The 50,900-nt window shown below is 36.5% G+C and carries 40 protein-coding genes (1 of these 40 only partly in view); 13 read left to right on the top strand and 27 right to left on the bottom strand.

Translation table 11 applies throughout. The features are described from left to right. Positions 1 to 772, top strand: a 772-nt coding sequence (locus NK987_RS19680; protein WP_259265250.1) for a LamG-like jellyroll fold domain-containing protein, incomplete at its 5' end; no start/stop codon positions are given. Positions 773 to 955: 183 nt separating this feature from the next. Here the strand turns inward: NK987_RS19680 and NK987_RS19675 are convergent. The 9 genes from NK987_RS19675 to NK987_RS19635 form a co-directional block, all read right to left on the bottom strand. After that, positions 956 to 1,963, bottom strand: a complete 1,008-nt coding sequence (locus NK987_RS19675; protein ID WP_259265249.1) for an ATP-grasp domain-containing protein — start codon at positions 1,961 to 1,963, stop codon at positions 956 to 958. Positions 1,964 to 2,124: 161 nt separating this feature from the next. Then, positions 2,125 to 2,694 (bottom strand): polysaccharide deacetylase family protein, encoded by a 570-nt coding sequence (locus NK987_RS19670; RefSeq protein WP_420841192.1) that lies wholly within the window; start codon positions 2,692 to 2,694, stop codon positions 2,125 to 2,127. A gap of 398 nt (positions 2,695 to 3,092) precedes the next feature. After that, entirely contained in the window at positions 3,093 to 4,370 is a 1,278-nt protein-coding gene (locus tag NK987_RS19665; RefSeq protein ID WP_259265248.1) for a GNAT family N-acetyltransferase, read from the bottom strand. 453 nt (positions 4,371 to 4,823) lie between these two features. Further along, positions 4,824 to 5,753, bottom strand: a complete 930-nt coding sequence (locus tag NK987_RS19660; protein WP_259265247.1) for a glycosyltransferase family 4 protein — start codon at positions 5,751 to 5,753, stop codon at positions 4,824 to 4,826. Between the two features lie 8 nt (positions 5,754 to 5,761). Beyond that, positions 5,762 to 6,874: a glycosyltransferase gene (locus tag NK987_RS19655; RefSeq protein ID WP_259265246.1), complete on the bottom strand. Its 1,113-nt coding sequence runs from the start codon at positions 6,872 to 6,874 to the stop codon at positions 5,762 to 5,764. Between the two features lie 320 nt (positions 6,875 to 7,194). After that, positions 7,195 to 8,133 (bottom strand): UDP-glucuronic acid decarboxylase family protein, encoded by a 939-nt coding sequence (locus tag NK987_RS19650; protein WP_259265245.1) that lies wholly within the window; start codon positions 8,131 to 8,133, stop codon positions 7,195 to 7,197. A 95-nt stretch (positions 8,134 to 8,228) separates the two neighbouring features. Further along, a complete protein-coding gene (locus tag NK987_RS19645; RefSeq protein ID WP_259265244.1) occupies positions 8,229 to 9,860 on the bottom strand; it encodes a GNAT family N-acetyltransferase in 1,632 nt (543 codons plus the stop codon). Positions 9,861 to 10,173: 313 nt separating this feature from the next. Next, on the bottom strand, positions 10,174 to 11,208 hold the full coding sequence (locus NK987_RS19640) for a DUF354 domain-containing protein (protein ID WP_259265243.1): 1,035 nt from the start codon (positions 11,206 to 11,208) through the stop codon (positions 10,174 to 10,176). 65 nt (positions 11,209 to 11,273) lie between these two features. Then, positions 11,274 to 13,103: an ABC transporter ATP-binding protein gene (locus tag NK987_RS19635; RefSeq protein ID WP_259265242.1), complete on the bottom strand. Its 1,830-nt coding sequence runs from the start codon at positions 13,101 to 13,103 to the stop codon at positions 11,274 to 11,276. Positions 13,104 to 13,543: 440 nt separating this feature from the next. Here NK987_RS19635 and NK987_RS19630 point away from each other — a divergent pair, with 440 nt between their 5' ends. The 8 genes from NK987_RS19630 to NK987_RS19595 all read left to right on the top strand — a co-directional run bounded on the left by NK987_RS19630 (position 13,544) and on the right by NK987_RS19595 (position 24,166). Beyond that, on the top strand, positions 13,544 to 14,623 hold the full coding sequence (locus NK987_RS19630; RefSeq protein WP_259265241.1) for a glycosyltransferase: 1,080 nt from the start codon (positions 13,544 to 13,546) through the stop codon (positions 14,621 to 14,623). 70 nt (positions 14,624 to 14,693) lie between these two features. Continuing rightward, entirely contained in the window at positions 14,694 to 15,803 is a 1,110-nt protein-coding gene (locus NK987_RS19625) for a glycosyltransferase family 4 protein (protein ID WP_259265240.1), read from the top strand. A 368-nt stretch (positions 15,804 to 16,171) separates the two neighbouring features. Then, complete coding sequence (locus NK987_RS19620; RefSeq protein WP_259265239.1) at positions 16,172 to 17,824, top strand: BspA family leucine-rich repeat surface protein; 1,653 nt, start codon at positions 16,172 to 16,174, stop codon at positions 17,822 to 17,824. A 34-nt stretch (positions 17,825 to 17,858) separates the two neighbouring features. Further along, positions 17,859 to 19,535: a BspA family leucine-rich repeat surface protein gene (locus NK987_RS19615; protein WP_259265238.1), complete on the top strand. Its 1,677-nt coding sequence runs from the start codon at positions 17,859 to 17,861 to the stop codon at positions 19,533 to 19,535. 35 nt (positions 19,536 to 19,570) lie between these two features. After that, complete coding sequence (locus NK987_RS19610) at positions 19,571 to 21,364, top strand: BspA family leucine-rich repeat surface protein (RefSeq protein WP_259265237.1); 1,794 nt, start codon at positions 19,571 to 19,573, stop codon at positions 21,362 to 21,364. A gap of 1,428 nt (positions 21,365 to 22,792) precedes the next feature. Then, positions 22,793 to 23,539 carry a hypothetical protein gene (locus NK987_RS19605; RefSeq protein ID WP_259265236.1) on the top strand — a complete coding sequence of 249 codons (747 nt, stop codon included), beginning with the start codon at positions 22,793 to 22,795 and terminating at the stop codon, positions 23,537 to 23,539. Next, positions 23,505 to 23,984, top strand: coding sequence for a DUF5675 family protein (locus NK987_RS21495; protein WP_420841191.1), 480 nt, complete (start codon positions 23,505 to 23,507; stop codon positions 23,982 to 23,984). The genes NK987_RS19605 and NK987_RS21495 overlap by 35 nt, the downstream gene beginning before the upstream one ends. Continuing rightward, positions 23,939 to 24,166 (top strand): hypothetical protein, encoded by a 228-nt coding sequence (locus NK987_RS19595; RefSeq protein ID WP_259265234.1) that lies wholly within the window; start codon positions 23,939 to 23,941, stop codon positions 24,164 to 24,166. Before NK987_RS21495 ends, NK987_RS19595 begins: the two co-directional genes overlap by 46 nt. Before the next feature lie 359 nt (positions 24,167 to 24,525). Here the strand turns inward: NK987_RS19595 and NK987_RS19590 are convergent, their stop codons facing one another. The 16 genes from NK987_RS19590 to rimO all read right to left on the bottom strand — a co-directional run bounded on the left by NK987_RS19590 (position 24,526) and on the right by rimO (position 45,402). Next, positions 24,526 to 25,791 carry an O-antigen ligase family protein gene (locus NK987_RS19590; protein WP_259265233.1) on the bottom strand — a complete coding sequence of 422 codons (1,266 nt, stop codon included), beginning with the start codon at positions 25,789 to 25,791 and terminating at the stop codon, positions 24,526 to 24,528. Positions 25,792 to 26,044: 253 nt separating this feature from the next. Next, positions 26,045 to 28,450 (bottom strand): GumC family protein, encoded by a 2,406-nt coding sequence (locus NK987_RS19585; RefSeq protein ID WP_259265232.1) that lies wholly within the window; start codon positions 28,448 to 28,450, stop codon positions 26,045 to 26,047. A gap of 28 nt (positions 28,451 to 28,478) precedes the next feature. After that, positions 28,479 to 29,222 (bottom strand): polysaccharide biosynthesis/export family protein, encoded by a 744-nt coding sequence (locus NK987_RS19580; protein ID WP_259265231.1) that lies wholly within the window; start codon positions 29,220 to 29,222, stop codon positions 28,479 to 28,481. Between the two features lie 365 nt (positions 29,223 to 29,587). Continuing rightward, positions 29,588 to 30,616, bottom strand: coding sequence for a polysaccharide deacetylase family protein (locus tag NK987_RS19575; RefSeq protein ID WP_259265230.1), 1,029 nt, complete (start codon positions 30,614 to 30,616; stop codon positions 29,588 to 29,590). A gap of 3 nt (positions 30,617 to 30,619) precedes the next feature. Then, on the bottom strand, positions 30,620 to 32,236 hold the full coding sequence (locus NK987_RS19570; protein ID WP_259265229.1) for a glycosyltransferase: 1,617 nt from the start codon (positions 32,234 to 32,236) through the stop codon (positions 30,620 to 30,622). Positions 32,237 to 32,314: 78 nt separating this feature from the next. Continuing rightward, the gene (locus NK987_RS19565) at positions 32,315 to 33,250 is read right to left on the bottom strand and encodes a glycosyltransferase family 2 protein (RefSeq protein ID WP_259265228.1); all 936 of its coding nucleotides are present in this window, start codon (positions 33,248 to 33,250) and stop codon (positions 32,315 to 32,317) included. 5 nt (positions 33,251 to 33,255) lie between these two features. Beyond that, positions 33,256 to 34,584, bottom strand: a complete 1,329-nt coding sequence (locus NK987_RS19560; RefSeq protein WP_259265227.1) for an ABC transporter ATP-binding protein — start codon at positions 34,582 to 34,584, stop codon at positions 33,256 to 33,258. Positions 34,585 to 34,595: 11 nt separating this feature from the next. Then, positions 34,596 to 35,465 carry an ABC transporter permease gene (locus NK987_RS19555; protein ID WP_259265226.1) on the bottom strand — a complete coding sequence of 290 codons (870 nt, stop codon included), beginning with the start codon at positions 35,463 to 35,465 and terminating at the stop codon, positions 34,596 to 34,598. 45 nt (positions 35,466 to 35,510) lie between these two features. After that, positions 35,511 to 36,578 (bottom strand): glycosyltransferase family 2 protein, encoded by a 1,068-nt coding sequence (locus NK987_RS19550; RefSeq protein WP_259265225.1) that lies wholly within the window; start codon positions 36,576 to 36,578, stop codon positions 35,511 to 35,513. Between the two features lie 373 nt (positions 36,579 to 36,951). Next, positions 36,952 to 37,674: a glycosyltransferase family 2 protein gene (locus NK987_RS19545; protein ID WP_259265224.1), complete on the bottom strand. Its 723-nt coding sequence runs from the start codon at positions 37,672 to 37,674 to the stop codon at positions 36,952 to 36,954. Positions 37,675 to 37,729: 55 nt separating this feature from the next. Then, on the bottom strand, positions 37,730 to 39,196 hold the full coding sequence (locus NK987_RS19540) for a cellulose synthase family protein (RefSeq protein WP_259265223.1): 1,467 nt from the start codon (positions 39,194 to 39,196) through the stop codon (positions 37,730 to 37,732). Then, positions 39,196 to 40,740, bottom strand: a complete 1,545-nt coding sequence (locus NK987_RS19535) for a 4Fe-4S binding protein (protein ID WP_259265222.1) — start codon at positions 40,738 to 40,740, stop codon at positions 39,196 to 39,198. The genes NK987_RS19540 and NK987_RS19535 overlap by 1 nt, the downstream gene beginning before the upstream one ends. Continuing rightward, positions 40,737 to 42,122: an NAD(P)/FAD-dependent oxidoreductase gene (locus NK987_RS19530; protein ID WP_259265221.1), complete on the bottom strand. Its 1,386-nt coding sequence runs from the start codon at positions 42,120 to 42,122 to the stop codon at positions 40,737 to 40,739. Before NK987_RS19530 ends, NK987_RS19535 begins: the two co-directional genes overlap by 4 nt. Next, positions 42,115 to 42,870 carry a DUF547 domain-containing protein gene (locus NK987_RS19525; protein WP_259265220.1) on the bottom strand — a complete coding sequence of 252 codons (756 nt, stop codon included), beginning with the start codon at positions 42,868 to 42,870 and terminating at the stop codon, positions 42,115 to 42,117. The genes NK987_RS19530 and NK987_RS19525 overlap by 8 nt, the downstream gene beginning before the upstream one ends. A gap of 183 nt (positions 42,871 to 43,053) precedes the next feature. Beyond that, positions 43,054 to 43,926 (bottom strand): glycerophosphodiester phosphodiesterase, encoded by an 873-nt coding sequence (locus NK987_RS19520; RefSeq protein WP_259265219.1) that lies wholly within the window; start codon positions 43,924 to 43,926, stop codon positions 43,054 to 43,056. 165 nt (positions 43,927 to 44,091) lie between these two features. After that, complete coding sequence (gene rimO / locus NK987_RS19515) at positions 44,092 to 45,402, bottom strand: 30S ribosomal protein S12 methylthiotransferase RimO (protein WP_259265218.1); 1,311 nt, start codon at positions 45,400 to 45,402, stop codon at positions 44,092 to 44,094. 331 nt (positions 45,403 to 45,733) lie between these two features. On the opposite strand from rimO, the gene NK987_RS19510 reads away from it, so the two are divergent. Further along, positions 45,734 to 46,018 (top strand): hypothetical protein, encoded by a 285-nt coding sequence (locus NK987_RS19510; RefSeq protein ID WP_258424351.1) that lies wholly within the window; start codon positions 45,734 to 45,736, stop codon positions 46,016 to 46,018. A gap of 384 nt (positions 46,019 to 46,402) precedes the next feature. Here the strand turns inward: NK987_RS19510 and NK987_RS19505 are convergent, their stop codons facing one another. Beyond that, positions 46,403 to 46,948, bottom strand: coding sequence for a helix-turn-helix domain-containing protein (locus NK987_RS19505; protein ID WP_259265217.1), 546 nt, complete (start codon positions 46,946 to 46,948; stop codon positions 46,403 to 46,405). 137 nt (positions 46,949 to 47,085) lie between these two features. Between NK987_RS19505 and NK987_RS19500 the strand changes: the two genes are divergently transcribed. From NK987_RS19500 to NK987_RS19490, 3 genes are all read left to right on the top strand, one after another. Next, on the top strand, positions 47,086 to 49,092 hold the full coding sequence (locus tag NK987_RS19500; RefSeq protein ID WP_259265216.1) for an alpha-ketoacid dehydrogenase subunit alpha/beta: 2,007 nt from the start codon (positions 47,086 to 47,088) through the stop codon (positions 49,090 to 49,092). Between the two features lie 220 nt (positions 49,093 to 49,312). After that, positions 49,313 to 49,927 carry a Uma2 family endonuclease gene (locus NK987_RS19495; RefSeq protein WP_259265215.1) on the top strand — a complete coding sequence of 205 codons (615 nt, stop codon included), beginning with the start codon at positions 49,313 to 49,315 and terminating at the stop codon, positions 49,925 to 49,927. 56 nt (positions 49,928 to 49,983) lie between these two features. After that, entirely contained in the window at positions 49,984 to 50,676 is a 693-nt protein-coding gene (locus NK987_RS19490) for a hypothetical protein (protein WP_259265214.1), read from the top strand. A gap of 93 nt (positions 50,677 to 50,769) precedes the next feature. On the opposite strand, the gene NK987_RS19485 is transcribed toward NK987_RS19490, so the two are convergent. Next, positions 50,770 to 50,900: the 3' end of a hypothetical protein gene (locus NK987_RS19485; RefSeq protein ID WP_259265213.1), read on the bottom strand. The gene runs 1,063 nt beyond the window's last position; the window shows 131 of its 1,194 coding nt (coding positions 1,064-1,194); its start codon lies beyond the right edge, outside the window — the gene reads right to left on this strand; it ends in the stop codon at positions 50,770 to 50,772.

The following is a 50,900-nucleotide window of genomic DNA, read 5'->3' as shown; positions in this document are numbered from 1 at the left end:
AATCACAATTGCCGCTTGGATCAGGCCAAATGCCGTCGAAAACAAAGGTATCCTCTCCAAATTGAGCGGTAACGGTTTTGAATTCAGGATTTTATCCGATGGCAAACTCGAATTCAGAATCAACAGAGCAGCCTCAGGATCCGCATATAAACTGAATTCAAACCAAAGTTATGTCGCAAACGGATCAACTTGGACACATGTCGCCGTAACATTTGACGGAACAAAATCAACAATCTACATCAACGGCGTCGAAGACAATTCGGCAACTTATGCCCCGGTTCAGATCATTTCAAACACCGCAGACCTGAGAATTGGTGCCATTTCAACAGTAAACAGATGGAACGGTGACCTGGATGATGTCATGCTTTACAGCAGGGCACTGACCCCATCGGAAATAGCTAGCATGGTGACTTTGGTAGGATCATTTAGAATAATTGACAGCCAAAAAGATCAAAATCCATCCGGCGGCTCAGAAGAAAATTCTTCAGTAACGGAAAAAGATGCCCAAGAAAGGGAAAGGCCGGGAGTAACAAGGATGTTCCCGAATCCTGTATCGTATCTGATCAACCTTGAACTTTCTAATCTGCAGGAAGACCGGGTACAGGTAAGTATATTCGACATGAAAGGAATCCTCTTGATGGATCAGGAATTTGAATCCGAAAACGGAACATTGGTCTTGGATATTTCCAAATTGAGGCTAAAACCCGGTACACATGTCCTACTCGTCAATACCAATGGTAGCCAACAGGTATTCAAGTTCCTGAAGAAATAATTTAAACACATTAATGCTAATGAAGCCTTCAAAGTCCATGTTTGATTTTGAAGGCTTTATTTGATTCAAATATTAATTTCAAAACAATCTTTTTGATCACATTTAAAAAACAAAGACCATAAGAGATAAAAAAAAAAGACCTGTTAAAAAACAAGTCTTTTCCATAGGAAATATTAAAAAAATTCATTCTAACAACAAATCAACCATCCATCCATATGGGTTAAATTTTCCGGTATGCCAAACCAAATTGCTATCCCAATATCCTTCACATTTATCATATACTGAGGAAACAAAATCATAGCTGACCTCTACAACAAATGGATTACCATTATCATAAATAAAGTCGAAAGCGGCACACTTGCTTTTCATTTTTTTAGAAATATCAAAGGCCATCCTAATTGTATTATCATCAAAATTTTCTTTCCCATAAAAAATCAATCCACTTCCTGAAGCCCTAAAATCATTTTCTCTAACCATCCTTTTTATACCAAATGCCTTATCACCTATGACGATGATCCTAATATCAAAATCATTACTCGGGATAAACTCTTGGAAATAGATATAATTAACCTCCCTGTTCAGTTTTCTTTCATGCTTAGGGACGTACACCAATCTTTTAAGGGCTCCTCTTACATGAACCAATTTTCTATTACCTAATTTATACTTTCTCCAGGTTTCCTTCAAATAATCTAAAGGTCTATGCTGATGGCTAAATCCTTGACCAAAAGCAGTATTTACCAATTTTAATGCCTCTAGCTTATTTCTAACTAACCTAACATTCCATGAACCAGCACCATTTCTCAGTTTGAATACTTTAGGGAAACTTGTTTCGTTCAACCATTGAATCGCATCAACTTTAGTAAAAAACACAAAAGAAGGAACAAGTGGAGCACCAATTGACTCAAACAAGTATTTTTGACCAACTTTATCATCATAATGCCAACTTGTAAAGAAATCAGGAAAAACTTTTTTCCCGCTCACCTCCAAGGAAAATAAAAGCTGTTTTGCGAAAATTTTATCAGGTTCAGAGGCCTGATAATGGTTCCACATAAGGCCATCACAATCTTTTAGTTGGTGAATAATATCATTAGAATAACAATTTACAATTTTGTATTCAATTTGCATTTTTTCACAATAGGCCATCCACCTTTCTGAAAAGTTTCCAATTTCCTTATGAATCGCTATTTTCATATTTGATAATCATTAAAATTTAATTTAACAGAATTTGAAAAATTAATGGGTTTTTAAAGTAAACAAGTTAAATAAAGTCAAAAACAAAGAAAATAAAATAATTAAAATTTAGAAAAAAGTTATATATCAGTAATAAGATCTCATTTCATTTATCAAAACAATTACCTATAATCTACCTCTTGCTTTCCCTTTAAGAATTTTCTCAATAATGACCAATAATCACCAATCACTAATTTTGTAAAAATAAATGAAGGACTCCCTTTCGAAATACCGTTTCTTGGAATAATTAATGGATTATCGTTGATGTTAAATCGTCTTTTTTCTGTGGAAAAGGCAAGTCTTATATCACATTTTTTTAAAATCCCGATTTCCCGTTCGGTAAAGTCCAATCCGGGAATACCGTTGGGATAAGCAAAACTCCTTACTTTCTTCCCTAACATTTCACTTAATTCTTCAATAGAGTCTTTTATTTCTAAAATAACTTTTTCATCAGATTCATTTTTCAAAATTGGATGAGTCTGCGAATGTGCTCCAATTTCAACCAATCCTGAATTTTGAAGTTCAAGTAATTGCTCAAGATTCATTCCAATCCTATCCTTAGTTGGGACACCGAATCTTTTTCTATAAAAGTCAATTAGCCCATAGATTTCATCACTTTTCTGCGATTTGAGTAAGGCATGCACCTGGAATTCATTTCTATATTTTATTTTGCTATGGTTGATTTCATTCATGCATTCCAACAACTTCCTATAATCATAACCTTTAATCTCCTGAAACCAAAAATTGCTTCCGGTTTTGACAGATTTTGGGGAAACATAAATAGAAATTGGAATATTGTGTTTTTTGATCAACGGAAACAAATGGTTGTAAACACTTTTATCACCATCATCAACAGTGATATGGCAAGCATTTTTAAGCTTTAAATCTCCGTAATAAAAACTTTCTAATTCATCAAGGTTCACAAAATTATAATGTCTTTTTAGGACGAGTAATATACTTTCCATCCATTGGATATCCTTAATAACATGGAAATTGATGATGGTGTTCGGTAACTTGAAGCTCATTTACAACTAAAAAATTTTAGGAGTGAACATATTGACCTTGTAAATTAACAAAATGGGTGATTTTTTTAATCTTTTTTTAGATCTAAACTTAAAGATACGTATACTTTAAGAATTTCAAAATCTGAGTCAATTTTATTTTCTCCAGAATTCGAAGAGGAATTATCATTGTACCAAATACAGGCAAGTAAATTATTATCTCTAACTAAGCTTATAAACTTTTGATTTTCCTCCAACCTTTTTAAAGAATCTTCCAAAAATTCCCATCTTGAAACATTCAAATCAAAATCTCCTACTCTTAACAAATCATCTAAATAGTCTTTTTTAAATTCTGAATTCGGAAGATATTTCTCATTTACTATTTTTCTCGCCCAACTAAGACTCTTATTATCCGAACTCGAATTGTTTAATCTCAATGTTTTAAAAAAGTAATTAAGCCTGTTTTTAACCTTAGCAATCTTTTTATTCAGAACTACCCCCACTTCCATGGGGCGAACCCCTAGTCGTAAATAATTTTGTCTGATTTTTTTTCTGATTTTTCTCCTAAAAACATCAGTTAGATTAGGGCTGATTAGCAATTCATATAAGTCTTCATGGGTGTTGCAAAACCGCTCTTTGTAAGAATCATATCCGGGAGAAAGTTTTAAATTTTTGAATCCTTCTTCATAAAGAAGTTGTCCTAGGTAATATAAATGTACCAAACCGGGAGAAAATTTCCCATGCCTTGGAGAATATGTAATCAAACCGGCCAAATGTGCAGTTTTATTATCCTCAATAATGATTACTGCCCCAATCAGCTCATTATCAAACCACAGAATGGAGACATGTAAAATCCCTTGATCAAACCAACTCACAAACAAATCATGGGGTGTATGGTCATCCCCAAAAGGAATTTTATTAAATGCGGCACCTTGCCTCAAATCATAAAAAACAGCAATATCTTTCAGGGCACTGATTAATTCTCCTTTGGATTTTACCTTTTCAAACCGGACTTGTCCAGCACGGTTAATTCTATTTGATTTAGACCTAAAATGCCTTTTGTTTAGAACTTCTTTAAAATCCCCTTGTTCATAATCCAAGATTGGATTTTGATATTCTTCAAAAACAGTCATTTTTTTGAAAGAAGGGAATTCAACAAAAGGAGTAAAACCCTTTGGATCGGGTAAGCTTTTCAAATTAATGAATGTATTTGGAAAAAATTTAAAAAGTCTTTTGATCCCATAGTCCCAAAAATCCTTTTCAAAACCAGGCAACACAATCCAGGTTTGATATAGCGCATAGAATGTCCCTGCACCCTCTAATCTGGAATCTCCTTTTCCGGTATTTTTATCAATTTTTTGCGCCAATGTTAGTAATCCAACCAATTGGTCCTCAAAATAAACGCACAGAAGAATCGGTATATAATCATCCTTGTTGATTAAATACCATGGCAAAACAAATGACTCTTCTTGAAAAATGCTTTTTACTTCACAATTATTCCAAAGTTTACTCCATTGAGCTTTGAATTCCTTTTCTTCTAAAACCGAAAACGCCTCGATTCCGCGAAAAATCTTGGTTTCAATTTCAGAAGATTTGGCAAATTTTGGGTGATTTTCCATGTAGCAACAAACGCTAAGAATCATTAATAATTTTCAATTAAGCATGAAGAAAAATAAATCCTTCTTCTACTTGATTTTAAAACAGTAAATCGAAGTAAAAACCTAAGTTATCAAACACAATTTGTTAGAAATATTAAATTTTTTTTTAGATTTTTAGGCAGTATCGGTAAAGCTCCATGAAATAGTCCCTTTGAAATAAAATCACTTGATTTTATGGTATAATTGATCGATTTTATTTGAAATAATTTTATTATCAAACTCTTCGATTTTATCTTTTTCAGATATTCTCATTGGCTTTTTAATCAATTCTTTAATCCTCCATACAAAATCATCTACATTCTTTGGCTCAATAAAACAACCGCGAATATTTTTGCAAATACTTCTTACTTCGCCAACATCATTGGAAAGTATAGGAAGACCGTTTAAGATCGCTTCTTTTACTACTTGAGGGCTACCCTCGCTGATACTACACATTAACAAAAGGTTTGCACCTTGCATATAGGTATTAACTTGACTTCTATTCAATCCATGTAATTCTAAAAATTGGATGGAAGTATTGGTTTCCTTTCTAAGTTGGGCAATCACTTTGAAAGCAAATTCAGGATCCTTCACTTTTCTGTCAAAAGAAGAGGAAAACAAAATAACAAAATCATCCAAGGGCCATCCTAAACTGTCCCTTACAACACTTAATTCTTTAATGTCAACATCCATATCTATTCCGCATGGGATAGTTTCAGAATTCTTAGGTATAACCTTTTTCATAAAAGAAGAAACTAGGATATTGTAATCAGCCATCTTTGATGCAATGACAGATAATTTTCTCTCATTGACATCATTGATATCAGTCCCATGGAATGTAATTATCAACTTAATTTTAAAAAATGAAAAAATCTTTGATAAGGATGCCGAAAGACCTGCAAGACCATTGTGGGCATGTATAATATCAAACCCCTCTTTTTTGTATATTTTTAATATTTCCAAACTAGAGCTTAAATATCCTGAAAACCCTCCCTTTTCAATTAAATAATGTTTTATATCATGATTATGGTATTTTTTTAAAGCCTCTCCTTGTTCGTGAACGAAGGGATTGGCTTTCCCATTTTTTATTCTACTAACAAACAATATTTTCATATAAAATTCTATAAAACAGATCGATAAACAGATTCAAACTCCTCTCCCATTCTAGCCAATGTAAATTCATCCAAAATCCTTTTTTTTGAATTTTCTCCCATTTTTTGCATTTTTTCCGGATTGTTGAAAAGCGAATCTATCAATATTGCTATTTGCTCAGGCGATTCATTGGTAATCAGAAAGCCGTTATCATTATTTACAACTTCCCTTGTACCACCAGCATCATTGGCAATGACGGGCTTTCCAAGAGCCATATATTCGATTACAGAATTAGATATACCTTCCCCATGAATTTCAGAATTAGAAAATAAAACCCCTAAATCACAAGCATTAACCAAAGATTCAACATTTGTCGTTCCAGGTATTGCCCTTAGATTTGTGTAGCCATCTATTAAGACTTTGGATTCTTCAAAATATTTTGAATCCTCCTTTTGAAAAAAACCTACACCAATAAAGATGGTGTCCTGCCTTAACTTAGTCAAAGCGATACCCACCTCAAAAAACCTTTTATAATCTTTATTTTTGGAAAAAGAAGCAACCATCACAACCACAAAATTTCTATCTATATCAAAATCTTTCCTGACTTTCTTGATTTCGATAAGATTCTGAAATCTTTTTAAATTTAAGCCATTGTAAATAACCCTAGATTTAAATTTTGGTGGTTCATAAACTTCTATACCTGCATAAGAGTTTGACAGTATTACTTTTGAAAAATAGAAGTTCATTTTGTTCATCATTTTTCGACCAATACTAATTTTTGGAGGGGCTGCAGTAATTTGACTGTTGACAAGCTTTATATGTCTATGGGAAAAAATGAATGGCAACACTGTAAAAGTTTGAACTGCCCCCCAGGTATGAATGATATCAGGATTTATTTTTCTGGCAACTTGATAAAATTCTGTAAAATTACTGATCTTACTATTTATTGAATCAAGAGATATCCAATTGACATCTAGTTCAAGGATTTTTTTGAAACCGATGTTCTTGTTTTTGGTCACCAAAATAAGTGAATACCGTTTCGTATTTTCCAAATATGTCAATAATTCAACTAACCTTCTTTCCTTCCCTCCTGAATTTAAGGACCCTATAAAAAAAAGAATTTTAATTTTTTTACTGTTCATCGTTTTTAAATTAAATCAACCAATCTTTCAAAAAAAATTCACAAATGCTTTTCATTCAATTAAAGTTTCTAGAATTCAAAAAATAGGGTGAGAATCCGAAATACAATATTCACTTTATTAAACTTTATTCCAAATTTCATTTAGCTAGATTCATGCCACTTTTTCTTTAATTATTCAAAATCACTAACAAATGGTTTTTCATTTTTTCCTAAGTAAAGATTGTTAAAAAATGAAATAAAGTTAATGCCGAAATTTACACATGTAATCATTTTTTGTCCGACTATTTTTACGAATCATACCTTTAAAAATTCATAAATTTTTCACAAAGATAATTCTCTTTTAAAATAATCTATTGAACTGATCAATCCTTCATCTAAAGACACCTTAGGTTCCCAATCTAGCTCTTTTTTTGCCAATTCTATGACCGGTTTCCTTTGCATTGGATCATCTTGTGGTAAAGGAAGAAATTGAAGCTTACTTTTGCTTCCTGTCAATGCAATGATTTTTTGTGCCAATTCAATCATTGTAAATTCACCGGGATTCCCAATATTAACAGGACCGGTAAAACCATCTCTTGAATTCATCAATTTATACATTCCCTCAATAAGGTCATCTACATAACAAAAACTTCTGGTCTGCATCCCATCACCAAAAATTGTAATATCCTCTCCCTTAAGAGCCTGCACTATAAAATTGCTCACCACTCTGCCATCGTTAGGGTGCATTCTTGGACCATAGGTATTGAATATCCGCATCACTTTGATATTCACTTTATGTTGTCTATGATAATCAAAAAACAAGGTTTCTGCACATCTTTTTCCTTCGTCATAACAAGCCCTAATTCCGATTGTGCTGACAGACCCCTTATAGGATTCCGGTTGGGGGTGAATTTCTGGATCACCATACACTTCTGAGGTACTTGCCTGAAGAATTTTAATTTTCAACCTTTTAGCCAAACCCAACATATTGATTGCACCAATCACGCTGGTCTTTGTTGTTTGAACTGGATCAAATTGATAATGTACAGGGCTAGCAGGGCAGGCAAGGTTATAAATTTCATCTACCTCTACAAAAAGCGGGAAGGTCACATCATGCCTTAGGAATTCAAACTTCTTATTTTCCAAAAGGTGATAAATGTTCTTTTTCCTACCCGTAAAGAGGTTATCAACACAAAGTACCTCATTGCCTTCTTTTAATAATCTATCACATAAATGGGAGCCCAAAAAACCTGCTCCTCCTGTTACCAATATCCTTTTCATATAAAATATCTAAGCGTGTATACCATTATCGAAATCCTGATTGAATTTAACTCTTTTCAAATATTTTAGTATTCCAAAATAAATCGTTTTTGCCCTCAACGTGATTTAGTATTTAAAAATAATGAATCCCCGATCAAATCCATTTCCTCTTTACTTAACTCAATTGGAATTCCTTCAACATTTTCAATTTCAGGGAACAAATATTGAATATTTTGTTTAATTGAAAAGAGAATTTCATTTAAACAACTTTTCTCGTAAAAAGAAAAGAACAGACCAAGAGCATCAAAAGTACTTCTACTTTCAGAATTTTCTAAATGGTTTTTTCCTTGCAATTTCATTAACCAAAGTACTGCTTTCAATTTTTCATCCTGGACCACTGTAATCAAGTCATACCCCATCTCAATTTTTTTCAATGAATCCGAGAATAAATTCCGTTTATCCAATTTTCTTTCCTCAACACCAAATAAAAATAAATCGGAAATTTGATTTCTTTTAATGGATAGAGAATCAATCCCCGCTTCTGTTGCTAAAGAAATGGATATCAAATTAAAATTTATTTTGTCCCTTTTTGAATTTTTATCATCAAGTTTCCTTGGACTGTTCAAATTCAAACCATTTAAATTATTTGAAGTCCTTCTGCCTTTAATTTTATCACGATAAGTTGACACCGCTGCAGAAAAGAAACCTGACTTTTCAGAAATTGCCAAAACCCAATTCTTAACTTTTTCTCGAAAAATCATGGAAAAAATGAATTTTCTATTGGAAATCCATAATTCATGTACTTCCTCTTTAAAATTGGATAGCATGCTTTTATAACCATCAATTCCCCCAGGCGTAAGGTCAAAATATTTTTTCCCTTTTTCTGAAAGCTGAACACCTAGCATTAAAAAAAGCAAAATACCAGGAGAATATTTAGAGAAAAATGGAGAATGACTGTTGATCCCCTGTAGATGAATCACATCTTCCCCGATAAAACCTGCATTGGAAGCAATTACCTTTTCATCCAATTTCAAAAGGCTAACATGTAAATGCCCCAATTCAAACATTTTTAAAAGAAATTCCCTTCTTTGAAATTCTTCCTGAAATACCATTTTGCCATATAGAGCCCCCTTTCTAAAGTCATTCTGTAAAATCATTTCATCAATGACCATCTCAAATTCTGAGACTTTGGAAAGTTCAACAAATTGAAGGTCTCCAATCCTTTTTAACCTGTTAATCTTTTCTTTCCTGTTTTTCTTTTTCAATTCAGCTTCCAATTGTTCTTTATTCAGGAACATCAAGGGTTGTTCATATTCTTTCCGGAAATACCTTCCCTTTAAGATTTGAAAGTCCTTTAACCAAGCGAGGGGTGTATGAGAAGGCAAATATTTAAAATGAAGAGTAACCTTTGGAAACTCATTCCGTAAAGCCAAAATGGAAGTTTGAATAAAATCATTGCCGGAAGCAGGATAAGAAATCCAAGTTTGATATTCCGCTTGGTCAAACCCTGCAGCTGTGATTTCTTTCTTATCCTTAAATGTTACAACTAAAACCCCACTTAATTTTTGTCCATCCCAATCTGTAACTACAATAGGGGAATAGGAAGGATATAATTTAAACCAGTTGATAACAAAATCCTGGTGCTGAAATACTGTCGCCCATGGACAGTTATGCCATAAATCATCCCATGCACTTAAAAATAACGGACTATTAAATAATGCAACAGCACCACTTTCTTTAAAAATCATAGTTTTAAATTAATTCGTATACCTGCTTTTATTTCTGTCAAAATTAAACACGGGTGAAGTCCGGCTTTATTTTTTTGTACTTTGGCTGGTCACAAAATGTGAATTTATCTTTGAGAGAGAAGAATCTATTTTAGCATTTAACCGGAATCCAATGCTATCAATTTGTCTAATTTGGTAAATCCAAATGAAATACAAAAATCAAGCTTATCTGCGAATCAAACCATGGAAATGGATTAAATTTATATTTATTAAGGGGAGGTTTATATAGAAGAACCTTTACCAATGGAATAAATATTTCGAATTGCCAGGTAGGTTATGAATATTTTAAAACTTCCGCTACCATAAATTGAGTTGTATCAATGTTATCTTTTAGCAACTGTTTTCTAATGCTTTCATATTTATTTCGATTCTTGGAATCAGACAATAATTCCAAAGCTTTTCCAATAGCCCGCTGTTGATCCTCTTCACTTTCAGTAAAATTAAATACCAAATTGTACTTTTTTTCTTGCTCATCGGTATATCCCCTTCCGTCATTATCCATAAATATTGACGGAGTTCCCAGAACTGCTGCCTCAGAGGCCATTGTTGCACTTTCTCCAAAAAGCAATGAACTGAAGAAGATAGCGTCATGGATTTTATCAAATGGGATCTTGATTCGGTAGGGTTCTAAATCTTCAGGAAGTTCTCTTTCCGAGGAAATGAATACCCTGGAGAGCTTGGACATTTCTTGGATTGCTTTTCTTTTGTTCTCCAAAGACATCCCGGTATGTCCAAAATCATGTGCAGCTGCCCACGATACAAACCTTACAATTACATATTTCTCACCTTCTCCAACTTCCAAAATTTTTAGAATTTCTTTGTTGGGAGTAAAGTAATTTGGATGGAGATAGGATAGCTCCATGTACCCTTGAAACCTGACATGTTTGGAACCTAAATCTATCCTATAACAGGAGGGGGTAAATACCTTAGTGGCAAAAGGAACTGTAAGTCTATGGTGAAGTGAAGCGTGTTCGGTATCACTGAACACAAGTGATGGTTTTCCCAAAAACTTCGCAACTTGGGATGGATAGGGATGTAAAAAATTCAAAAATAAATCCGGCTTAAACTTTTTTGCCAACCGGTATAACTTATAGTTTGCATAGACCAAATAAATGAATTTCCCGATTTTCCCATCCTTTCCCTTGCCCCTATCCTGGAATGGAATCTTATATAAATTTAATAAACGGTGCTCAATTTCTTTGTTCCGGGACACAAACAATACCTTATGGCCCATTTCTACCATAATCGAATAAAAATTTCTAAAATAATGAACATGGGCAGGATGATTGATGTCAATTAAAATTCTCATTGGTATTGTTTTTCTTTATCTTTAAAAAAATTAATTTCTAATTTAAAGTGATTTTGTAATTTTTATTAAACTACCTTTTCTTCCCTTTTTATGGAACCAAAATCCTGTAATTCAACCATTCTTTTAAATTCTGCAGACTTTTCTTGCAAACTGAAAAAATCTCCCTGCTCTTCAATTTCTCCATTATTTAATAAATAAATAATATCAGCACTCTTAATGGTAGACAACCGGTGTGCAATCACTATGATTGTCAGACTACCATTTAAACCTTCAAAATATCCCTGTATTTCCTGTTCGGTTGAAGAATCTAAGGCAGAAGTGGCCTCATCCAAAACCAATAAATTTACATTTTTATACAACTCCCTCGCAATCGCTATCCTCTGCTTTTGACCTCCCGAAACCATTACTCCATTGTTACCCAAAGGAGTATCTTCCCCTCTTTCAAGGTTCGTTAAAAATTCAGACAAAGAGGCTTTTTCTATACTTTCTTGAAACCTCAACAGGTTTTCTTTCGACTTTTCAGCCCAAAAAGTCACATTATTAAATAAAGTATCATTAAAAATCACAGGTTCTTGGGTGATATACCCAATTTTGGATTGGTATTGCTGAATATTGGATAATTTCAAATCATGTCCATTTACCAATAGTTTACCACTTTCTACAGGTAGCAAACCTGTAATAATATTGGTCAAGGTAGTTTTCCCACTGCCGCTTGGACCCACAAAGGCAATGGTCTTATTTTTCTCAATTTTCAGGTTGATCCCACGCAGCAATATTTTCTCATCATAAGAAAAATTAACCTCTTGTAATTCCACTCTTTCTATGCTATCAACCGATTTTCCACTGTTATAATTTAACCTATTCGCATTCAACTCCGAAATAAATTCCTTATAACTCACCAAAGAACCGGAATAATTGAGAAAGGAATTCCAATAATTTTGAAAAACAATAATTTGATTCAACGAGCGGTAAAAAAACAACAAGCTCAAAATAATTGGCCCCAGTGCTGTATTAAAATAGGTGGTTTGGATAATAATAACTGCCACAACCACAGAAATGGAAAGTGGTTCCTTGGTTGCCAAAAGAATTGAATTATAAAACCCAATTTTTTTGTTCCTACTCACCAATTCCACAATAGTCTCCTTGATTTTTTTATTATATTCATTTATCTGCCCTGTAGCCCTGAGGTATTTAAAATAATGGATCTGCTGCATCATCAATCCATGAAAAGTATGGTTACCTAAGGTAATCCTCCTAGAAGTTTCTTTTGTTTTTTGGTAAAGTCGGTTATAAACCAAATTCGAAAGTGCTCCTCCAATAACCACCAACAAGGCAAATTGAGGATTTGTCAAAAATGCCAAGGAAATATAAACAACCACAGTCATTATGGATTGGACTGCAGAAGCATAATTCTTGTATGCTTGTTGCACGCGATCCACCTCAGTACTAAAAGAGTTTTGAATCTTACCCGAATCAATTTTAATAAAATACCTGTAATTAAGGTTGCTGATACTTTCTACGGCTTCAAACCGGACTTTTTTAACAAACCTTGTACCTAAAATAACACTATAGTAGGATTCCAAAAATTTAAAGATTCCTTTCAAGGAAAAAAACACCAAAATCAAAAGCAACACCGTTACAAGATTGAGAGAAAGCCCAACATAATTTAGACCCTGTATAAAATAATCCATATTTCCAGACCCTCCGGATGACGCATCATAAACCCCTCCTGATTCAACCAGCTGAAGGAGTGGGATAAACATGGCCAAACCCAAACCATCCATCAATCCAACAGAAAAGCTAAGGGTTAAGGAAATAAAAATTCTACTTCCCAAATAGGAATAAAAAAACCTAAAATCAGAAAACCAGTTTTTTATATTTAATTTATTTACCATTTTAAAGAGATAAAAATGAACTCAATCACAAATATTGTACAATAATCGAAGAGGAATCAATCAAATCTGAATATCCTTATATTATTTTTTAGAGAACTTGGGCGATTCTATCGCATAGATAATATTTTTTTTTAAAAAATAATATTGATATTGAATAATTAAAAGGAATATTTGCGAATTCAAATGTGAGTTAATTACTTTTTACTAGATTTGATAATACTATTCCATTAGGGATTGGAAAATTTTTATTAAAAAGTTAAATTAAATTTTCACCCAATTCTTGACTGCTAAAATATCCTAAATAAGGTAAGTAAACAGCGGATGAGGAATTCCCTATTTTTTGCCAATTCACAAAAAAAACATTTATTTGAACCTGTGCAGTCATTAATTTCTATAACAAATACAAAATGCCAAAAATATTCTTTTTTCAACATCAAAATATGGAATTAATAGTAGAAAATGGAAAACCCAGGGGAGGGGCCGCGGTACAAACCTTAGTTTGGATGCAGGCTTTTCATGAGTTGGGATTTGAAGTTTTCTTGGCAAAATTTGAAAATGACAACAGAAAATTACTTGCTGAATTTGATTGGGTCAAACCGATATCTATTTACCATCCTGAAAAATATAAAAAAAGACTGACATGGTTTACTTATAGGTTTCCATCAATATACAGCGCTTTAAAAAAAAGTGGAAGCGATTACCTTTACATATCCATTCCCAGATGGACGACTTTTTATTTGGGAATAATTTGCAAAATATTAGGAATAAAGAAAATAATAAGAATTGCGAATGACAATGTCCTTGACAATAGAATATTTGTTGACCACAAAAGAGTAGAAGCCTTTTTTATAAAATTGGCACTAAAATATAGTGATTTAACTTTAACCCAAAACGAATTTCAATTCAAAACCTTAAAAAAAAGATCCCCAAAAAATCTTGTATTCAAATTCTTTAATCCTGTAATCATTGATTACAGGTTTTTGAAACCAAAAAATCTTTCAAGCCAAGGATATATTGCTTGGATAGCGAATTTCAGATACCAAAAAAACCTCTCACTCCTTTATCAAATAGCAAAGAACATCACTGAAATCAATTTTAAAATTGCAGGCGAACCTTTATTCCCTATGGATGATGAAACAAAAGACAACATTGATTTTCTCAAAAGATTACCAAATGTTGAATTTGTAGGAATTTTAAAAAGAAGCGAAGTATTACCTTTTCTATCAAATGCAAACTTCCTATTGAATACCTCAAGGTATGAGGGGTTTAGCAATACATTTTTGGAGGCTATGCTTACGGGGACACCAATTTTAACGACATCTAATGTTAACCCAGATGGGATAATTGATGACAATAATCTTGGTTACGTATATGAAGATAGTGATGACTTGAAAGGTATTTTGAAAAGTATATCAGAATCTGAATATAAATCAAAATCAAATGCAATGATAAATTTTGTGAAAGAAAATCATGACCATATAATTTTAGGAAATAAGGTATTGGAAATTTTACCCAAGTAACCGATTACAGAATTTGATTTTTTACAAATTCTTGGTGAAAATTATAATTAAACTTTGAAAACTTGAAATCATGACTAAAATTTTATTCACCCAATCAGACATAATTGAAATGATGGTTGAAAAAGGAAATCCTTTTGGAGGTGCAGTAGTTGAATCATTCGTATGGATAACTGCATTAAGTGAGCTTGGCGTAAAAATAAATGTGTTTAAAACAAGTGATGACAAAAGAAGCACCAAGGATGAATTTAAGTTAATTGAAACAATTGAAACTTATGACCCCATTAAGGGAATGAGGTGGGCAAGGTGGTTAACCTACAGGTATCCAAACCTCATTTCAGCAATAAAAAGGAGTGATCCGAACTATGTTTATGAACCAATTCCAACTTGGAATTCTTTTTTTCTTGGACTCGTTTATAAGTTTTTGGGGATAAAGCAAATATTAAGAATTGCAAATGACAACATGCTTGATGAAAGAATTAAAATCACCCATTCAAAATTCGATCAAATATTCATACAACTTGGCTTTAAGATATGTGACTTTATATCAGTTCAAAATGAATTTCAATTCAACACCCTCAAAAAAAAATATCCTAATAAAAATATAATTAAATTATTTAATCCAATAGTGATAAGTTCTGATTTTATTGTTAAGGATTATAATAAATCAGGATACATATCTTGGGTAGCCAATTTTAGGTATCAAAAGAATCTTCAACTTTTGTACAATATTGTTTTGTCCTTACCAAATGAAGAATTTAAAATTGCGGGTAAGCCCATATCCCCTTTAGATGAGGAAACTGAAATCTTTATCGAAAAATTAAAAGATTTACCTAATGTAGAATTTGTGGGTTCAGTTTCGAGAAATGAAATTTTACCTTTCTTCTCCAAATCCAAATTCCTTTTGAATACCTCTAGGTACGAAGGATTTAGCAATACATTTTTGGAGGCAATGATGACAGGAACTCCAATATTAACGACTGAAAATGTAAATCCCGATGGCATCATTGACACATTTGGATTGGGTTACATCTATAAGGATGAAAATGACCTAAAACAAATTCTAAATAGTATTTCTGAAACACATTATTTGCAAAAATCAAAAAACTGCATTGAATATGTCCAAAAAAATCATGATCATTTGGTTCTAGCCCAAAAATTATTGGACTTTTTAAAAATATAGATTTACACTATTGGGGATACGCTTATGCTAAATTAAGGTTTTTATTTGGATTTTCCTGATTTTAATTTGATCCGATATAATTTTTGGTAAATAAATATAATAAGGAAAATAAAGAAAAAAGGAGACTTATCTGACAATTTAAGCGTATTCCTTGTGACCAATTTTTTTGGGGAGGGAATCCATAAAAAGAATTTACCTCCAATCTGAAATATAAAACAACCATCGTTTCGCAAAATTAAGATTTTTTAATGAAATACAAAATTCAAACTATACAATACAATTTATTGAGTTTACTTTGTTATATTTAAGAATCAGGTCTTAAAATTTTTAATACTTAAGACTTTCACTTTTAATCTTTTCAATTAGCCATGGAAAATTCCATCAAAAAATTCTACGTATTTCTTTGTATTTTATTGGTGACTGTTTCCTCCTGTCAGCAGGGAGACAGTGATTTGTCAATTAAGGAAGGAAGCGTAAAACTTGGAGGCATCAGCCTTGAGTTTGCCCCTATGGATACGGAAGGTAGTCGCCTTAATGCTACCTCGCCTTGGATTCATATTTTCCCTAATCGGGTGGAAATAGTTTTTACCAATAAAGCTACAAATCAGAAGTTCGTACTTGAATACAACCCCATTGATTTCTCTGCACCATATTCAATCTTGCTTCCATTTGGAGCATATGAATACTCTTCAAAATTGGAATCAGGAATATTTTCTGACTTTTTACCCTTTGAGGCCAAAGGTGAGTTTATTCTCAATAGTGAAATAATGACAATCAATCTTAAGGGTAAAACAGATTATGGATTGGTGACTGTTAAGGATGAATTGTTATCCGAGGCAACTATTTCTTATGGTGATAATAAAGAAGCTCTGGCCCTTGCAGATGAAAGGAAATACCAACATAAATATGTAAAGGGAGGAATAGTTGCTTTTTTAAAAATTACTGAATCTATTCTTGGATCATCTATTACCAAGGAAATCAATGTAAAAGCAAATACACATTACAATTTCGTACTGAAACTGACTGAAGGCCGGCCAACCATTACTGAACTTGCTATTGACCCATTTGAACTGGTTGACGAAGATATCCCATTTGGTTTATCGGAATTTTTTGAAGAAAACGGAACAATCAAATGTCCACAATCTTACCCTGGTGCAAAAGGGGTTGTCAATGGAAAAACCTACGAAGCTGTCGACAGGGCTTTATTGATCGAAAGAAGGGATGAAGGAGCGGACTTGTCTTGTGTCTGTACATCTTTAGTGACGGATATGAATGGGATGTTTCAAGGAACTGTAAATCAACATTATTTTTTTAATCAGACTATAGGGTCTTGGGATGTAAGCCAAGTAACTGATATGAATAACATGTTTCAGTTCTCAAGTTTTAATCAAAACATAGGTATGTGGAATGTAAGTAATGTTAAAAGCATGGAGTCAATGTTTTTTGCTGCCTATGAGTTTAATCAACCATTAGGTGAATGGGATGTCAGTAATGTAGAAAACATGTCAGGTATGTTTTATGCCACAGAAATGAATTATTCATTGGAAAATTGGGATGTAGGAAAGGTAACAGATATGAGCAGAATGTTTGCAGAGGCATTTTCATTTAATCAGCCAATTGGTAATTGGAATGTTAGTAATGTCACCAATATGGAGATAATGTTAATGCACACCACTAAATTTAATCAACCATTGGATAATTGGGATGTTTCAAATGTAACAAACATGAGATATTTATTTAGTAATTCTGCGTTCAATAATCCAATTAATAATTGGGACGTGAGCAATGTTGAAAATATGACTGGAATGTTTTCAGATGCCATGTTTTTCAATCAACCTTTAAATAATTGGGATGTCGGGAAGGTTTTATTAATGGACCAAATGTTTTATTACGCAGCAATGTTTAACCAAAATATAAGCAATTGGTGTGTTGATAATATTAAGACTAACCTAGAAGGATTTTCGATTGGAAGTCCTCTTAATGAGGAATACGAACCAGTTTGGGGTACCTGCCCTGATTAATTTTATCAACACTAATCTTTTTAAAAATATATCAATGAAAAAGACTATTAAACTTTTCTCGTTATTGTTACCCTTCACTATGGTTTGTATGCTATCCTGCCAGCAGGAAGACAGTGATTTGTCAATTTGGGAAGGTAACGTCCGATTTGGAGGTATCAGCCTTGAATTTGCACCGATAGGAACTTCAGGAAATCGTATGGAGGGGATTTCTCCTTGGATCCATATATTCCCTAATTCAGCCAATATTTTTTTTACCAATAAGGTTACCAATGAGGAATACATTCTGGAATATAACCCCAATGATTTCTCTACACCTTATACAATATCACTTCCTTTTGGGGCTTACGAGTTCTATACTAAAGTAGAAGCAGGTATTTTTTCTGACTTTTTGCCTTTTGAGGCAAAAGGTGAATTTATTCTCAATAGTCAAAGCCTAGAAATAAGTCTTGTAGGAAAAACAGATTATGGGTTAATATCAGTGAAAAACGAATTTTTGGAAGAATCAACGGTCTCTAATGGCAATGTCGAAGCAGACCTTACTATCTGTGAAAATGAGACTCATTTTTACAAATATGTCAAGGGTGGGACCAGTACGACACTAAAAATCATTGAATCAACGTTTGGGGGCACAATAATTAAAAAAATCAATGTTGGTGCTAATGTGCACTACAACTTTGTGCTTAAACGAGGGGAAGGAACAGCTAATATTATTGATCTTTCAATTGATCCCTTTGAACTGGTTGATGAAGAAATCATCATTGGATCTCCAGTATTTTTTGAAGAAAACGGTACTATAAAATGCCCACAAGCATCACCTGGGGATAAAGGAGAAGTAAATGGAAAAGTTTATGAAGCAGTTGATAGGTCATTATTAATTATTAGAGGGAATGAAGGAGCTGACCTATCTTGTGTTTGTACCTCTTTGGTGACGGATATGAGCGAGTTAGTTTTAAAAATAACAGATGGTGAGGAGATTCTAGATTTCAACCAGAATTTTTCGAGTTGGGATGTTAGCAGAGTTGTCACAATGGAAAAAATGTTTTATGGTGCAGAATATTTCAATCAACCTATTGGAAATTGGGATGTTTCAAAAGTGACAAATATGGAACGAATGTTTGGTCATGCTTACAGTTTCAATCAACCTATTGGCAATTGGGATGTAAGTAATGTTATCAATATGAGAACTATGTTCAGTGAAACTTTAAGCTTTAATCAAGATATAGGAAATTGGGATGTAAGTAATGTTCAAAATATGTCCGCCATGTTCGGTTTATCAAACTTCAACCGACCAATCGGTGATTGGGATGTAAGCAATGTTACGGATATGAGCGCAATGTTTGCTGAGTCACTTTTTAATCAACCTATTGGAAACTGGGATGTAAGCAGTGTGACAAACATGGAAGCGATGTTTTATGATAATAAAAATTTCAATCAACCAATTGGCAATTGGAATGTAAGCAAAGTAACTTCTATGGCTTCTATGTTTATGAGTATAGGTGCTCCCGCCAGTCCAAACATATTCAATCAACCGATAGGGAATTGGGATGTTAGTAATGTGTCAAATTTGGCAAGGATGTTCTTTGGATCAAATTTCAACCAAGATTTAACCAAATGGTGTGTGCAGAAAATTGCAACAGAACCAGATAACTTTTCGATAACCGGTTCCCTTTCGGAATCCAACAAACCATTATGGGGAACCTGCCCTGATTAATTTTATCTACACTAATCTTTTTAAAAAATTATTCTATGAAAAAGACCGTTAATCTTTTCTCGTTATTGTTATCCTTCACTATGGTTTGTTTGCTATCCTGTCAGCAGGAAGACAGTGATTTGCCAATTTTGGAAGGTAACGTCCGATTTGGAGGTATCAGCCTTGAATTTGCCCCGATGGGTACAGAAGGTAGCCGCCTAGCAGCTGCTTCCCCTTGGCTTCATATTTTCCCGAATTCGGCGAAAATTGTTTTTATCAATAAGGTTACCGATGAGGAATATATTCTGGAATATAACCCCAATGATTTCTCTAAACCTTATACAATATCACTTCCTTTTGGGGCTTACGAGTTCTATACTAAAGTAGGAGCAGGTATTTTTTCTGACTTTTTGCCTTTTGAGGCAAAAGGTGGATTTATTCTCAATAGTCAAAGCCAAGAAATCAGTCTTGTAGGAAAAACAGATTATGGGTTGATATCAGTGAAAAACGAATTTTTGGAAGAAGCAACGGTCTCTGAAGGCAATATCGAAGCAAACCTTACTATCTGTGATAATGGGACTCATTATTACAAATATGTCAAGGGAGGGACCAGTACTACCCTAAAAATAATTGAATCCACATTTGGAGGCACAATTACAAAAAAAATCAGTGTTGGCGCTAATGTGCACTACAACTTTGTGCTTAAGCGAGGGGAGGGAACAGCAAATATTATTGATCTTTCAATTGATCCCTTTGAACTGGTTGATGAAGAAATCATCATTGGATCATCGGTATTCTTTGAAGAAAATGGTACGATAAAATGTCCTCAGGCATCACCCGGTGACAAAGGCGAGGTAAACGGAAAAACCTATGAAGCTGTTGACAGGGCCTTATTGATCCAAAGAAGGGACGGAGGGGCTGACCTTACTTGCCTCTGTACTTCTTTGGTGATTGATATGAGTAACATGCTTCAAGGAAGTGAATTTGGAATCAAGGGAATAGTATCTTTTTGGGATGTTACCAATGTTACGAATATGGAAGGAATGTTTATGTGGAACGACTCCTTCAATCAACCATTAGAGAAATGGGATGTGAGTAATGTTACCAATATGGCAGGTATGTTTAGAGGTACTGAAAGTTTCAACCAAAATATTGGGATTTGGGATGTAAGTAATGTTACCACCATGAGAGGAATGTTCGCATTATATAGTAATCCTGGTCCCATCGGTGATTGGGATGTAAGTAATGTAACAGATATGAGGGGTATGTTTAGTGAAACAACATTCAACCACCCAATAGGAAACTGGGATGTCAGTAATGTCACAACAATGGCAGGTATGTTTCGAAGAAATAATAGTTTCAACCAACCCATAGGTAACTGGAATGTGAGTAAAGTGACGGATATGTCTCAAATGTTTGAATTGAGTGGTCGGTTTAACCAACCTATTGGGGTTTGGGATGTTGGTGGGGTTAATAATATGAATAGTATGTTCTCTATGGCGGATTCATTTAATCAACCTTTAGAAAACTGGAATGTGGAAAATGTTACAACTATGGTCGCAATGTTTTCTAATACAAATTTTAATCAACCTATTGGGGATTGGGATATTAGAAACGTAACCCAGATTTCGGGAATGTTTACCTCTGCCAAAAAATTTAACCAGCCAATTGGTAATTGGGATGTAAGTAAAGTGCAAAGTATGGTTGATTTATTTGGTGATGCTAAATCTTTTAATCAGAATTTAAGCGAGTGGTGTGTGGAAAATATTCTAATTGAACCTTCAGGTTTTTCTATAGAAAGTCCGCTTATAGAAGAATATAAACCCATTTGGGGAACCTGTCCTGATTGATAATCTATATGTTATTGATTAAAAAATAGGTTAGGGTATAATTTTAAACCAATCTATGATTTTGTTTGAAAGACGTTTAAATTTCTAACCATCTTAAAAACCCATTTTCCAACTATTGGGGACAGGATCAAGATTGAAGACGATCATCACAACTTTATAAACCCAACATCAATAAGAACAGAAATTACAACCCTTTCAACCTTAAAAGCTCCAGCGAGTATAGTGACTATGATTAATACCACACTCCAACTTCCCGAACCAGACAACACAAAGAAGAAAACTAGACAACCAATTCCCCTTATGTTCTCTATGACCCTATATGGTAAAAAATCTGTGGAAATCATTTAAATCTGTGGTTATAAATTCTCATCCCGGTTATGGTGCAGCAAGACAAAAGAACCAAGGTGCATGATTCAAGACTGGGTTCAAACAGTCTCGTTTCTCGACAATTCTGAGAACATGATAACGCACAGCTGATAACCTAACAACCCGACAACAATTAGAACTATTACAACCACTACAACAATTACAACTTTTTCCTCCTTTCTTCCCGACTTCCTTACCTCAAAATTCTATAAAAAATTCAATACCGACTACCTTCTAAAAAATCAATTATTTTATAAATAATCATATTTATTTTCCTAAAATCGGCATTTTTACCCCACTTTCCCCTATACTTCCCCTATCCTTCTCCTAGGGACCCGTTATACCCTCCCCCACCATTCGTTAACTTTTGACCAATTTCCAAGAAACCATATAATTATTCCAATATTTTTTACACTTGTACTTTTCCAAGATAAATAGTTCAGCCTGTGTTACTTTGATATTTTAGATTTTTCACTCCATACTGAGACTGAAAACTACCTGCTGCGACTGCCTACTGCCCACTGAGACTGCCTACTGTTTCAAGCACTCGTCAAAATACCCAGAATTCGCCATGGACTGTTGACTGTTGTCGGTCGACTTTCCGCATTTCCAACTGATTACTTCCTTCTCTACACTACAAACCTATTACTTACCTTGAATCCGCCGTCGACTATGGACTGTGGTCCGTTGACTAAGCACTGCCCACTGCTTACTGAGACTAAACACTACCCCCTGCGACTGCCCACTGTCACTGCCTACTGCTTAAGCCTAATTCAATACCTATATAGTTGCCGCTGTGGACTATCGACTGTGGTCTGTGGACTAGGCACTGCCTACTGCGACTGCTTACTGCTAAAGACTAATCCAATACCTACACGGATACCGCTATGGACTATTTGATACAAAAACCGCAGAATCCGCAGAATCAGTACTTTTCCGCAGAATCCGCAGAAACGGTACTTTTCCGCAAAATCCGCAAAATCCGCAGGATCCGCAGATTGTTTTTTATTCCTTCACTGGCCTTCCCAAATTTGACCATGTTTCACATAAACCACATCAAAAATGGCAAAGCAAACAAGTATCATCACACTCAACGGTAACGTAGGCGGATTGTCTTTCTACAAAACCAAGGACGGCCACATGGCCAGGGAAAAAGGAGGCGTCTCCAAAGACAGGATCATGAACGATCCCAAGTATGCAAGGACCAGGGAAAACCTGAAGGAATTCACCGAGAATATCAGGACTGTCAAATTGGTCCAGGATACCATCCGACCAGCCATCATCAGAATAGCTGATCCCAAGCTTTACCAAAGAATGGTAAGGCAGATGATGAAAGTTCTCAGAACAGATCCTGTTAACGGTCGGGGTCAGAGGGTTGTCGCAGAAGGTGATTGGAACCTGCTCCAAGGTTTTGAACTGAATGCCAATGCAATTTTGTCTGGCACGATCAGGACGGAAATTACGGTGACCAATACACCTACGGACTGGACCTGCGCCCTTCCTGCTTTCTTACCGGCTGACTACCTTGTCATCCCACAGGGAGCAACACATTTCAGGTTAATGGCAGCCGGTGCATCATTTGACCTGACCACAGGGACGAAAAACTTTCTCTTGGAAACCGGTTCGGAAAATCCGATTGAGCAGCTGACTGCCCCCATTACCCTGAATATCCCTAAAGCAGGCCTGCCCGAGCCAAACAAGCTGTTCATCTTTGGGATTGAGTTCCTGCAGATAGTTAACGGGCAGCAATATGTAATGAACAACGGGGCGCACAATGCCGCTGCTTTCATCACAGTTGAAAAAGCCTAAGGCCATGAAGCTGCTCTTGAAAAGGGAGTATAAAAAGCACTTAACCTTGGGATCTATTTCCCTCACTAATAAGCTGCTTTGTAAAACCCTTGAACCTTCGATTCATTCAGAAAGCATCCCCTGTCCGGAAGGAATTTACAGATTGGATTGCGACTACGACGAAGACAGCGGTTGGTACCTCTACTTTGAAGTCGATTGCAGGCGTATCGAAATCAGGGCTACTTCGGCAACAGACGCCAATGACTGCATTGTCCCGGTCACCTGTTTCAAAGAAAGCATACCAAAATTCAGGAAGCTTGCATGCATGAGGCTGACAGATCGCCTGTCACAATGTATGGGTGTAGGGGAGGAGGTATGGCTGGAGATTTACAGTGATGTTAAACCTTCAAAACAGAACCTATGGAAATTGAATCGGCAGAATACCTTGCTGGGGCAGGAGGCGTAATTTCATTGATGCTATCCGTTATTGCCTATCTGCTGAAGTTCCTCCTGCAGGACTTCAGGGCACTGCAACAAAACCTCCATGAGGTGCAGACAAGGTACCAATTGATGGAAGCCGCCATGCAGACTATGTCCAAGGACCTGAATGCACTCAGGCTTCATTTGCAAAAGAAGGCTCCTGTTTAGGAGGTAAACTTTTGCTGATAATTTTACCAATCATCCCTGTCTGCTTCAGATAGGGATGATTTTATGATTAAGGCACATTCCAAAAAATTATAATCAAAATCTGAAGGAAGTTTAAATTTATTAATTCATTAAAGCACTTTTTCGGGTTGTTGAATTTTCAACGTTGTAAATACTTTATGAAATAGAAATTATAAAACATCAAGATATTTCTTTCAAGGATCTAAAAATTTCAAAAAAATCTGTCTTCATAGTCATACCCATTGAGACAAAAATTTCATTTTGCTAAAGGGAAATATTGAATCTTTAGCAAAAGAAAAAATCTGTCATTTTGAAACAATGGAATTAATACAAATAAATTTTTATTTAAAAACTAATACTCCCTTTGAAACCTTGGTATTCCCAATGCTTCTAGAATTTATTCTAGCCATTGGTAGATTCAAAATGGAGAAAAACATGACAGCAGGAATCAAATTTCTAGACCATCCGAGCAGGAAATGAGCTGAAAAATAAAAGAGCAAGAAAAAGAATTGAAATTTATCTTCTCGGGTTAATTTTTTTCTCCAAATGGAAAGAAAGGCTAAGCTGACCATAAGGATATATAGCGTCAATCCTAAAAATCCGCTTGCATGTACATAATGAGCAAACTCGGTATGCAATACACGTTCCCCAAATATTCCTTTCCCATAATTTCCCCCACTCTCGAAAGGACCATATCCAAACCAAGGGCTATATTCATAGTAGACAAAAAGATCTTTATAAATTAATCCATATTCAAGGTATCTAGCTTCTCCTTCGAGATCCCTATCTTCCAAATTTCGTTCTTTAGCCCTTTTAGTGATTTCATCCACAAAACCGGTATTCAAAACAACAACAGTGCCAACAACAGAAATAATAAAACCATACAAAATAAACTCTTTCAATTGTTTGAAATTCAACAATTCAAACATTAAAAATAAAGTGGCAACGACGGACATAACCATAATTGTCCTTCTCAAAGTAAGAAAAACTAAAAAAATACTGACCAGATAAAGAGCTAAATACCAAATATTCTTGTCTCTGAATCCTTTTCGAAGGATAATATAAATTGCCAAAGGCAATACATTATAAATATTTAAGGCAAGATTTCCAAATGAAATTCCTGAAGTAAAACCATAGCCCCTACCCTCAGGATAATAACCTAAAGCTGTTGATATCAAAGCATTAAAAACATACAAAGCCATAATCAAAAATGCAGATTGGCTGAGTTCTTCAAAAAGTTCTTCCCTTGAATAGTTTTTTAAAACCTCAGGAATCAAAGGGATACAAAGGAATATCCAGGCAGTATTGATTATATCATTTTTAATCTCTTTAAAATCAGGAGTATCCGCCAATAGAACAAAATAGTAAAAAAACAGAATAATTGAAAAAATATTTCTTTTTACAAATGGCAAATTGAAAATTACATAGTAAAATAAAAGGCCAACAAACAAAACATTATATAAGGCTACAAAATTACTTTTTTCCATGGAAACCATGGCAAAATATAAAAAAGGCACATAAACTATGGACAAGCTACCCTTCCTAAATACCAAATAAATGGCAAATAAAGGGATAAGGAAGTCAATTAATTGAAAATAAAGTTTCATTCAATTTACTTATTTTGGTTTTATAAAATACCCAAAATCGACTTTTAATTAAAGATTTTTATAACTTTAAGATAAAAACTTTCTAACTGACATCAATTCTAAATAAAATCTGACATTCCAAATTTTATATGCAAGAATGAATATCAAATTCAGAAAATAAGGTTTTATGGGTAATAAAATTTAATTTAGTCAATAGCCACCTTTAAGATTCACTCAACTACACATGTAACATTTTAATTTCTTAAATTCTATTTTATATTGCAGCATTCTTCTTAGAAAATAATTTTTTTCCTAATGATTTTTTTGGCTTACTTTCTTCATAATACCCATAATTATACCCTTTATAAGTCAATTCCTTGGAAGGGACATCATTTAATATGGCATAAATATGGTGTATCCCTTTTTTTATCTTAATATCATTGACTTCATCAATAAAGGATTTTTCGCTGAAATTATAACGCATCACATAAGTTATAAGGTCAACATACTTGATGATTTCAAAGGACTGACTGATCAAACCCACAGGAGGAGTATCCAACACAATCACATCATATACTTTCTTGAGCTCCTTAACTAAATTACCAAACCTTTCAGAGGCCAAAAGATCTGATGGATTTGGTGGAATAGCACCTGCAGTTATGATATCAAAAAGAGGATACTTAGTATTTTGAATGATTTCAAAAACAGAGTTTACTTGCTGACTCAGATAATTCGATAATCCTATTTTACTGGTCAAACCAAATTCCTTAAATGAACTTGGTTTAAACATGTCACAACTGATTAGAATCGTTTTCTTGTTATTCATTGAATAAATTGAAGCTAAATTGATAGCAGTAAAGGTTTTTCCTTCTCCTGACAAGGTAGAGGAAACTGCTATCGTCAATTGTTTATCCAAAGGAACAACAAAACTGATATTGGTTTTCAACGCCCTGAATGATTCCGCAATGGCTGACCTGGGTTCTTCCACAACCGACAGCACGGACTGAAGCTTATTTTGCGGAATTTTCCCAAGTAATGGCATCATCAATTTACTCTCTAACTCTTTTGAGTCCTTTATCCTATTATCCAAAATCACTACCAATCCGATTATAACCACCGGAATAATAAAACCCAATCCAAAAAATACAATATATATGAATTTTTCACGGACCTTAATAGGCGTATAACTTGCTTGGGCATATTCCACAATTTTATTGCTTGTAGAATTGGATGCCATCGAAATGGCAGCTTCTGCCCTCCTTTGTTGTAGAAAAGTGAAAATGGTTTCATTTAATTCCCTGCCTCTTTCCAGCTTAATCAAATTCTGTTCAGTAGAAGGCAACCTTCTAAATTGATTTTCCATCTTACCCATCCTAGATTCCAGATCATTTATCTTGAATTGGGTATTGTTCGATAAACTCCTCAAGACCTCTGACAATGAACTGCTTGTATCTTGAATTTTCCTGTTCAGTTCCCTCACTCTTGGAGAGGCCTCGGTTTGGGTAAAAAGCAAAGTAGCACGCTCTTGTTGCAAAGCAATCAAACTGTTGATCAAGGAATTCAAATTAGAATCTCCTATACCAAGTGCGGATGGAGCAATTATCTGTTCATAACTTTCTCTTGCCAAATAATTCTTCAAATTCTCAAAATACTCTTTATTGAATTTTTCTTGGGAAAGCTCACCTTCAAGCCTAGTTAGCTCTTGATAAACCGTATTGCTTTCCATATCAATATTATATGTCTTATTTCCACTTCTGAAGGATTGTAAGTTGGTTTCGAAAAAGCTCAAAGAATCAGATACCCCTGAAATTTGGCTGTCAATAAATTCAACTGTATTCCTAGCCATCCTATTTTTCTCCTCCAATTCCATCTCCAAATATACCTCCATCAAAGCATCCAAATAATCTGCCCCTTTTTGGGGATGATAGCTACTAATTGAAAGACCCAATACGGATGCCACATTGTCAAAAGGAAATACTTGAAGATCCTCACCGGTGTATTTTGAAATCAAAGATCCTTTAGTATTTAAACCGATCAAAATCTCACCTTCCATTATGTTTTGGACCAATGAGACTTTCAATTTCAAATAAGGTAATTCAAGATTTTCCCCAAATTTAAATGTACCCACAGACCCTTCTTCTAACAATAACTCCTCACTTGCTGATCCGGGAATGAATTTATTATAAAGTCCATCAGGGAAGCTAACAGAAAAATTCTTTGTATCAGTCCATGAAATTTTGATTTTACCGCCTGTCACTTGGGAATGACTCCAATCAACCTGTACATATATCGGAGAACTTTTATACAACTCAGTATCAGTAAAAATACCTGGTTCAAAATAATCCACATTAAAATCGAGTCTTTCCAAGGTTTTTTCTGCCACAGATCGGGATTTAAGAAACACGGATTGGTTTGCCATTTCCTGTTCAATTCCCCCTGATACAACTACCTTTGAAAGACCAGTAAGGTTTAGTACTCCATTGTTCCCTACTTCTTGATTAATATAAAACTTACTACTAGCAACATAAATTGGCGGAGTAGATTTATTAATAAAAAAAGCGATAACCAAAGCAATAATGATGGAAAGTATAATATATGGAGTAAACTTTACGTATTTCAGTAAAAACTTAATGGGATCAAATACCTCTGATTGTTCTTCAGTCTTAAAACTGTTTTCCATGTTAATATGATTGATTTTTATGACTAATTTAATTTTGGTTGGTAGTAGTGTATACCAATAAGGCCAGTGTGGCTAAGCTTGCAAGGACCTGAATGGTCTGTAAAAGTGTGGTACCAGTACCCAACTCCCGAACTTTCATGGGTTCTGCATAGATCATGTCATTGGGTCTGACAAAATAAAATTCGGAATTCATGATTTCTTTGTTGTTCAAATTTAGCCTGTGCGCCTTAGAACCCTCAGGGTATTGCCGGATAAGCATGATATTATCTCTTTTGGCTACTACAGTTAAGTCACCGGCGGTTGCAATCGCTTCAAAAATGGTGACCCTATTTTGTAAAACTGTATATTTACCGGGGCGGGAAAATTCTCCCAATGCGCTGAATCTGATTCCGCCTAATCTCACCCTTACGAAGTAATCGTCATCCCGCACATATTTTTTGAGTTCATTCTCTACAGCAATTTTCGCTGTTTCCAAATTCATGCCAACTAATTTCAGCTTGCCCAATACCGGCATGTCGACAAATCCATTGTCATCCAAGGTATAACCACTCAAATAGAAAATATCTCCTCCTGACATAATACCTCCGCCCATCATCATCCTGTTGCTATTGGCAGCAAGCACATTGATGTCTAACATAGAATTAAGAAGGGGGTCTGATGTTTTGATATTGACTTCGATCACATCATTGTATTGTAAGAGGTATTCTTCAAACTTGGCAGGAACCATCTCGCCCAATTTAACCAAAGATTCACCTTTGGGTAAATTCTGCATGTACACCACCCTCTTATTTGAGATACAACTTACAGATAAGACTAAAAATAAAAGAATTACTGAATGGCTGATTTTAAGCTTCATAATGATTTGAAAATTGATTGCGAATAGATATAAACTTAGAGCGATTTATCGGAAGCAAAAGTAAATATTTTTTGAAATATAAAAAATGTATTTCAAATAAAATATTATGTATTTCATAATTTAACCTTCTTACTATTCAAATTTAAATGAATTTGATGAAAAATATCAAAGAACCAAAGTCAATTTTACCTTTTCTAAACATTAAACATATTCATTTCCTTAGATTACAGTATTTTAGAAAGCCCTGAAAGTATGGTTTCTCGGAGTTTTCATTTTGCAAATCAAATCAACATGTATCCTAATCTTTTCCCAAATTCCTTTTCATTCCAATCCATTACCTGAACCCTACCAATTTGGAAAGGATCATTTTCAGGTTCTACTCTTCTTCTAACCGTATTAAAAGCCATTTCAAAACCTAATCCTTTTAATGCCTTAACGGTATCTTCATTACTTTTTCCTGAGGGATAAGCAAAGGTATTGATGTTGTAATTGATATATTTTTGAAGATAAGATTTGTTCAAACGAATTTCATTTTCCTGATATGCTAAAGAATGTGCAGGTAATAGCGGGTGGCTGTTTGTATGTCCACCAATTGTAAAAAGGCTATTTTCGGCTAAAGACGCAAGTTGACTTTCAGACATGCAATAATTGGTCATTTTTTTATGTGCCAATACACCAATACAATTTCGGAATTTTTCCAGTACAGTCTGTTGATCCTCGTAGGTCATTGGACTCATCATTTTCCAAAGTTGCAAGTACAATTCAGCCCTTAAAGTCGGTGCCTTGTTTAATCCATCCCAACCTTTATTGAGTTGTAATAAATCCTTATGAAGAATTGCCTCATCCTTTAACTCAAATTGAAAAAATTTATCCATGCATTGAAATTCTATTCTTTCGGGTAAAATAAGTTCTTCTAATGTCAGATGTGCCAATTCATCCCACCAAAATTCTTTTTGTTCCCCTATGTGCTTATTGGTTATAAAAAATGTGGCGGGTAAACCATATTTTTCCAATAGTGGTTTGGCATTTAGATAATTATCCTCATAACCATCGTCAAAGGTGATAACGATTGCAGGCTTTAATTCTTTTTTTGAATAAAATTGGCTAACCAATTCCTTCATGGGTTTAACCAACCCTGTACTTTTCATATACTTAAGTTGGCCCTCAAAATTTTCGGGAGTCACAGACAATTTCCAAGGGTCGATACTTGTCTCTTCCACCCTATGATACATCAAAACGAGCGTCCTTTTCCAAACCTTGAAAAATACTTTGGCCTCTTTTTGTAACCTATTTAATTTGCGTTTTATCATAAGTTATTTTTTTGCTTTAGCTGAAACAATTACCTGCACATGAGGATCATTGTAATCCAACATGTCTTTTTTCACCTCAGGAAGGCCCACTCCAAACAAAAAAGAAGCTGCTGAAAAAACGTTCCCATATGAAGAAACTTCTATTTTATTTTTATCAAATATTTCACTCAATATTTTTTCAATTACCCTCTTGGTAAATGACCAATGCCAATAATGCTCCCAATCATCGTAATCAATAGGTGAAATCCCGGGAACAGTCAACAATAATATTCCACCGGGCTTTAAAATCCTGTAACAGGTATTGATTACATCCTGGTATTCATACACAAAATGAAGCATTTGTGTGAGGATGATACAATCATAGGTATCGTTTGGAATATGTGGTGCATTTCTTAAATCCGCAACCAATGTAGCTTTTGGGTTATTAGATTCGATGTCCAATATTTCACTGAAAGTTACCTTTTCTCTTCCAAAACCTAACGTATAGGCATTGTCCGCAACCTCAAGGACTTTCCCATATATACTTTGGGAATTTTTAGCCAAAAACTTTTCTACATAATACCGGTCTATCGCCCCTCCCCTATCATCCCCGAATTCTTTACTAAAAGGCTTTACGCGATAAAGGTCACCAAAATCCACCTTGGTTACAGGAGGAAAATAATTTTTATAAAAGCCTAATCTAAAAAACCTTTTTTTAAGCGAATCCGGAACATTATCTTCCACCCAAGGGATTGTGATGATTCTGTTTATTATTTTCCTTATAAAAATTTTTACAGAAAACTTTTTGTTGTATTTCCATAACATACGAAGAGATGGTTTATCAACAGAATTACCCGAAGTTTTAACTTTCTTTATCAGTTTGTTGACATAATATTTTTCAAAAAATTCAATCCCTCTTTTTAAGGATTCAGCTTCTTCCTTGGATTTTAAAACTTTTTTCTGTCTCCTCAAAACTTCCAATACAGAATCCAACATCAGTTTTGGATTACCGGACATGTTGTTGCCATGCATCCTGTAAACAGTCAAAATTTTAGAATGATGCGCAACTGGATGGTTCCTAGCAATCTTGAGATAAAGATCATAATCTTCACAAGCTTTTAGACTGGTGTCAAATAAAAATTCTTCAAAAACCCACCTCCTGTACATGACTGTGCCATGCATTTCAATGTAGTTCCTTTCTAATAATAGGAGATAGGCATTATTTGTATCAATGATCCTTTGTTTTGGAATGATTTCATAATCAGCTGTTTCCAAATTATAGCCACCTGATACAAAAGCCAAGCTAATGTCATCAAGCAATAAACGTTGGTTGAAATCAATGGCATCTTTCAACAAAAGGTCATCCGCGTCCAAAAAAACCAAAAATTCCCCCTCACTATTTTTTATTCCGGCATTTCTTGCGGCTGATAATCCCTGATTTTCTTGATAGACATATTTAACCATTGGGAATGCACCTGCAACTTCCTTGGTATTGTCTGTAGACCCATCGTTGACCACAATGATTTCGATAGGACTATATGTTTGATCCAAAACACTATTGATGGACTCCGCAAGGAATTTTCCATGATTAAAACATGGAATGACCACAGAAACTAAAAGTGAATCAGGGGAAGATATCATATTTTGAGGATCCTCTTAATTTTTAAAAATTAATCAAGTGATTTATTAACCATCAATAAAACAACGTAAATCAATTTATCATCTGAAAAGCTTTTTCAATTTTCTTTGGACTTTTCCGGGAAAAACTTCTTTTAAATAATAAACCTTGGGGTATCGAAATGGAAAAAGTGCATGGTTTAACATCTTTTTGAGTTTCTTATCTGTATTCTTGATGCTTTGTACATATTCCTCAAACCAGTCCAAGAAGAATTTTCTATCCTTAAGGTAGGTACCTCGGGACCTTGCTGTATACACCAACGAATCATGTCTTTGCCTATAGATGTTGTTACAAACAGTAGATATGTAAATGTTTTCATTTAAATACAACTTGGTCAAAAGAACCTGATCTTCATACATGCCTTTAAAGGCAGCATTGAATCCTCCATGTTTTTCCAAAGTATATTTATCTACCAAAATCGAACAAATTGCAGGGGAAGAACCTGTTGCTAAAGGATAAAGACGATAAATCAATTCGGGCGGGCTGTAAGTTCTATTTCCTTCTGTTCCAACCTGACTGACAGCATCTTCCCTATCAGGGAATTTCCAACTAAACCAATATTTTGTAGCTTCACAATAAACAGGCACGCTATTTTCCTGCTTTTCCTTCACTGCTTCCAACAAAAAATCCGGAGTCCAAATGTCATCTCCGTCAAGAAAAGAAATGATTTCTCCTTTTGCATGTTCCAAAGCTAGTATTCTGCTTTCACTTAGACCGTGATTGAGATGCCCTTTATGCTCATGATATAATATGTTGGGATACTGAGAAGAAAATGACTTTGCTATTTCAGTGCTTTTGTCAGTGGAACCATCATCTACCAATAGCAACTCCCAATTCTTGTATTTTTGCGCTATAACACTTTTTATAGACTCCTCCAAAAATTCCTCCACATTCAAAAAACAAGTAACCACAGATATCAATGGCCGATCTGAGTAGGGCTCAGATTCAATTTTTGATAATTTTTGACTCGTTTCCATTATGCTCAATATTTTTTCATTTCTGGAAGTGAATTTTCCACTTGAACAGTTTCCCATTCAAATTTGGGTCTTACGACCCCGCCTACAAAATCTGTGTATTCTTTACGCATATCTCCTGAATCAAAGATCGTAAATGTCACCGCTTCCTCCACATATACAATGGGGGTCATGGCTTCCCTGTTGATGATGGCATTGATATAATATCCACCTTCATTGAAAAAATAGGAAGGAAACTTCACCGTTGAACGGTAAATCCCTTTTTGAAAAGTTTGATTGGAATAAGGATCTACATTCAAAGTGGTAGAAGACCAATTTCCCGCTGAAAGGACAAAAACACCTCCTTCAGTAAACAATTGGAGGTTACTTGTCAATGAATTCCCCCCATTATTGACCATAAATTCCATTTCAATATAGAACTCTTCATTGTCAGAGAGGATGTTTCGGATATTGTCCATATTATCCAAAACCTTCACTGACAACAATTTGACTCCAAAGTTACCTGGTGCCTGAGCAGGATCTGACCAACTTTTTATTGCCTTAGTCCCATCAAAAGCCATATGGCTATACTTTGAAATGGTATCTCTTGTAGTTCCCTCATAAAATAATTTGCCTGATTGGAGCATGATTGCCCGGGTACACAGCGCCTGAACAGCCCCCATATTGTGGCTTACAAAAAGAATGGTCCGGCCTTCTTTTGCTACCTGCCCCATTTTTCCGATGCATTTCTTTTGAAAATCCGCATCTCCAACTGCAAGTACCTCGTCCACAATCAAAATTTCCGGCTCCAAATGCGCTGCCACTGCGAATGCCAATCTCACATACATACCGCTGCTGTATCGCTTTACCGGGGTATCAATATGTACTTCCACACCTGAGAAGGTAATGATCTCATCCAATTTGCTTCGGATTTCGGCTTTGGTCATTCCCAAAATTGCCCCATTCAAAAAAATATTTTCACGTCCAGTCAATTCAGGGTGAAAACCAGTCCCAACTTCCAAGAGACTCGCTATTCTACCTTTTAATTTTATTTCCCCTGTGGTGGGGGTAGTGACTCTTGACAACAGTTTCAATAAAGTGGATTTTCCTGCACCGTTTTTCCCGATGATTCCCAAAACCTCTCCCTCTTTCACTTCAAAAGATAAATCTTTCAAAGCCCAAAATTCTGTTTGATCAAATGATCCTGAATTTCCTGAATCAACAATGGAATAAGGGTTTTCTTTGCCTCTTATTTTTGCCCACCACAAATTCAGGTCATCCTTCAATCTACCGGTACCGATTACTCCTAATCTGTACTTTTTACTTAATTTTTCAACACTGATAACCACTTTAGACATCTTTCTTTCAATTAGACTACATCCATAAAACTTTTTTCTATTTTATTGAAAATCAAAATACCTAAAAATAGAGAAACCATGGTAAAAAATACACTGTAAAGAATTGAGCTGATTTGGAATTCACCAACTCCCAAAATGGAATAGCGAAACATTTCAATAATTGGCGTCAGCGGATTTATCATAATTAAGCTTTTATATTTTCCCTCAAAAAAAGAAAGAGGATAAATAACAGGGGTTGCATACATCAAAAGTTGGGTACCAAAACCTATCAAATTGGCTAAGTCTCTGTACTTAGTAGTCAAAGAAGAAATCAGGATCCCAAATCCCAATCCCAAAGATGCGACTAACAATAAAAGGAATGGGAGAAACAAAATATAAATATTTAGGGAAATTTGAACCCCAACAAAAAAATAAAAATAAATCAACAGCACAAAAAGAAGCAACAACTGGATGCCAAAACCAATAAGGGCTGAAATGATATTGGAAATCGGCATGATCAATCGCGGGAAATAAACTTTTCCAAAAATCCCTGAGTTTGCAGAGAATGTGACAGAGGTCTTAGTAAGGCAAGTTGAAAAATAATTCCAAATGACCAATCCCGATAAATAAAATAATGCCGGGGGTGCTCCATCCGTTGGGATTTCAGCAACCCTGTCAAAAACAACAATAAACATGATCGTGGTCAACATGGGTTGGATTACATACCAAAGAGGTCCAAGAATGGTCTGCTTGTAAGCAGATACAAAATCCCTCCTGACAAAAAGCATCAATAAGTCCCTGTACCTCCAAATATCAGAAAATTGTATATCAAACCAAGAAGTTTTGGGCTTGATGATTAATGTCCAATCTTTTGATTCTTTTTTTGGGAATATGTTATCCATTTTGATAATCTCTTTTTCAGGTGGTTATGAAAGTAAAATCTTGTTTTAATTTATTCTTGAAATATTATTCTCGGACCCAAGATTTACATGAATTTGAGGTGCCTTTTTTTGCAGGGAATCCGAATTAGAATTAAAAAATGAATCCTTCAATATTCTCCATTTTAATTTAATGATTTTTCCATAAACATCCGATGAAGTTGGAGTTAATTTTAAAGCTACAATTACTAATTCATAAACAATTTTTAGGTTTCTAGAATCTTTCCAGATAAAACTTGCTATGTTAACACATGAAATTGCTCTTTTCTTTTTGGTTTTCTTCATTACCCACTTTAAATCATCCTGAAGTTGACTCTCAATCAATAGTGCCGTTTTAGCCAAACTTTTTGCATAAGTGCCTTTCTCAATAAAAGGCCAGGAAATAGTACCCAAAAACCTTCTATACTCCCCAAGAAATTCTGGAATATATCCAATTGGATATTTTTCAGCAATCCTAGTCCACATTTCCCAGTCTTCTCCGGCAATCACACCATAAAATCCTCCAAGTCTTTCATATACAACTCGTTTAACCACCATAGTTGCATATTGGACAGGTAATCCTGAGGCCATTTTAGGATAAACATCAGTAATTAATCCTTTGTTAGATTGGATCAAATTATAATCTTTAATTTTACTTCCTTGTTCATCGATTGTTGAATATCCACAAAAAGCTGCCCCTGCATCAGGATAATCTTCAAAAAGTGAGGTGAATTTCTTATAAAAGCCATCCTTCACCCTGTCATCTCCGTGTAATAAATGTACCAAATGTCCGTTTGCCCTGTTGATACAGGTCTCAAAATTTCTTAAACTTCCCACATTTTGAGGCTGTCTATAATATTTGACCCTGCCCTTACCCAAACTCATCACCAAAGCTTCCACATCTCCATCTGTACTCCCATCGTCAACAACCTCAATCTGCATCTGGTCCTCACCCGGGTCTTGATTTAAAACACTCAATACCGCATCAGGGATAAACCTTGAACAGTTGTAGACGGGTATCATGACAGACCATAATGGCCTAGTTGTTTCCTCAGGGAGAGGGGCTATTTGGGGTGGGGAACTTGGTATACGCTCCATAAAGAAAAGATTAGTAATAAACTAAGTTGATTGACTATGCCAAGTTTAAAATTCCATCCAAATTTAAATGTCGGGGCAAAGACAACATTCAAAAAGGGGGTGAATCTTTGGATATTGAAAAGTTGTGGCTTGAATCGAGAATCAGCAATATTAAGACAAAGGTAAGAACAACTATTTAACTACAAAATAGTTTGAAAAAATTTTTGTTATTTTTTTTTGTTATTTAAATACAAAATAAAGCATTACATAATTTATATGAACATAAAACAATTATTCCATGATAAAATACGTTAATCAGCATTGTAAATAGTCAAATCTTATTCCCCTAGCACAACTTATAGGATTTTATCAAAAAAAAAGTGTTTTTTTCACTCTACCTATACCTCCATATCGTCCACAATATCTTATACCCTGCTCCGATTACGCCTTTGATGGTTCCGCTTACTTTGGAAACTCCGATTCTTTTTCGGTAATCTACAGGAACTTCAGTCGTTTTCATTCCAGCTTTGGCAGCTTTGATCTGCATCTCGATGGTCCAACCGTAGTTTTGATCCACCATACCTATGGATTTCAACTTTTCCCATTTGATGGCCCTGAATGGACCCAAATCGGAATATTCTGTTTTGTAAATGACTCTCATCAAACTAGTGGCCAACCAATTACCGAATACCTGCGGCAAAGTCATCGAGCCACTTTCTCTATTTCCCCTAGCCCTTGAACCTATCACCATATCATAATCTTGCTTTAATATAGGATCAATGACAGCCAGCAGCTGTTCGGGATAATCACTGTAATCGCCATCCAAAAAAACCAGGATATCAGGCTCAACATCCAAATTCGCCAAATAGGACATTCCTGTTAAACATGCTTTACCATAACCCATTACCCGTTCATCCAAAACAATCGCCCCTGCTTTCTCGGCCACTTGGCGGGTATTGTCCTTGGAGTTATTGTTGACGACTATGACATGCCTCACTGACTTGGGAATATCCCGGATGACTTTTCCGATCGAACCTTCTTCATTATAGGCCGGAATCAACACGTCAATAATCGGGAATGGTTTATGTTGCGCTTTTAGGGTTGAATTTAAAGACATTGATTTTTGGGTGAAATTGGAAGGGAAATTCTGACCGGCATTTTGAAATTCGGGATTATTTTAGCCTATAACTTTTCAGTGACTCAATGAAAACCACAGAATAGCCAAAAGTCAGCATTAGGTGAAAAACCAACATCTCGTAGGTTTGGAAGCGAATCGATAATATTACCATTATCAAGAAAATTACAGCTAAAATCCCTTCGATGTAGGTTGTGAAAGGAATTTTGATCTGATTGTAAATATTCTTTGTCCAAGATTTTTGACTTTTCTCCAGATTGTATTTTGGAGTGCGGATGAAAGGTGACCGTTTTCCTGTCAATCCTTCCCAAACTGCCTGTGCATTGTGCAAAGCAAGTCCCATCGATACAGCCAGAAACAGGGGCAACTCCCAAAGAAATCTCCCGATTCCTTTCCATGAATAATCCACCAAACTCAAATTGGCAAAGAAATAAACCAAGGCTATGATCACAAATCCTACAAAAAACACCGCCGCTCCCTGAAAATAATTTTCAGGAATAAGTCCTTGATTAAAAGCCCACCAAATTGGAATGCTGCTAAGGCTTACCAATAATACTGCGATGAAAATCACCGCATTGAGCAAATGGGCGGTGGCATGCAGTTTGGTTTTGAACGGAAGCTTTTTAGAAAGCACATTCCCAAGATGCTTCACGGCGCATTCGGCCCCGCCTTTGGTCCATCTGAATTGCTGTGATTTGATCGCCGACATCACGGGAGGAAGTTCTGCAGGGGAATTGATATCGGGTCGATAGATAAACTTCCATCCTTTTTGCTGAGCCCGGTAACTCAAGTCAAGGTCTTCTGTCAGTGTATCATCGTGCCAATTGCCGGCATCGAGGATACAGCTTTTCCTCCAGATCCCTCCTGTTCCATTGAAATTGATAAAAGCATGCTGCCCGTTTCTCCCCATCTGTTCCACCATAAAGTGTGCATCCAAGGCAAATGCCTGCAAGCGCGTCAATACAGAATATTCTTCATTCAGGTGGGTCCATCTCGTCTGTACCATGCCTACTTTGTCGTCCTGAAAATGCCCGATGGTCTTCATCATAAAATCTGGATCCGGAACAAAATCGGCATCAAAAATCGCTATAAATTCACCCTCAGCCACTTCCATTCCCTCTCTCAAAGCACCTGCTTTGAATCCTTTTCGGTCTATCCGATGGAAATATTTGAAATTTACATTAGGAAATTCTTTCAACTTGCGCCTGATGATCTGGGAAGTTTCGTCGGTACTGTCGTCCAATATCTGGATCTCTATTTTGTCGGAAGGATAACGAAATTTGGAAACTGCATCGATCAACCTTTCTACTACATACATTTCATTATAGATAGGAAGCTGTACGGTCACTTTAGGTAAATCTTTGGCTGCGGGTTCCAATGATATATTGGGATTCTTTTTAAATTGAAAAAAATGATATAGCAAATGTGCCTGAGCAAAACTGTAAAAAAGGATGAACAGCATTGCCAGAATGTATATTCCCAAAAAGAAATAAATGAAGATCATTAAGCTTTTACAGTGATGGAATTGTTTCCGATGATGATGGGCATTTCGTTGATTCTGCCCTCCTCATCGCCATTTTCAAGTTTTAACACTCCCCTTGGACAAACTGCGGAACATACACCACAGCCGACGCAGGAAGAACGGACAATGTTTTGGCCCCTTTGTGCATACCATCTGACGTCAATGCCCATTTCGCAATAAGTGGAGCAATTGCCGCAGGAGATACACTGACCGCCATTGGTAGTGATGCGAAACCTTGATTTGAAGCGCTGCACCAATCCAAGGTATGCTGCCAATGGGCACCCAAATCTACACCAAACCCTGTTACCCATCAAGGGATAAAAACCCGTTCCTATGACTCCTGCAAAAGCAGAACCAATTGCGAAGCCATAAATACTGTGCAGCTGATCTGTTGCCTGTCCCAAAAGGGCAAATCCGGTAAAATAATTAATGATTGTCAGTGCCGTCGAAATCACTGCAAAACCCAAAACGCCGTGAATGAGATAGCGCTCAATTTTCCATGCTTTGACAGTTTTGTCGGATAGCTGACGGTAAGGGTCACCCAAAGTCTCAGCCAATCCCCCACAGCCACAAACCCAAGAACAATACCACCTTTTGCCATAAAAATAAGTAAATAATGGAACCCCAACCACAATCAGAATAATCCCCCAAATCAACATGAACATTCCCAAAGCGCCGGAACTGATCATTCCATCTATTCTGTATTCGTAGAAAAAGGAATAATCCAAAGGCCAAATATTTTTAAAGTCATGCCAAGGCATGTTCATCAACACCAAAATTTCTGGCAGTAAAAAAGCAAATGCCAATTGAAAAAACATGACTGATGTTGTTCTTATAGTCTGATAGGCATTGCCCCGGTATTTTCTAAACATCCTGATGCCCATCACGATGATGGCCAAAGTATAGATGAAGCCATATAAAAACCACTGACTTGCCGGATTACCGGAAAGCGCCATGCTGATCGGATCGACCATCAGGACAAGGTTGGTGATGTATTCCGGAAACCAATAAAGCACGATATAAAAAAGGATCAGCCAGGCGCCGGTTATCATTCCCAAAAGTCCCTTTGATTTCATCGAGGAAAAGAAAATCCCATCATTTTTGATCCCTTCCGTTTGGCCACGATAGAGTGGTAGAATGTAAAGCAAGGCCCCAAATAGACCAATCAAAACGGTGATCCCCAAAAACAAAAATGGATTCTCTGAAACAGGTCCTGTAGACGAAGCCTTGGTCAATGGAAAAGCATAATTGTCCCAAATCACTTTATCCCATTCCTGATTTGCTTTTAAACCGTCATTGTATGTATTGAAATAACTTTTGAAATCACTGATAAAAGCAAAATTTGAAGAATAGGTTTTTCCAAACATAGGTGAAAGCACTTCCACCATCTTTTCAGTATGGATTTCTTTGACGTTGACCTCAACAGTTTCCTTTTCCAACTGATAAGAACCGGAAAAAGGGAGGAGAGTGAACAAAAGCAGTCCAAAGACAAAAATTACAAGTCCAATTTTTTGAATGGTTTTCATGCTCTTGACCCGATTAATTTTTGAATAAAAGACATTTTGTGGACCTTCAGGGATTTCCCTTTTTGATTGTTGTAATGATCCAAGACGGCCTTGTGATGAGATTTGAAAAACTCCGGATTGAAGCTTGCTTTGTTCAGGTGGGTTAAAACCTTTTCAAACATCCAACCTTCTGAGATGGCTTTGTCAAAATAATCATGCCGTAATCTCCAGCCAAAAGCATTCACTCCTTTGATTTTCATATCCGATTTTCCATACAAAAACCGGATTGCAATTTTTCCTCCCTCATCCTCCCAATACAGACTTTCATATTCCTCAGGCCAAACAGGAGGTACAAAACCATAGGTTTGGTATTCAATGTCAAAGAATTTGGCAGAATTGAACCAAACACCCGGTTGGTAGGGAACAGGCTTGTCTGAAGTCAGGTTGAATGCAAGTGTTTCTCCGTGCATCCTTCCTGTGTACCAAACCTGTTCGATATTTTTCCTGTCTGTAGCGGGTGCTTCCTGGAATTCAGCACAGTCACCAATGGCATAGACGTCGGGTATATTGGTTTTGAAAAACATGTCCACGATGATGCCTCTGTTGGTTTGTATTGTTTTATTATTTTCAGAACTCTCCAATGGTTTGGTTCGAAGGAATTCAATATTGGGACTGACTCCAACAGTCAATCCTACAAACTGACAATCAATTTTTTCTCCTGTTTTGGTTTTGATTGCCTTCACTTTCCCGGATTCATCTCCAATAATTTCCCCCAATTCCGTTTCCAGTCGCAGGTCAATATGGTGCTCCAAAATATGGCGGTTGATCATTTTGGATTCTTCCAAGGGGAGGATATTGTCCCAAAAGTTCTTTTCCCTTACTAAGAATGTGACTGGAATCTTTCTGCTATTCAGCATTTCGGCCATCTCAATCCCGATCAATCCTCCGCCCACAATGACCGCCCTGCTGATATCTTTGGTATTGGATTCCATAAGTTCCAAGTCCTGATAAGAATACATTCCCTGTGCGCCTTTCAGGTCTTGGCCCGGCCAACCAAATTTATTTGGCTTTGAGCCAGTAGCCAAAACCAACACATCGTAAGTCATGGATTCTTTATTTGAAAAAATCAGCGCCTTCTCCTCAAAATCGATTTTTTCTACCCAAGCTCTTTTCAGGTTGATCCTGTTTTTTTCCCAAAACCAATCTTCGTAAGGTTTTGTATGCTCATATTTCATGTGGCCCATGTAGATATACATGAGCGCGGTTCGGGAAAAAAAATGATCCGTTTCCCCTGAAATGATAGTGATTTGGGCGGATTCATCTTTTTTTCGGATATGCCGGGCACAGGTCACTCCGGAGATTCCGTTTCCGATGATGACAATATTTCTGTTTGCTTTACTCATTGAGGGACCAATCGTAGTCAAGGTATGAGACCTTGGCGTTTGGTTTGATTTTGATGGTGGAATATTGGTTAAGGTAATCAATTAAGCTTCCATTTTTTGTAAAGTCGCCTTTGAACCAAGAAAAAATTGATGAAATCTCAACCTTATCGGCTGTAATTTTATTCCTTTTGGTATCATTGACAAATGTTCTTGCCACCTTATCTAGCTGTTGGTCAATTTTCTCAGGAAAAAAAGCTTCATTCAACAAAGGTGGACAAGAGAAAGATGCACAGTTGATTGCAAAATGGATCCTAGGCTCTTCGAATTCCTTCCTCAGGATTTTGTGCTCTATCTCATCAAGAGAAGCTTCCTTCCCTCCTATTTTGAAAAATTTGATGTGCCAAACGGTATTGACCAAAGGGATTTTTACAGTGGGGTGTAAGTCCTGGATGCTTTTCACAGGATAATTATCGACGATGAGCTTTAATGTAAAGGCATTGTAAGCATTGATCCAATAGGCCAATTGTTCTTCCTTTGACCATTTCCCCCTGTCCGGGGCATTGTTGCTAAGGAGATCGAGGTATTTGTCAAGCTTGGCTTTGTCTTGGATAAACCCCTTGTAATTGACAATCCCATCTTTGCTAACATGCTTTTTGAGCAACTCATCGAATGCCTGATGGGAAGGTGCTTTGGAATTGGCTTGACCTAGTTCTGAAGAACCACAGGAAAGACTGAAGAGAAAAAGACCGATTATAAAGAGAATTTTCATTTTATCTGAATCAGGTTACAAATTATCCAATCTTGGAGATATACGGAACAGAAATCATTTTAGCTTTCCCATTTCTCATTTAAAGAAAGTTAAATGGGAGCAAGCAAATATATACTTGACCCCCAATCACATTTGTCAGGAGTAAGACAACAGAAAAAATATCTTGAGAAAAGTTTTTGTTTTTTACCTTTTGGGTGCAAGATTTGGATAATCGGTAATGATCCCATCCACTCCCATTTCCAATAACCGCTCCATCTGTTCGGTTGTATTGACGGTCCAAGGAATGATTTTCATTCCTTTTTGATGGAGTTGGTCTACCGTCTCTTTGGTCAAAGCAATAAAATAAGGAGAATAAATCTGAGGCTGAAATCCCAACTCAGCAAGCTGTTCGGTAGCTTTGGCTGCAGTTTCGACCAACATGGCCAAAGTCACCTTGGGATAAGCCTGATGCATGTATTGCAAAACCCGAAAATCAAAAGATTGGATATTGACTCTGTTCCAATCAAGTTTTTCGTCAATAACTTTATACACCATATCAGAGAATTCTTTTGGTATAGGATGGTAAGTTCCATCACCCTCAGGACTGCTTTTGATCTCGATATTATAATTTGGCTTGGGTAATCCCATATCTGCCACATATTTTTCGACAACATCAATCAGATCCGAGAGTTTGGGTTTGCTGACATGAAACTTAACCTGCTTTGGGAATCCCGAATGGAATTTGCTACCACAGTCGTATTTCACTACCTCAGAAAAGTCCATCTGATAGATATTGTGAGACTTATCTCCTGCAGCAATTTCATTTCCCTCGGGCGTCAGGCAAATCACAGGGTTCATATAAGGTTCGTGGGAGACAATGACAATCCCGTCTTTGGTTACTGCCAAGTCCAATTCCAAAGTGGTTGCACCCAGATCCAAAGCTTTGATCATGGCCGGAATGGTATTTTCAGGCATTAATCCCCGAGAGCCTCGATGACCCTGAAGGTCATATGTAAGTTGGGCAGAAGCTGACATAATGGTGCAAGTAAAAAAGAGTGTGGCTAAAAAGGTTTTCATTGGATTTAATTTTCAACCAATTTACTACGGATTTTAAATTTGATTCGAATTTTGGGATTAATGTTTCATTAATAAACGGATTGAAATGAATCCAAATAACCACAAAAGGCACAAAAGATTGATTTCTTCTGTGCCTTTTGTGGTAAAAACAGTTTACTCAAAACTTTAGATCACATCCCCATACAAATCAAATTCAGTGGCGTCGCTGACACGGACATTGACAAAATCCCCTACCCTGCAATAATGCTTGGAGGCATCGATCAGGACTTCATTATCCACCTCGATGGAGTCAAATTCTGTCCTACCGACGAAATATCCGTTTTCTTTTTTGTCCACCAACACTTTATATTCTTTGTCTATTTTGGCCTGATTGAGGTCAAAAGAAATCTGCTCCTGTATCTCCATCAGTTGGTTTGCCCTTGACTGCTTCACTTCATGTGGAATGATATCCTCCATCGTGTGGGCGTGGGTATTTTCTTCATGGGAATAGGTAAATACGCCCAAACGCTCAAATTTCATCCTTTCGACAAAATCCACCATCTCCTGAAACTCGGCTTCGCCTTCTCCCGGATGACCGGCAATCAGGGTTGTCCTGATCGCTATTTCAGGGATGATGTCGCGGATAGAATGGATCAATTCCTCTTGCTTTTCACGTGTCGTCCCTCTTCTCATGGTTTTCAACACCGACGTTGAACCGTGTTGAAGCGGGATATCGAGGTAATTACAGATATTGGATCGATCTTTCATCACTTCGATCACATCCATCGGAAAACCGGTAGGATAGGCATAATGCAACCTGATCCATTCGATTCCTTCCACATCAGAAAGGTTTCTGAGCAGGTCTGCAAGGTTTCTCTTTTTATATAAATCCAAACCGTAATAGGTCGAATCCTGTGCAATCAGCAAAAGCTCTTTGGTTCCGTTAGCAGCTTTGTGTTGGGCTTCTTTCACCAATTCCTCGATAGGTCTTGAAATATGTCCTCCACGCATCAGCGGAATGGCACAAAATGAACAAGGCCTGTCGCAGCCTTCAGAGATTTTCATGTAAGCATAATGGGCATTGTGGGTCAGCAACCTCTCCCCCACAAGTTCATGTTTGTAATCGGCTTTGAATTTTTTGAGCAAAGCAGGAAGATCTCTCGTCCCAAAATAGGCATCCACCTGCGGGATTTCCTTTTCGAGGTCGTCTTTGTACCGCTGAGAGAGGCAACCGGTTACATATACTTTGTCTACCAATCCTCTTTCTTTAGCATCCACATATTGTAGAATCGTATCAATAGATTCCTGTTTGGCATTGTCAATAAAGCCACAGGTATTGATGATGACGATGTTGTTGTCCTGATTTTCGGATTCATGGAATGCATTGATTCCGTTTCCTTTCAATTGTGTCAAAAGCACCTCGGAATCAACAAGATTCTTGGAGCATCCCATGGTGATGATGTTGACTTTGTCTTTTTTTAATGTTCTCGCTTTCACGCTTTTCCTTCTTTGGGCACAAAGGTAGGGGAAATTGAAAAATTTCAAGGTTTTAAAGCTAGAAGGTTTCAATGTTAGGATACAGATTGGAAAATTGGAAGGTTGAAAAATTAAAAGGTTGGAAGGTTTTAAAGTTAAAAGGTTAGAAGGTTTTAAGGTTGCAAGGTTGGGGCGAAGGATTGGAAAATTTGAAAATTGGAAGATTTAAAAATTAGAGGAGCGATAGGTATAAAATTATTGTCAGAATATTTGGTGATTTATTGAATTTCAGATTACTTTGTATTTCAAAGTACTTTTAATCCAATGAATTTCACTTATAACTCAAGCACCCATGAAAAACACCAGATTAACATTGATCCTATCATCGATTATCTTCCTATTACTCATCCCCTTGGTCGCCATGCAATTTACCGATGAGGTAGATTGGGACTTTTTTGATTTCACCATTATGGGGATTTTACTTCTCATCACAGGATTGTCTATCGAATTTGTCTTGAGAAGGTTCAGACGGATTCAAGAAAGAATACTCATCAGCGGTGCAATACTGTTCATCTTCTTCCTAGTTTGGGCTGAACTTGCCGTTGGTATTTTCGGATCTCCTTGGGCAGGTTCCTGATCAAAAAGTCCATTAGAAGGTTATGAAATTATTAAGTTTCAAAGGTAAAATACGATTTAAATTAAAGTATCCTTAACGACTGATTTCCTTTTGGGGAAAGGTTTATTTCTACTTTTGAAGTCGTACAGCAAACGAAAATTTTTTCATTAACCTTGCATTACTTTTAGGCGTCGATGTGAATCGACGCCTTTGCTGTTTTTAGGGGGATTTCAAAATTTCAAAATTGGAAGATTGAAAAATGAAGGGTTTAAAGGTTACAAAGTTTTAAGGTTACAAAGTTGATTCCAGTTGCGTTTTAGAAGAATTCTCAAAATCGAATTCACTCTAACATTATTTCTTTTAGCACTTTTCAATTCCAATGTCTTGGATCTTATGTCTTGTGTCTTAAATCTCCATTTTCCTCAATTTCCTATACTCACTCGGCGTCATGCCAGTGATTTTTTTGAATTGGGAAGAAAGGTGCTGCACGGAACTGTAATCCAGTTTGTATGCCATTTCACTAAGGGTCAATTCCTCATAAAAAAGCCACTCCTTTACTTTTTCGATTTTGAGGCTGATAAAATATTTTTCAATCGTAATTCCTTCCATGCTGCTAAAAAGGTGACTCAGCATGCTGTAATCTTCCGGGATATGGGAATTGATATAGGTTGAAATATTCAAGCCTGAGGGAATTTCCTCCTTTTGAAACAATAGGGTAAACAGATTTTTGATCTTTTCGATGCGCTGCACATCTCTGTCTTTCAAGATTTCAAAGCCGAGTTTTTCAATTTCGGTTTCAAAGATCCCGTAGGCAACTTCATCCATTTGGGTATTTAACCTCACTTTCCCAAGTTCTACCCTTTCAAACCTAATTTTTTGTTGGTTCAGGACATTTTCAACAGCCATGATACAGCGTGGACAAACCATATTTTTGATCAGGATATCTACCATAAATATTTCCTCCTTTGCTTATTGAATGAAAGATTTGGATTTAAGTAAACATAACCCAATTTGGTACAAGATAAGTTCTGTCCAAACCTTGGGGAGAAAGCTAAATTCAACTAATTTGGCATCAAAATATAAACCCTATGCCCAATCCAAGCACCGAAGCGCAAGCCATGATTTTTGATAGAAAAGAGTATTCTGACAAAACTTTATTGGATCTATATGAATCTCTGTTGATGCCGAGAAGGATTGAAGAAAAAATGCTCATCCTCCTCCGTCAGGGAAAAATCTCCAAATGGTTTAGCGGTTGGGGACAAGAAGCCATCTCCATCGGCGCAGTCAATGCCCTTCAGGAAGATGAATACATCCTTCCGATGCACCGAAATCTTGGGATCTTTACCGGTAGAAATCTTCCTTTGGAAAAACTTTTTGCACAGTTTCAGGGTAAAAAATCGGGCTATACCAAAGGCCGAGACCGTTCCTTTCACTTTGGTACCAACGAACACCATATCGTCGGGATGATTTCCCACCTCGGGCCACAGATGGCCATTGCTGACGGGATTGGTTTGGCACATAAACTTTCAAAAGAAAACAAGGTCAGCTTGGTTTTTACCGGTGATGGCGCAAGTTCAGAAGGGGATTTTCACGAAGGGCTCAATGTTGCCGCAGTATGGAAACTCCCGGTAATCTTTGTCGTCGAGCACAACGGGTACGGACTTTCCACCCCAAGTGAAGAGCAGTTTGCTTTCAAATATTTTACCGAAAAAGGCCCCGGGTACGGTATGGAGGCTGTTCGGGTGGATGGAAACAATGTTTTGGCAGTCTATGATACTGTCAAAAAACTAGCGGAAGATATCAGGCAAAACCCAAGACCGGTCCTATTGGAAGCAATTACCTTCCGGATGCGTGGACATGAGGAAGCCTCTGGTACCAAATACGTTCCCAAAGAACTCATGGAAACATGGGCGCTTAAAGACCCGGTGGACAATTACGAGAGGCATTTGGAAGAATCAGGAATATTGACTCCGGAAGCCAAAGATAAAATCAACAAAAAAATCAAGGCTGCGATCAATAAAGGATTGGATATTGCCTTTGCCGAAGAAGCAGTTAGCGCAGATACTACAGAGGAAATGGCGGATATCTACGCCCCATTTCAGCAAGAAGTAATCACTCCAAAATCAGATCAGAAAACAGAAAAGCGCTTCTTGGATGCCATCGCCGACGGCCTCCGCCAATCCATGGAAAAGTATCCAAACCTCATCCTCATGGGTCAGGACATCGGAACTTATGGTGGGGCATTTAAGATTACGGATGGTTTCAAAGACAGATTCGGCGCCGACCGTGTACGCAATACCCCGCTCTGCGAAAGTGCCATCATCGGTGCTGCTTTGGGTTTATCCATCAAAGGTTATAAGTCAATGGTAGAAATGCAGTTTGCGGATTTTGTGTCCGTGGGATTCAATCAAATCGTCAACAACTTGGCTAAAATCCATTACCGATGGGGACAAAATGCCGATGTCGTCGTCCGCATGCCGACAGGGGCCGGAGTCGCAGCAGGGCCTTTCCATTCCCAATCCAACGAAGCTTGGTTTTTCCACACTCCTGGACTGAAGATCGTCTATCCCTCCAATCCATACGATGCCAAGGGATTGCTGAATGCGGCTTTTGAAGACCCTAATCCTTATATGTATTTTGAGCATAAGGCACTTTACCGCTCCATTTCGGAACCCATTCCTGATGACTATTATACCGTCCAAATTGGTAAAGCCAACCTGGTAGAGGAAGGAGAAACACTCAGTATCATCACCTACGGCATGGGCGTTCATTGGGCAAAAACAGCGGTGAAAGAATTGGGTGTTTCGGCAGACATTTTGGATTTGCGGACTTTACTCCCTTGGGACAAAGAGGCGGTGGAAAAAACGGTCAAGAAAACCGGAAAAGTAATTTTCCTTCAGGAAGATTGCCTCACAGGGGGAATCGGTTCGGAGATAGTCGCATGGATTTCAGAAAACTGTTTTGAGATGCTCGATGCCCCTGTCATGCGGGAAGGAAGCTTGGATACCCCTGTACCTTTTGCGCCAAGTCTGGAAAAGAATTTTCTACCGGTCGGGAGGTTTAAAGAAAAATTGAAGAATTTGGTGGAGTATTGAGGGGATTGGAAAATTTCAAAATTGGAAGATTGGAAAATTTAAAGGTTATAAGGTTAAAGGGTTATAAAGTTTAAAGGTGTGCTGTCGTGATGTCATCCTTTTTCTTTAATATTTTTCCAATGTTCGGATAAGGGAATTACGATTGGCGTTGCGTCATTCTTGTAGTTGTTAAGGAATTCTTCAAAATCAATTTCAGCGATTTATTTATTAAATTAGAATTATGAAAACCGAAGAAACCGAAAACAAAGTCAGCGAACCCTCTACAGAATATGGCAAATATTCCTATGCGGATTACCTGACTTGGCAAATGGATGAAATGGTGGAAATCATCAAAGGAAAAGTTTTTAAACCTGCCGCAGCAGCTGCTCCTAGAAGAATTCACCAAAAAGTCTCTCTTAAGATTTCAAGTGCTCTCTATCAATTCCTTCAAGGCAAACCCTGTGAAGTATATACTGCTCCCTTTGATGTAAGGCTTCCTGTCAAGTCCAAAAGAAACGAAGATATCTTTACCGTCGTGCAGCCCGATATCTGCGTGGTCTGCGACCGCAGCAAATTGGATGATGCAGGCTGTATCGGTGCGCCTGACTTGATTATCGAGATCCTTTCCCCCGGTTCCAACCGAAAAGAACTCAAGTACAAATATGAAGTCTATGAAGAAAGCGGAGTGAAGGAATATTGGGTGATCCAACCCACCGAACAGACGCTGTTGATTTATACGCTGACTACAGGAAAATACGTCCCCTCCAGACTTTTTTCACCCGGAGATATTGTAAGTTCAGCTTGTATTGAAGGATTTAGTTTGGATTTGGAAGAGGTTTTCCAAGACTTGGATTGAAACAAAATTCTAAAACTGCATTAGGTTCTTTCCGTATTAATTCCAAAAACACTCGTATGACTCGGATAATCTTTCTTGCTATCTTCCTTTTTTCTGCATCTGTTTCCCATGCCCAATATTTCTCAACAGGTTTTCAGGCCAATCTTGGTTTACCTGTGGGTGATTTGAGGGAAATAATGGATGGATCTGTTTTTCCTGAATATACCCTGTCTTTTTATTACCGGTTTCCCATGAAGCCCATTGAGGTGGGATTTGGACTTGGATACGGAAAACATGGCACAGAACTCGAAAAAAGAACCGACCTCTATCCGGGATTTACCGATGAACTGAGACTGAGACGAAACAATAACCTGATGACTTTTATGGGGATCTTCAGGTATAATTTTGAAAGTGAAAAGCGGATCATCCCATTTTTGGAAGCGCAGGTCGGCGCGAATTATTTCTATACACGTTACAAAATCAGGGAATCGCAGTTTGAAGAACCGATTGAAGAAGGGATGGATTTCAGTGATTGGGTGTTGGGTTACCGCTTTGGAGGTGGATTCAAAGTCCCTTTCAAAAACAGGGAAATGGGGCATTTTGAGTTCAAAGTCCTGTACCACGACAGTGGGCCGGTGGATTTTCTCCGAAAACAGGATACTGAATACCTTCCCGACCAGGGCGAGGGGGAGTTTGTCTATACGCCGCAGCGGTCAGCCATTACCATGATCCAACCGGGAATTGGATTTATTTTTACGATTGGCAATTGAAAATGCAATGGCACAGGATTTGTTTCGTTATCATTGAATCTAAACCAACTGTATATATATCCTAAAAAACCGACGGGAAACTGCCGGTTTTTTTTATTCCCTGATTTTCACTTTGTAGAAAATATTGTAATCCCGTTCTTCCTCCGGATTGGCATTGTCATTGACATAAAGGATTCCTTTTCCATCCAAAAATTCCAATCCCCCATGAACAGGTAACTCATCAA

Source organism: Aquiflexum gelatinilyticum (assembly GCF_024813435.1).
Lineage (GTDB): Bacteria > Bacteroidota > Bacteroidia > Cytophagales > Cyclobacteriaceae > Cognataquiflexum > Cognataquiflexum gelatinilyticum.
The sequence above is the reverse complement of the archived record's forward strand: the minus strand, read 5'-3'. Positions and strand labels throughout refer to the sequence as shown.

Coding starts and splice junctions, on each gene's coding strand:
- NK987_RS19675 (WP_259265249.1), bottom strand. CDS start 1,963: ATGAAAATAGCGATTCATAAGGAAATTGGAAACTTTTCAGAAAGGTGG.
- NK987_RS19670 (WP_420841192.1), bottom strand. CDS start 2,694: ATGAATGAAATCAACCATAGCAAAATAAAATATAGAAATGAATTCCAG.
- NK987_RS19660 (WP_259265247.1), bottom strand. CDS start 5,753: ATGAAAATATTGTTTGTTAGTAGAATAAAAAATGGGAAAGCCAATCCC.
- NK987_RS19655 (WP_259265246.1), bottom strand. CDS start 6,874: ATGAACAGTAAAAAAATTAAAATTCTTTTTTTTATAGGGTCCTTAAAT.
- NK987_RS19650 (WP_259265245.1), bottom strand. CDS start 8,133: ATGAAAAGGATATTGGTAACAGGAGGAGCAGGTTTTTTGGGCTCCCAT.
- NK987_RS19645 (WP_259265244.1), bottom strand. CDS start 9,860: ATGATTTTTAAAGAAAGTGGTGCTGTTGCATTATTTAATAGTCCGTTA.
- NK987_RS19640 (WP_259265243.1), bottom strand. CDS start 11,208: ATGAGAATTTTAATTGACATCAATCATCCTGCCCATGTTCATTATTTT.
- NK987_RS19635 (WP_259265242.1), bottom strand. CDS start 13,103: ATGGTAAATAAATTAAATATAAAAAACTGGTTTTCTGATTTTAGGTTT.
- NK987_RS19630 (WP_259265241.1), top strand. CDS start 13,544: ATGGAATTAATAGTAGAAAATGGAAAACCCAGGGGAGGGGCCGCGGTA.
- NK987_RS19625 (WP_259265240.1), top strand. CDS start 14,694: ATGACTAAAATTTTATTCACCCAATCAGACATAATTGAAATGATGGTT.
- NK987_RS19620 (WP_259265239.1), top strand. CDS start 16,172: ATGGAAAATTCCATCAAAAAATTCTACGTATTTCTTTGTATTTTATTG.
- NK987_RS19615 (WP_259265238.1), top strand. CDS start 17,859: ATGAAAAAGACTATTAAACTTTTCTCGTTATTGTTACCCTTCACTATG.
- NK987_RS19610 (WP_259265237.1), top strand. CDS start 19,571: ATGAAAAAGACCGTTAATCTTTTCTCGTTATTGTTATCCTTCACTATG.
- NK987_RS19605 (WP_259265236.1), top strand. CDS start 22,793: ATGGCAAAGCAAACAAGTATCATCACACTCAACGGTAACGTAGGCGGA.
- NK987_RS21495 (WP_420841191.1), top strand. CDS start 23,505: ATGCCGCTGCTTTCATCACAGTTGAAAAAGCCTAAGGCCATGAAGCTG.
- NK987_RS19595 (WP_259265234.1), top strand. CDS start 23,939: ATGGAAATTGAATCGGCAGAATACCTTGCTGGGGCAGGAGGCGTAATT.
- NK987_RS19590 (WP_259265233.1), bottom strand. CDS start 25,791: ATGAAACTTTATTTTCAATTAATTGACTTCCTTATCCCTTTATTTGCC.
- NK987_RS19585 (WP_259265232.1), bottom strand. CDS start 28,450: ATGGAAAACAGTTTTAAGACTGAAGAACAATCAGAGGTATTTGATCCC.
- NK987_RS19580 (WP_259265231.1), bottom strand. CDS start 29,222: ATGCAGAATTTACCCAAAGGTGAATCTTTGGTTAAATTGGGCGAGATG.
- NK987_RS19575 (WP_259265230.1), bottom strand. CDS start 30,616: ATGATAAAACGCAAATTAAATAGGTTACAAAAAGAGGCCAAAGTATTT.
- NK987_RS19570 (WP_259265229.1), bottom strand. CDS start 32,236: ATGATATCTTCCCCTGATTCACTTTTAGTTTCTGTGGTCATTCCATGT.
- NK987_RS19565 (WP_259265228.1), bottom strand. CDS start 33,250: ATGGAAACGAGTCAAAAATTATCAAAAATTGAATCTGAGCCCTACTCA.
- NK987_RS19560 (WP_259265227.1), bottom strand. CDS start 34,584: ATGTCTAAAGTGGTTATCAGTGTTGAAAAATTAAGTAAAAAGTACAGA.
- NK987_RS19555 (WP_259265226.1), bottom strand. CDS start 35,465: ATGGATAACATATTCCCAAAAAAAGAATCAAAAGATTGGACATTAATC.
- NK987_RS19550 (WP_259265225.1), bottom strand. CDS start 36,578: ATGGAGCGTATACCAAGTTCCCCACCCCAAATAGCCCCTCTCCCTGAG.
- NK987_RS19545 (WP_259265224.1), bottom strand. CDS start 37,674: ATGTCTTTAAATTCAACCCTAAAAGCGCAACATAAACCATTCCCGATT.
- NK987_RS19540 (WP_259265223.1), bottom strand. CDS start 39,196: ATGATCTTCATTTATTTCTTTTTGGGAATATACATTCTGGCAATGCTG.
- NK987_RS19535 (WP_259265222.1), bottom strand. CDS start 40,740: ATGAAAACCATTCAAAAAATTGGACTTGTAATTTTTGTCTTTGGACTG.
- NK987_RS19530 (WP_259265221.1), bottom strand. CDS start 42,122: ATGAGTAAAGCAAACAGAAATATTGTCATCATCGGAAACGGAATCTCC.
- NK987_RS19525 (WP_259265220.1), bottom strand. CDS start 42,870: ATGAAAATTCTCTTTATAATCGGTCTTTTTCTCTTCAGTCTTTCCTGT.
- NK987_RS19520 (WP_259265219.1), bottom strand. CDS start 43,926: ATGAAAACCTTTTTAGCCACACTCTTTTTTACTTGCACCATTATGTCA.
- NK987_RS19510 (WP_258424351.1), top strand. CDS start 45,734: ATGAAAAACACCAGATTAACATTGATCCTATCATCGATTATCTTCCTA.
- NK987_RS19505 (WP_259265217.1), bottom strand. CDS start 46,948: ATGGTAGATATCCTGATCAAAAATATGGTTTGTCCACGCTGTATCATG.
- NK987_RS19500 (WP_259265216.1), top strand. CDS start 47,086: ATGCCCAATCCAAGCACCGAAGCGCAAGCCATGATTTTTGATAGAAAA.
- NK987_RS19495 (WP_259265215.1), top strand. CDS start 49,313: ATGAAAACCGAAGAAACCGAAAACAAAGTCAGCGAACCCTCTACAGAA.
- NK987_RS19490 (WP_259265214.1), top strand. CDS start 49,984: ATGACTCGGATAATCTTTCTTGCTATCTTCCTTTTTTCTGCATCTGTT.